This window comes from Verrucomicrobiota bacterium, from assembly GCA_027622555.1.
GTDB lineage: Bacteria > Verrucomicrobiota > Verrucomicrobiia > Opitutales > UBA2995 > UBA2995.
Map to the genome: position 1 here is coordinate 1 of JAQBYJ010000005.1, position 57,671 is coordinate 57,671.

Consider the following 57,671-nt stretch of genomic DNA (forward strand, 5'->3'; position numbering starts at 1 on the left):
TCCAGTGTTTAAGCGGACCTCCCTCACGAAAAAAACCGAAATTTTATCAAATCCATTCCGAATCGGCCAAGTCGGGCTAGCACTTGGTTTTGGAATGGTGCTTACCAAGGTGTCATAAGAATCATTGTTAATAAAACGATTCTGAGAGAAATCTTTTCCCCCTTACAGACCCGAAAAGGACCAAGCGAAAGGTGGGGTACTTTCTTTACTGAAAGAAGGATTTGGAACTCTTGGACGCATCCGGCGCCCATATCTTGATGTTGTCGACAAAGCCAATATCATCAAATGAACCGAAACCGATGAATCCTTCCTCAAATGGAACTTCATCAGCGATCATGATCGGAGTCAGCATGTCATCGAAATAGAGTGCGACCGTTCCTTTAGCGATATCGCGAACGATCCGAATCTTCTTCCACACCTCTACTCCCCAATCTACGCCAACGGTTCGGAAATCCGTTATCGGCGTACGATCCGCTTCGTTTACGACAAACACATTATGGGCATTGTTATCTCCGTTTTTGGCGATGTGAATGTACATGTAGTGACTGGGATCCTGAAATCCGAAAAAGAAACAATGGTCGCGATGCGCATACCCGGGAGCTTGGTCGGCGTTTTCGTATTGCTTCATGTACTCCTTGATCGGAGTTCCTTTCACTCCGCTTTGCTGAATATCGACTTCGAGTACAAAGCTACCGAATGTTTTTCCTTTTATCAGAGCGATGTTCAAAGGAGACCGGTGGGGAGGCTTATAATCGCTGGCACCTTTCAGGGACAACACCTGACTTCCCTGAACCTTGGTTAGTTCCCAAGCAGAAGAATCGGTCATCATGAATTCCGTGAAAGAGGATTTTTTGTCGAACGACTGCTCGTACTGGAGCTTAAAATTATCCGGAATATCCGGCGACTTGGCAGAAGCGCAGGCAACGCTTCCGAGTAACAAAAGACTGGGGAAAAGATGACGACAGAAGAAGTTTTTCATAGGGACACTTATTTTCATGCTTAAGTTGGGAGCAGACTAAGATGCCGCAGGAAATAAAGGCAAACGATTAACCCAAGACTTGCCAGCTTCTACAACAACAGCGACAAACGATTATGCGCACCGCCCTAAGCTTGAAGTTCATCCTAACCTCAATTCTGTTTTCAGCCTTAACAGCACTCGGAGCACCCTTGGCCAAAAAAGGGACCCCGATACTTTCCAATCCATTTGAGGGATCTCTTGAAAGACATGAATCGGTCGACCTCAAGAACGGTTGGACCAGGAAAATCAGTTTTGGCATCTGGACCCTGCAAAACGATGGGTCATTGAAAGCAATCAATGTTCCCGAGCATGGGCACGGCCCCGTGCTTACATTCATAGCGCTTATCCGTGACATCATCATCGAATGCGAATTCATGATCCCCGAAACTCCCATTAAAGACCGACACTTTCGGATCTTTATCGATGAAGATGGATTCGGCGGACACAACATTCAATCCACGGCGAATCTCAGCTCATCCTTCCGACCCGTAGGATTCACTCTTCAGCACCTCCGCAAAGACGAGAAGCAAGGGATAGTCCAGGACGTTGATTTTGGTCCGCTCGAATTGAATCTCATACCCGGCAAGTGGTACAAGATGCGATTGGAGGTAGTCGGTGACCAGGCTCGAACGACAGTCGACGGAATAACGCTGGAAAGCCAACATGCCAACCTGAACGTTGAAAAGAGTAAGATCGGGCTAAATCCGGGATTGGCCGGGGGAAGCATTCGTAATTTCAAAGCCTGGGAAGTTAAAAGCGGTTCGTAACCAATACCGGATTCAATAATCTTCTAAGCATAAAACATGGGCGAACACATTTCCAAGGATCCTCTTCACGGCGTTACGCTTGAATATATTATCAAAAACCTGGTGGAGTACTACGGCTGGGAAGAACTGGGTAAACTCATTCCCATTCGTTGCTTTGATACCGACCCCTCCATAACTTCCAGTCTAAGATTTCTGCGCAAGACTCCCTGGGCGAGAACCAAAGTCGAGGGACTTTACATTTACACGTTGAAAAAGGAAAGCAGAGATGAATCTACTGATTGCAAGGATAGAGGTCTTTGAGTTTTGAAAGATTATCCGCTGACTTCGCCTTCAACAAATGATTCAGAATAAATATTGCAATGTGTAGGAACTGCTTTAGCTGCGATTTCTAGCTCGCAAACGATCGCAGCTAATCGTACCAAGAGAAAAATTGCGTTCAATCACCGTTTTTCAGCATTTCTCACACTTCGATGTTAAAAGATATTCTGAAATTAATACACCGAAATGGGGCCGACGCCGACGGGAATCAACTCTACCTTCCCTAATCCCTTGGCAGATTTGAGGGAAAGTCTAAACACGAATTGAAAGTCGTTGAGCTCATCCGGGTCCACCAGCGTTTGTTCAATGGTCCAGTTTGAACGATCGTCGGACTCGCTGATTCGGGTGTTCCCCTTCTCTCGAGCACCGGGATCTAATCGAATCCATTCGTGATTCTCGTAATAAGCAGTCATCGCCTGTTCCAGCTCCATCGCTTGAGATCTCGCCTCGGGAAACATCTCTTCAAATTCAAAACTTTCGGTGATCTCCTGATATTCCTTATTGGCCAACATCCGAAGGAAGCGGAATACTTCGTTTCTTACCAAACGCGTAAACGATTCACGATCTCGGGTAATGTCGATGACTCCAGGGTTCTTATTCTCCGCCTCGGCCTCACCAGATCCAACAACATAATCCGGATTGCGCAGGAGTTCCCATTCATCCAAAAGGCTGGAGTCTGTCATACGCAGAAGATTTTCGATGTAAGTAATAGCATCATTCACTGCTTCTGTTTTAAAATGTGGCGGAATGGTATTATCGAGCACCCGGTAAACATTGGTTAGGTGGCGAAGCAAGAGACCTTCGGCACGCATCAGCCCATAGAGTTTAATGTAGTCGGCAAAACTGCTGAACCGCTCAAACATTTCCCGCGCGATCGACTTCGGCTTGATATTCTCGGTACCCACCCAGGGGTGCTCACTAGCAAATTGATTAAAGGTTTCGTAGATAAACTCGCGTTCAGGCTTGGGATATTCGAGCTCCTCAAGTTTTTCCATACGCTCGTCGTATTCGATGCCCGCAGCTTTCATTTCAGCCACTTTGTCACCCTTTAATTTATCCAGTTGCATACGCAATATAACATCGGGATTTTCAAGGATCGACTCAACCAGACTAAGCAACTTGAACGGATATTCGGGGGCGGTGGTATCGAGCAAACCAAGCGTATCGATACAATAGAGAGCAAGTGTTTGGTTCAGAGAAAAGTCATCCTGAAGCTCTATATTAACACGCAGTTTTTGAGTAGCGCCCTTCGGCATAATCTCGATGATATTCCGATCCACCAAAGCACGAAAAAGCTGAAAAGAGTTACGCCTCATTGCCTGCTTGGATCGATCGTTATTGTGACAATCGTTGATAAGAGTCCGCATCGCTCTGCAACCGTCCCCTACCCGACTCAGGACATTGAGCAACATCCCATGCGACACATTGAAACTCGAGGTTAACGGTTCCGCAGGAGCGGCCTGCAATTTGTTAAACGTTTCTTCGTCCCAATGAACAAACCCACGGTCAGGCGGCTTGCGTTTAACCATCTTCTTTTTCTTCTTCGGATCAGCTGCCGCTTTCGATTCCATCCGCTTATTCTCAATCACATGCTCCGGAGCCTGAGCTATCACATAACCATGGTCGTCAAAACCCTTTCGTCCAGCACGGCCGCTTATCTGGTGAAAATCACGCGCGGTTAGGATGCCGGTGCTTGTGCCACTGTATTTGCAGAGCTGGGTGAAGAGAACGGTTCTAATTGGTACATTGACTCCGACGCCAAGCGTATCGGTTCCGCAAATGATTTTAAGTAATCCTTTCTGCGCAAGCTTCTCCATCAGGACCCGGTACTTGGGTAACAGACCCGCATGGTGAAGCCCAATACCGCTACGAAGGAGTTTCTTTATGTCTTTTCCAAAGGGACTCGTAAAAGGAACGTTTTGAAGCTCTTCGGAAATCTCAGCCTTCTCTGCTTTTGTGCAGACATTGAAACTGAGTAAATTCTGCGCCGTCTCCGAAGCGGACCGTTGGGTAAAGTGAACGACATAAACAGGAAACTTGTTGGTCGCCTGCAGTTTTTCGAGCGTCTCAGTAAACGGATCCTCCACGTAGCTGAACTCCAACGGAACCGGCCGATCCGTACTCGAAACGCTTGCACATTCGTTGCCCGTAACACGCTCAAGTTCATTTTGAAAGAACCGGGTATCACCCAAGGTGGCAGACATCAGGAGAAAACGGGCATGCGGCAAAGTCAGCAACGGAGCTTGCCAGGCTACACCCCGTTCAGGATCGGAGTAGTAATGAAACTCATCCATGATCACGTCGTGCACTTTCGCCTTCTCTCCGTCTCTGAGCGCTATGTTGGACAAGATTTCGGCCGTACAACAAAGAATGGGTGCACTCCGGTTGACGCTGGCATCACCGGTCATCATACCGACGTTTTCAGGGCCAAAGTCCCGGCACAGCGACAAGAACTTCTCATTCACCAGCGCCTTAATCGGGCAGGTGTAAACGGATTGCTTGCCGGTGGAAGCGGAAAGAAAATGCAATCCTGCGGCCACCAATGATTTTCCAGACCCGGTAGGTGTATTCAGGATAAGGTTCTTTCCTGCAAACAACTCCAGTATAGCCTCCTCCTGAGCAGGGTACAGTTCGATCCCCTTCTCCAGCGCATACTCTAGAAAATGCTCCAGCAGTACGTCCGGATCTGTTTGGCCTACCAGAGGTAAAAGCGGAAAATCCATGGCGAGCGAGCATTCAAGTTGATTCCTTGAGTGCAATAGTAGGTTCAAGAAATCTCCTCCTGAGACCGTACGGTCTAGGTTGACGCCTCTTCAAGCATTCCCTCAATATCTAGGGTCCATGACACAACGTCCGACCTCAATATCCGCATTCTTCCTTTTTCTATTCCTACTAACCGCGACCCTATCAGCACAGGACCAACCAAATGTCATTCTAATCATCGCCGACGACATAGGGTTTTCCGATATAGGAAGCTATGGGTCGGAAATTGAAACACCCCATTTAGATAAACTAGCCTATGACGGCCTGCGTTTCAGAAACTTCTACAATATGTCAAAATGCGAGCCGACAAGAAGCTCACTTTTTACAGGGAGGTTTTTGCCCGGTAAGCATATTGAAAATGCGATTCCATTTTCGACGCTCATGCACGAAGCCGGCTACTACACGGCTATGGTGGGCAAAGAGCATTTAATGTCCTGGGTACCTGCCCGTTGTTTTGCCGTAAACAGTTTCGAAGACTCTTTTGTATTCTGGAAAATCAATTCTTTCTGGCTTCCTCCAAGTGGAGAGTTTGAATATCCTTTTCGATTCAATGGCGTTCAGGTCAAAGCGGAGGATATGCAGGTTACCAGAGAACCTCTTTTCAAAACAGACGTTATGACCGACTACGCCTTGAAATTCCTCGACAAGGCGAATGAGAGTAAAAAGCCCTTCTTTCTCTACCTGCCCTACCACGAAGCACATTACCCGCTTCAGGCGCGTGAAGAAGACATTGCGAAGTATCGCGGTAAATACAAAGTCGGTTGGGATAACATTCGGGCCGCACGTTTCGCCAGACAAAAGGAGTTGGGAGTCATTCCAGTCAACGCCGAGCTCAGTCCACCGGAAGACAATATCAATAATTACCGCGGCCCTTATCGGGACAATATTTATAAATACCGCCCATGGGATTCGTTGGATGAAGAAGAACAAGACGAGCTTGATCTTGAGCAAGCGGTTTTCGCTGCGATGGTTGACGGACTGGACCAGAACATTGGGCGGGTGCTCGAGAAACTGGATCAAATCAAGGAGCGCGAAAACACCCTGATCATTTTCTTTACGGACAACGGATCCTGTCCTTACGACTCGAATGTAGATTTCGACATCCCCCCAGGCGGAGCCGACTCCTACCGAACCCTTTCAGCAGCATGGGCCAACGTCGGTGATACTCCCTATCGATTCTATAAACAATATGGCCACGAAGGCGGTGCCCACACGCATATGATAGCAAACTGGCCCGGTGTTATTGAACCAGGCTTCAGTGACGGCCTCGCCCACCTTACAGACATTTATCCGACCATGCTTGAACTCGCAGGTGCCGAATATCCGGATTCATTGAATGAGAAACCTACACCAAGCCTGGATGGAGAATCATTGATGCCCTTATTAAAAGGTGAATCACGATCGGAACCGGATATTATCGTGTCGGGTCACGGTGAAAATTTTCGCATGGTTCGGGTCGGCGACTGGAAGTTGGTCAGAGTGAATGGAAATGCCTGGGAACTCTATAACCTCGCAGAGGACCCCACTGAATTGGACAACCTGGCTGAAAATAAACCCGAGAAGGTTAAAGAGCTAATCAAAGCCTACGAAGATTATTTGGAAACTTGAGGTCCCTTTACCTGCTGCGATTATTTGTAATCAACTTCACCGCCTCCAATTCAAGTGCTTTTGCTTTGGATGGATTCTGGTTATACCGATCCTCGGTTTCACTGAGATCTTCTTTCATGTTGAAGAGTGACCAAGGTCGTTCGAAACGGTTGCCTTTGGGAAGCTGACGTCCGCCAGAACCATTGCCTAGAACCAGTTTCCAATCGCCATCGCGGATGGCAAACATCGCACCACCGGAGTGGTGAATTACAGGCGCTCGTTTAAATGCTTTTTCGTTGCCAATCATTAAAGGCAGAAAGCTGAAGCTATCCTGAGCAGCCACCGTTGGAGGTGGAAGTTCAGAACCAACAACTTCCGCGGCTGTGGCAAAAAAATCGGTGTGAGTAATTGTCCGGTCTGACTTGCTTCCTGAGTTAACTTTTCCAGGCCAGCGCACAAAGAAAGGAACGCGATGACCGGCTTCCCAAATGTCGGCCTTGGTTCCACGCAGTTCTCCGTTGGCCGTATGATTGGCTTCGTAAAATCCCTGCACCGTTTCATCATTAACATGGTCAGGTTCATTTGAATCTGTTTGGCGATACATGTAGGAACCATTGTCACTCGTGTAGATAACCAGGGTGTTGTCGTAAATTCCTGCGTCATCGATTGCTTTTAATACCTGACCAACCGTCCAGTCGACCTGCATCACGAAATCACCATAAGGCCCCAAATCTGTTTTCCCCTTAAACCGGGAATGCGGCATGGCTGGTTTATGTGGCGCGGTAAGTGGAAAATACAAAAAGAATGGCTGCTCGGTTTTCGATTGATCATTAATGTAGTTAGCAGCCTTTTGGGTTAAGGTGTCCAAGCAATCGATTATGGAAAAATCCGATCCTAATTCGCCTTTACGAAGAAAATGGGGGAATCCACTTCCTGGATGGATACGATCAGGAAGGCCAGTGATGGTATGACCTTCAACATAAACATAAGGTGGAAAATCCAACGATGCCGGGATAACCAGTGAGTAATCAAACCCCACATCTACCGGGGAGTAGTCCACGTGTTTGGCCCAATCCCACTCACCGGCAGTCTTTTGAAATCCTAACCCCAGATGCCATTTTCCGACAATTCCGGTAGCATAACCTTGTTTCTTCAAAAAGGACGCAACCGTCTCACGATCCCGCTCAATAATGGGAGCTCCGTACCCATTGAGTACTCCATGAGTCAATGGGCTTCGCCAACAGTAGCGGCCAGTCATCAAACCGTATCGAGTAGGAGTGCAAACGGCGGATGGTGAATGCGCATCCGTAAAAGTCATACCTTCCCCCGCCAATCTATTTAGGTTTGGGGTTGGTATTTTGGAATTCGGATTTAAGGCCTGCACATCGCCGGACCCCATGTCGTCGGCCATAATGAAGACGATGTTCGGACGAGTGTCTGCGAGGCAAATGGAGGCACAGGTAAAAAAGCAAACTGAAAGGAAATAGATATACTTCATAGTAAGAGAATTGGTTGAATGTAAGAAATCAAGCAGGAGGATTTATCAAAGCTCCTCAATCGTAATGTCCTTATACCAGGCCTCGGTGGGTTTGCCGCTGTGGATCTGCACGGCGATAATCCCCTCGACCGGAATTTCTTCCACCGGTTCATTCCAATCCACCGTTTTATGGCCATTGAGCCAGAGTTGAATGTGTCGGCCTTCGCAACGAATCACGTAAGTATTCCAACCATCGTAGTTAATATGCTCAGACAGCTTTTCAAGGTCCGGACCTTGCAAAACAACACGTCTACGAGATTCGTCATAGAGGGCTCCCCAGTACCGGCCACCCATATCCGCTTGATACCCTATCACTTCATGGTGATTGGGAATACGCTCCGTGCGAAACTGAACTCCAGCATTGGGGCTTTCTCCAATTAGTCTGAACTTAAAGCGCAACTCAAAATCACCATAGCGTTTCTTAGTGCTGAGAAATTGGTTCTTGGGAATCGCTGTCTCCAAATTACCTCCAACAATAGCTCCATCTTCAATCCGGAAAGATTCGAGGGGCCCTTCCCAACCGTTGAAAGATTTTCCATCAAATATGCGAACTGGTTTTGCGTTTGCGAGGGACGTAAAGGTAATGACAAAAATTAGGGTAATAAACGTTTTCATTCCTTAGCTCTAAAGAACAGTTTGGATGTTGCCCAGCAAAGAGTGTGACTGTTTTATTATGCCAGAACTAAATCTCTTCCACCCATAACCATGCGAACAACCACGACTATTATCATAGCTGGACTACTGGCCTTAAAATCGGCCATAGCACAAACTGACTTCATCGAAACGAACGTTCAGGTCGCCCAAAATGTTGAAGGGAAATTGGTCGTACCAGGTGGAGAAGAGGCGAAACGAGCGATTTTGATTCTCCATGGTTTCAACGATCACATGGATAGTGTCGGTGATTTACATAAACTAGCTGCTCACGGTCTGGCAAAAGAAGGATTTGGCAGCCTCCGAATCAATTTTCGAGGAGAAGGAATTCGCAATAACAGTGTGATAACTTCGACACTGGAATCCCGAACCGAAGATGCAGAAAACGCCTACCGTTTTTTGAAGAAACAATTTCCAGAAGCTTCATTTGGAATAACGGGGTGGAGTATGGGTGGCAGCACAGCGATTATTCTGATGGGTACCCACCCAAACTGGTTTGAATCGGCCGTATTTTGGTCAAGCGGAGGACACAACTTGAAAGATAAGCTCGCGGTAGGCGAAACTCCTGAACACAGCGCGATGATAAAAAAAATCCTGTTAGAAGGAAAGGCTGAGAATCAAAGTTGGACGACCATCACCTACACTCGGGAAAACTACGCAAGCTGGATCGGCTTCGACTCTGCTGATTATTTGGGAAAGTACGAAGGAGCATTTCTAGGCATTCGTGGATCAGATGATTTTTTACCACTCCATGAACCCGAATGGTTGAAAATCCTTAAAGGCGAGCCCCTGGCTTATCATGTACTGGGAGGCGCTGATCACATATTCAATGTGCTTGACCCACAAAAAAGCCAAGGCGATACAGTGGTTAAACTCACATTGGATTGGTTTCAAAACACACTAAAATAAAATGCAGGATAAAACTTTAAACCGGTTTCGAAAAGTAGCCATCTGGGAAGGCATTTCCTTCTTGATCCTTCTAGGAATCGCCATGCCAATCAAATACGGCCTGGGAAACCCGATTCCGGTAAAAGTCGTGGGAATGATCCACGGAATTCTCTTTATCGCGTATGTAATTTTACTAATCCAGGCAGCCATGGAATATGACTGGCCCTTCAAGAAATCTGCCTTGGCTTTTGCCGCCTCCCTAATCCCATTCGGTCCTTTTCTCTTTGATCGTCGTTTAGCAAAAGAAGCATTAGCCACCGAAGCGTTGGGTCAGTAGTAAAAAAGCCTCACTCAAACGCTTGTCCAAGCTAAGATTTCATAGTTAAGGGTAAATCCCCTCATAGGCATAATCCGGTAGAACCACTTTGTAAGTGGATTCCAAAAAGGTGACCAAGTCTATGAGCTGTTTCGCAGTCATTTCTTCTGTCAGATCAGCCATTTCTGAATTTCCATCCCGGTCTGTATAATCTCCACGATACTTCGGTAGGATTATATGATCAGGATAAATAACAGACGTCACCAATTGGCCATAGGTTTTTACGCGTGTTGTTTCCCCTCCTAAAACAACTTCAATTCCTCTCGGAGAAACATAGGTAAAGGCATCTTCCATGCCGGCAATGGTATGGCATCGAACACAGTCCAATTCCACGAAAGCAAGTTTACCTTGCTCAACATTTCCCTCAGGCAGTCGGAATCCTGCTGCCGATTCCTTTGAACGCGTACAGCCTACCGGGAAGAGTAAAACCAAGAGGCAAATGAATAACACCAACCACATAATTTTTTGGACGATAATCATAGTTTTCATAATTTCCTTTCAGGTATATGAAAACTATATCACTCGATCAAAAAAACACAAATCTCGGAGTAAAAAAACAAAGAAATCCCCACCTGCGTTTTATAGATTCCACCCGAGATCTGAGCCTTGGCCGGCTCAGAGGTATTGGTTTCACCCTACCAAGCAATCAGGGGAAATACCTTAATCCACTAGGATTAACCACTAACTTCCTTAGTAGGTAGTTATATCATTGAATACCAATGCTCTAACAATTGAGCAATTTCATAAAAAATTATCTCTATTTATGAATAAAATGCACGTGTTGCCGTCTCAGCCCTATCAGCACTTCAAAGATTTGAACTATGAAAGAGACATTAGGCATATTAGGTGGAATGGGGCCTTTGGCTTCGGCAGAGTTTGTTAAAACTCTATATGAATTTAACTTGGTTGATAAGGAGCAATCGGCACCCGCTTGCATTCTCTATTCGGACCCTTCGATTCCAGACAGAACAGAGGCCATCCTGCGTGGTGACACAAAGAAGGTAATTCAACGTATCCAGACTGGGCTTGAAAACTTAAACAAGCTAGGTGCCACACACTTTGTAATAGCATGTATCTCTTCACATTACTTTATTCCGAATTTTCCAAAAGAATTCAAAGATTCAATCATTTCGTTGGTAGATATTGCATTAAGGGAGGTTGATGGTTTTCCGGGCAAATGCCTACTGCTGGCAACCAACGGAACGATCCGGGCCAAAACATTCCAGAAGCACCCGTTGTGGGAAAATTTGAAAGGGAAACTCTTGATACCCGAAGAAAAGGATCAGGTGAGTATCCACGAATTCATTTACAAACAAATTAAGCCCAATCGAACGATGGTCAGTGAATCATTTCTCTTATCTTTAATGGAAAAATACGATGTAGATGCTTTTGTTGCCGGCTGCACCGAATTCCACCTGACGAACAAAAAACTACTTGCTTCCGGCAATCCCTCACTTCGCTTCATTGACCCACTTTATAGCATTGGCAGGGAGTTCCCGAGTCTCGTGAGGCAACAGGGTGTTAAACAGCGCTAATAACGTTTGAACATCCGCATGAAAAAGAGTGTCTTGTCTCCAACCAGAGCCTCCACAAATTTAGTTGAGCAACTAAACAACACGTTTGCATCCTATTCGAAAAACATCGCGATCGAGACTGATAAAGTCCGAGTTTCGTACGGGCAATTGGAAATCTGGGTACAGCAGCTTATCCATAAAATCCAACCTGCTCTAACGGATGCGGAGCCTCGAATAGCTGTCCTTTCGGATCATCCGTTGGAATATATTGCGGCAATGCTTGCAGCATTTCGGTTAGGAGCACTTTACGTCCCAATGGATCCAAGTTTCCCAAAGCTAAGATTTGAACAAATACTCAGCGAAGTAAGACCCACCCTTATTCTTCTGGGAGATATGGAAAAAACTCCCGACCTTGGCGAAAATTACGAGACGATGGAGATGCCAACTTTTACGGGCGAAACGGAAACCACCTTCGATCCACTTCCTGAACGAACTATTTCAGAAGAAGCACCCGCATACCTTTTCTTCACCTCGGGTTCGACCGGAAAACCAAAAGGCATTGTTGGAAAACTTTCCAGTCTTCGACACTTTTCACAATGGGAAGCCGATGAATTCAATTTAAATAGCGACTCAACCATCAGCCAATTCACAACTCCAACTTTCGATGCATTTTTACGCGACGTGATTACGCCATTGAGTATTGGCGGAACCATATGCATCCCTCCGCAACGTCCTGCCATGATGGGCGCTGAAGCACTCTGGGACTGGATAGAGTCCAAGCAGATTTCATTGATACATTGCGTCCCCTCTCTTTTTTCCGCACTGCTTGAAGGGACTTGGAAAAGCAGGGTCCTTTGCTCCTTAAAGCATATCCTCTTAGCTGGAGAGGCATTACCACTTAGACAGGCAGAGAATTGGATTAATCATTTCCACCAAAGGATTGAATTGGTCAACCTGTATGGATCGACTGAAACCACAATGGTGAAGTTGTTCCACCGCATCAGAAAGCGCGATGTGGAGGGCGGCTTTATACCAGTTGGACAGCCCATGTCGGAAACTGAAGTCGTTATTCTCAATGACCAAAAGCAAATCTGCCAAGTCAATGAAATCGGTGAAATATTTATAGCTACTGCCCATCGAACTCTTGGTTACTTCAATCAACCCGAAGCAACCGCACAAGTATTTATAGATAATCCTTACACAACAGACTTAGCCTACGCGACAGGTGATTTGGGAACCGTTCTTCCCGACGGGAACATCCGTTTATTTGGCCGTAAAGACCGGCAAGTGAAGGTGGGAGGAGTAAGGATTGAACCGGAAGAGGTTGAAAGTGCGTTACTCAAAATAGTGGCTATCAAAGCTTGCGCAGTCACAGTGAATACGCTGGTTGAACATAGAGGAAACCTCATTACCAAAGAAGCGGTTCAAAACACAATCCAATCAGGTAATCCTCAAGCGGGTTTGACCGGGTATTTAGTACTGAAAGAACAAATCACCATTTCCGAGATCCGTAAGCAACTTGCGGATCATTTACCTTCCGCTGCTATCCCTCGCACCTTCTTTTCCGTCGAAGATCTTCCAAGAAACACGAATGGGAAAATCGATTATTTCAAGCTTGGCGAAATGAATACGGCCAAAGTCATACGCGATCAAATATTCGAGCCACCCATATCAGAGGTAGAACGGACCGTCGCAAGGTTGTGGGAATCGGTATTGAATGTACCGACAATCGGTAGACACGACGACTTCTTTACCCTTGGCGGTGATTCTCTTACTGCAATGCAGGTCATGAATCGGATGAGAGAATTTTATAACGGCTCAACAAGAATTACAGATTTACTCACCCAACCGTCATTAAAAGATTTCTGTCAAATCGTTGAGAAACAACAACTCGATCGACCAATAGCACAAAAAGGGAGTTGGGTAAATTTAGACGCAAATTCCGAAACGACCTACCCTTTAACTCCAGCGCAAAAAGGGTTATGGTTCCTCTGGAAAATGGATCCGGAAAGCCCTTACTACACATGCCAAGGCATCATACATATTAAAGGTAGATTTGACGAGAACGCCCTCCAGGAATCCTGGAGCCTATTGCAGCAACGCCACGATATATTGAGAGTTCGCTTTGGTAATGTATCCGGTTCACCGACACAGCACTTCGTTAACAACTCAGAACCCTGGGTATTGGGACCCAAAGTAGATCATCTGGAAGGAAAGGAGGCGGTTCAAAAGATCAGAGATTTAGCTAAAAAAGAGGCCCAAACAGCATTCAACCTGGAAGACGATAGTTTACTCCGGGTCAAACTATACAAAATCGGAGCTGATCACCATGCCTTGCAGTTGACCATGCATGAAATCACCATCGACCTTTGGGGTATTAGAATCCTGCTCAATGACCTCGCGGCCTTATATGAGCAAGCGCTCAACAAGCATCAATTGCTGCTTGAATCCAAGGGTCCCAGTTTCAGGCAATTTCTTCTCTGGCAGGATTCACACAAGCGTTCAGGCAGCTTGGACGAAACCTATTGGAAATCCGAGCTGAGTGGACAACTCCCGGTTTTGAATTTGCCACTTGATCGTCCTCGATCTCCAAAGCCAAATTATCAGGGGAAAACAATACATTGCCTATTGGATGAAGAGCTAACGGAGAAATTGAAGTCCCTGAGCCAGGAACAAGGAAATACCTTATATGTCACACTTTTAGCCGGTTTCTTTTGGACTCTTCACCGATACTCGGGACAAGAGGACATTATTGTAGGTAGTCCAATTGCCCAAAGAAATCAGGCCGAAAGCGAAGACTTAATAGGATTCTTTTTAAACATGCTTCCCATTAGGCTAACGGTGAAACCTCATCAATCGGTCAGACATTTTATCAGTTCGATAAGAAAAAAAGTAAACGGTGCCATAGAAGCATCCGAATACTCATTCACCAACATGCTGGAATGGGCTCAATCCGTCAGAGACACAAGTATATCTCCGGTATTTCAGGTCATGTTTAACATGCTAAGCTACACAGATCGAAAACTGGAGTTCAGCGATTTCTCTCTCGGTTATGAAAGTCTGGAAACAGGACATACCAAGTATGATTTTTCAATGTATGCCCAAGAGTACGGAGGAAAATTATTTCTTCAAATCGCCTACCAAACAGAGCTCTTCGATGAAAGCACCATGCAAAGATTCCTCAAAAATCTGGAAACTTTCTATCGCTCCATAGTTGAAGGAATTGATCCCCCCTTGAATGAAATCGAATCTTTGCACCCTACCGAGAAGAAGCAGTTAATGACAATCGCCAAGGGGCCGACCATGGAAATCGCTGACGACCGTTCCTTAATCACAATTTTTCAGGACCAGGTTGGATTAATTCCTAACGCTACTGCTTTGATTCACCAGGGTAAGGTGCTCAGCTACAGTGAGCTCAACACATTGACTGACCAACTTGCCCGAGTGCTCGCCCATTCGGGCAACACTTTTGAAACGCCAGTTGCAATCTCACAAACTCGATCCTTCCATATGGTTGCTGCCATTTTGGCAGTAATGAAAATGGGAGCCACCTACGTGTATCTTGATCCTCAATACCCAGAAGCAAGGAACCGCGCCATGCTTGAAGATATAGACCCCAGCCTCCTCATTGCCGACGAACCTGAAGCATTTGAAAAATACGAAAAGAAAATTATCCCATGGGGCGAGAGGCTGGAGATTCATTACGCAGAAGGCGACAAATCAGTCGATGTAGTTCCTAAAAGAAATGACTTGTTCAGCATTGTTTACACCTCAGCATCGACCGGAAGACCGAAAGGAGTTCAGGTAAGAGAGCGTGCAGTTCTAAATCGACTTCAATGGATGTGGGAAGCACACCCATTCTCTGACATCGATGTAATGCTCCTTCAAAAATCACTAAGTCTTGTTGCTTCTTCATGGGAGTGTTTGGGCGGACTGTTAGCTGGAGTTCCAACCGTGATTGCAGATCATGATACCGTCATAGATCCCGCAGCCTTGGCCTCCCTATGTAATCAACAAAATGTAACCCGAATCTACGGATCACCAGCCCTGTTCGCGGGAGTCATGGCTCAAAGAAAAAAGTCTCCAGGTAACTTCATTTCACTCAAACTTGCTTTTAGCAGTGCAGAACCCATCTCACCCTCACAAGTGCAAGAGTGGAGTGTACTTTTCCCATCCATTCCATTATTTAATTTGTACGGTTCGTCAGAATGTTCATCCAACGCTTTGTCCTATGATTGCAGCCATTTCGACCCTGGTTCCACAAGAGTGCCGATTGGGAAACCGCTGCCAAACATCAATACCTTTGTTCTGGATAAAGATCTTCGACTCGTCCCCAAGGGTGCCGCCGGCGAGTTATGCATTAGCGGAACTTGCTTGGCAGCTGGTTATCAAAACTTGCCTAAGGAAACTGAAGAAAAATTTATCCAGGTGAACCCTGATCGATTTGGTGGACCTGTTCTATATAAAACCGGCGACCTGGTACGCCTGGGACAAAATAACCAATTGGAATACCTTGGGAGAAATGATTTTCAAATTAAGATTCGAGGTTTCCGGATTGAACTGGAAGAAGTAGAAAATTGTTTAGCTTCAATCCCAGAAATTGAAGCATGCGTTGTTTGCGTAGATTCCTCTATCCCGGAGGAACCCAAAATGATCGCCTTCGTTCAATGCGACAATGCTACCATTGAGAAGGACCTAAGACAAACGCTTAGGAAGCAATTGCCCGATTATATGATACCCAGTCAGTTTGTGTTCCTCCCCAATCTTCCCCGTACAGCAAGCGGGAAAATTGATAGAAGCTCACTCAAAACACCTTCAGCCCAGGACCTAAACACGAATTCTCCTGAAACAGCAGATATCGGATCCCTAGAATCCAGCATGGCACTTTTATGGCGACAACATTTGGCAAATCCAAATCTCGGTGTTGATGATAACTTCTTCGATCTGGGTGGACATTCCCTTCTGGCCGCAAAATTATTTTCTGAAATAGAAAAATTGACCGGTAAAGCATTCCCGTTGAGCGCATTATACCGCGCACCAACAATCCGTGAGTTATGTCGATTGTTGGAAGAGGATGGTCTGACGAATCTTTGGAGTTCATTAGTTCCCATGAACCAAGGAACATCCAAGCCTCCATTATTCTGTTTGCCGCCATGGGGCGGCAGCGCCTATTTTTTTAGATACCTGACGAAATACCTGAATAAAGACCAACCTTTTTATACCTTGGAATCATGTCATAATCAGGAACGTGAAACAACGTCCGAGACATTGAATGAATTGATTCAGAAAAATTTCGACGAAATCATGTCTTTTTATCCTGAAGGCCCGCTGTTTCTATGCGGATTTTCAGGAGGTGGAGTTATTGCCTGGGAACTTGCAAACCGACTCACAGCTCACGGACGTACGGTAGACAATGTGATCCTGTTCGACACCTCATATCCGAGACACACACCCAATTTCATTCGAAAAATGAATTCCGCAGAAAGGTATAAATCCAAGGCCCGAGGGTTGGTTTATTCAATCCGCCGGCTGAACGGATGGCACAAACTTTGGTTTCTAATTGAGACAGTTTTTATGAAAGTAAAGTGGCACTTAATTCCTCAAACGAGTGAGCAGAAAGAGGCGATTGAACAGGAAGTAAATTCAATGGAAACGAAGCGGTCTTTCTTCACGAATTATTCAGCCTCAAATTACGCAGGAAAAGTAACCATATTTAAAGCCAAAGAACGCCGCCTGGAGACCCTGTCGGATCCAACATTGGGATGGTCGGAACACACTGAACGTGAAATCGAATTATGCGAAGTACCCGGTAGTCACAACACCATGTTGATCGATCCTAATGGAGAAACACTTTGTATGAGATTACAGACACTCCTGACTAAACACGGTTAAACCGATTTCCACCGATTCATGAATAAGAAACAAGTCAGACTACTCTTCGCGTTGTTACTCGGAATTTTATCCGTTGTGTTCTTGCTTTCCATGAACAAAATTGAACCCTACCCTGCCCCGGTCTATCCGTCATTTGGGAAAGCACCTATAAAAGAAGAAGTCATCCAAATCAATAAACCAGAGTTCGTGGTTTATTTTGAGAATTCAGATTCTCAGGAAGTGGACTATTTTAAATTGTTCAACAACATCCCGATTTCGCATGTAAATCACTTGGTAGTTAATAATTTAAATCCAGAGCGCAAAGTGGATCTGGAGCGTTGGCAGGCTAAGCCATTCAAGAGTTTTCAATTAGGACGATACACCATCGAGTGGAGACGAACGCCGAATTTGCCAACAAAAGAGGAAATTGCTCGAAGAAAACAATTCTTTCGAAATCGGATAACCGAGACAACCGGGAGACAAGACCCAGTGAACCTCCACATTACTTGGTACCGCTATGACTTCGTATTTGGGAAAGGAATCGTTTGGGAAAGTAAACGGCAAGTATACGAGACGGAAATCAACCTTGTAGACGAAAGTATATAAAATGATCTCGTCCATTTTTTCACGGTTTGATCGGTGGTTATTTGAGAGTTACTCAATGACGCCAAAACATTGGGGGCTCTTCAGGATATCATTTGCGGTATACATGTTGGCCTTTGTCGGGCTTCCGGAACTCACCTACCTTTCCGAATTACCTGACGATTTTTTTCACCCTCACCAATTTAGTCTCGGTCAATTTGCACCCGGGTTTCCAGGATACCTTTTTCTCAAAGTTCTAGGTCTCATCATCGTGTTCCTTTTCCTGTGTATCTTGTTTGGCTACAGAACTCGAACGGCATCTATTGTTTCCGTAGTGTTGGTCATTTTCGCCAAGACCTTTGTATATTCCTTGGGACAAATAAACCACGACTTCATAGTCTGGTTGGTTCCAGTCGCAGGCGCTTTTGCAAATTGGGGTGCGGCATATTCGATAGATAGTTCAAATAAGCAATCCTTTGGAAAGGAAGAGAGTCAGTCTTGGCCCATCGTTTTTCTCGTAGTAACTTTCTGTTTCGCCATGGCACTTTCTGGATATCAAAAATTCCTGGGAGGCTGGGCTGATTTGTATGCAAACCCGGTACAACAAAATCTGGCGCGAATGTTTATTGTTGTTCAAAGACAAGACTTCCTGGCTCCCGCTTTAAACACCTTCGACAACTTCTTTTTATGGAAAGCCCTCGATTATCTAACTCTCATTTTTGAGATTGGAATCCTTATCGGCATATTTTTCCCAAAGATATTCCGTCTATTTTTGATGGTAGCCGTTGTCTTCCATCTTTCGAACCTACTGATTCTGAACATAGACTTTTCCTTCAATTTTGCCTTCTACGCCCTCTTCTTGCCGTGGCCAAGAATTTGTAACTGGATCGACCGTTCAAAGGACATCCATTTTCTAATGGCGCGATTTCTAACTTTAAAATGTTTTGTTTTAGTCAGCTTCCTTTATTTGATATTTTTCGCGGCGACAGAGTCATCATTGGTCATTTTCAGCTTCAATCTTTTGGGCATCGAATATTTAGGAAATGCGATGGTGCGATCCTTACTTGGATTTGGTATCGTAATTTGGATCGCTGTGGATCATTTGAAACAGCGAAAAGGGGCTTTTCTCCCAACCACATTTTAGGTTTATAGCTGAACGATCGCCTTTCCTGAACTCAAAATCCACGAAGGTGTATTTAAAGTCGGTGACCAGGTCTTTGGGCTCTTTCCAAGCGGTGGTTATAGTCAGGAGAAGATTTGTTAATACTCTCCATCAAGGCAGATAAAAATCGCCTCCCATTTGAAATGAGTTTGTTAATTCATAGACTTATACTCCATGAGAAACAAACAGGCCCCCATCAAATCAACCTTCCTCGATGGAATTCGAACACACCCTTGGATATCAGCTATTTTCATGTTTTGTGTAGTCCTTTGGATCAGCATAGCACTCATATTTCTTCCAGAGGGTTGGAGCGAATTGAGGAAAATAGCCGCAGGTGTTATCTGGGGATTATTTTGCGCGACCATTGTTACGGCGACTAGAACGGTGGGAAACTCAGACTAGAATTAAGCACTCGGCCACGGTTTGGTATATGTTTTGAAGAGAAAGGAGATTTTGGCTCGCATCGTCAAAATAGGGAGGCACACTAAAATTTTTACCAAAATTCCCCATGATAAAACCTAGAGAAAAACAGAACTCCGTTGAGCTGTATTTCATGGAAGCCCGCTCAAAGTTGATCGACATAGCGGCCTTTATGGACCGGATAGAGCGTGACGGACTCACCGACGATTTTAGATATCAAGCATTTTTGGACGCCTTAAAGCAGCTGGATTCAACCACGCGTGCCGAGGCAGTCTTACTTGCTCTAAGCGACCCAACCGAAGAACCTATCCAGGTCGCCACAACCAAAGCCGCAACCGGAGCTTGGCCCGAAAAACCTAGATGAGATATATAGAACCACACGCCCATATGGTGAGCCGGACCACCGACGATTACATGTCCATGGTGGTGGCTGGATGCAAAGCCGTTTGCGAACCTGCTTTCTGGGCAGGATTCGATCGGAGCTCGGTCAACGGGTTTTACGACTACTTTTGCCAGCTTACCGATTACGAACCAAAACGAGCTGCCAAATTCAAACTGCCTCATTTCTCCTGGCTCTGCATCAATCCCAAGGAAGCCGAAGACCTGGTGTTAGCCCGGGAAGTGATAGCGATGATACCTGATTTCTTAGGCCGTGAAAATGTGTTGGGCATAGGTGAAATTGGCTTGAATAAAAACAGCCGCAACGAACTTACCATTTTGGAGGAGCACGTGAATCTCGCAGCAGAGCATAAGCAGCTCATTCTCGTTCACACCCCTCACCTGGAAGATAAACTCAAGGGGACCAAACTGATTGTTGATTTGATCAAAAACGACTCCCGTATTGATCCTGGAAAAGTGCTGATCGACCATGTGGAGGAACATACCGTCAAATACGTCATGGACGCGGGCATGTGGGGTGGACTCACTCTGTACCCAGAATCCAAGTGCACCTCTCCCCGAGCCATCGATATTCTTGAAAACTTTGGAGGAGACCGACTCTGGATGAACTCAGCATGCGATTGGGGAATAAGTGTGCCGTTGGCGGTACCTTATGCAGCCCAGGAAATGCGCCGTCGCGGTTACGATGATGAAATACTTGACCAGGTATTTTTCAAGAACCCGGTATCCTTTTTAAGTCAGTGTCCGAACTTTACGGTTCGAGGATGATTCGAAAACATCCAAGTGGTTGATTGAAAACGTAGCTGTCTGATCTATTCCCAAAATATGCATTTAGCCAATAATAGTCACCTAGCGTATTGCACCAATATTCACCGGGGAAGCTCTTGGGCCGAGACCATCGACTCGCTTGATAAGTTTGCTCTTTCAGTAAGAGATCAAGTGTCGCCAGATCGCGAATACGCTATTGGCTTAAGACTCGGGGCATCTGCGGCAAAGGAATTGTCAGACCCAGTGACCCTGCTAGGGTTTCAACGGTGGCTGGAGAAAAACAATTGTTACGTTTTTACGATTAATGGGTTTCCTTACGGCAACTTTCACGGCACCAGAGTTAAGGACCAAGTCTACAGACCCGATTGGACATCTCCAGACCGTCTGGAATACACAAACCTGCTCTTTGATCTTCTTTGCGAAATCCTACCAGCTGGCATGGAAGGCAGTGTAAGTACCCTGCCCGGTTCGTTCAAACGCTTCATTACCACTCAGGAACAAAAGACAGCCATCTTCGACAACCTGATCTCCAACGCTGAACATATTGGCAAACTCAGCGAATCAAAAGGCCACGACTTACACCTCGGATTGGAACCGGAACCACTGGGTTATTTTGAAACCAGCCAGGAGTCGGTAGATTTTTTTGATCAATTACTGAACCATGCTCCCGACAAGAAAGATCTGCTCCTTGGCCACCTGGGAATTAATTATGATACCTGCCACCTGGCAGTTGAGTATGAAACGGCTGATGAATCGTTACGACGCCTTGTGGAACAGGATATAAGAATCAGCAAGATCCACTTGAGTTCCGCCTTAAAAGTTGCCGATTTCTCAAAAAATACCTTAACAGCCCTAAGCGGGTTTTGTGAAGAAACGTATCTACACCAGGTGATTGCACGAACGGGAAATGAACCGCTCGTACGATACGAAGATCTCGACCTGGCGCTCGACGCCCGCGCAGCTGGCCAAGATAGGGCAGATGAATGGCGCATCCATTTTCATATCCCTATTCACGCAGAGCCGCAAAAACCACTGTACTCAACCAGCGACCACATTTTGGGTACTCTGGACTTTCTTAAGGAAAAGCCGGAAGTCTGCCGTCATTTTGAAATGGAAACCTACACTTGGGAGGTTTTGCCCGGTAATTTAGGTAAAACCAATGTGGTCGACCAGTTAGTCAGAGAGTATGAGTGGACGTTTGCGGAGTTTAATGCGCGTGGACTAGGCTGCTAACTTGCCGAATAATACAATTATAGAAGCACTTTCAGGCTAAGTAGGAAAAATGTTCTCGCTCGTTTCGCGAAAGTTAATTTCCCCTTACTACAATGACTGATTTCCGATCATGGCTGGTTTTGGGCCGCGTATCCAACTTATCGACTGTTTGGTCCAATGCGCTTTGCGCCTGGATTTTGGGAGGAGGAGGAAACCATCAGACAATTGCCTGGCTTTTGGTTGGGCTAAGCCTCCTCTACGTTGGAGGCATGTATCTGAACGATTTCTTTGACGTATCGTTCGACAATAAATTCCGACCTGAGCGTCCAATCCCGGCCGGAAAGGTCAAACGCTCGACCGTTCTCATTGCCGCTATTTCCATGTTCGGCATAGGTATGGGCTGCCTCTCGATGGGTGGACAACATGCGCTACTTTTTGGACTCCTTCTGCTCGGGCTAATCGTAGTTTACAATATTGTTCATAAACATACGGTCTTGGGGGTTCCGCTCATGGCAGCCTGCCGGATGGGAATTTACCTCACGGTTGGGGCCGCCTCCGTTACGGGAGTCACACCTTCGATCTGGGGTGCTGGATTTCTCATGTTTCTTTACGTGCTTGGCATTACCGCTTTAGCCAGAAACGAATCGAATTCAGTCTCGGGTTCTGCCGTAGGATCTGCATTTCTGATCTGCCCATTAATCGGAGTTATCTATCTGGCAGGGCCTCCTTACATTCCAGTCTTTCCGGTTTTCTTGTTAATACTCACTCTTTGGATGGCACGCACTTTTTCAAATGCCCGAGCGACCGGGGAATTTATCGTAGGAAAAACGATCGGACCTCTTTTGGCCGGAATTTGTCTAATGGACTTGGCAATCCTCTCGAGTATGCATCTAGTGACTCTTCCCATTCTGGGACTCCTGCTTGCATTTTTCGTCATAGCGTTAATTGCTCAGCGTCGCATCCCAGCTACCTAATCGATTCCTCATGCCCGAATATTTACCGATAGAATATCCGATTCAGATCCCTTACCAACTGAGGGTATATTTTACAAAGGGTGTCTTTGATACTGCAAATCCGCTGTTTCGAGATTTGTCCTGCTCCAGAGAGAGTGGAATTCGCAGGAAGGTCCTAATCTATATAGACGAAGCGGTCAGCCAGTCCAACCCCGACCTCCAGAGTCAAATCGAAGCGTATTTCAACCACCATGAAAACGATTTGCGTCTGATGGGGGCCCATGTCCTGAAGGGCGGGGAATCGTTAAAGAATGATCCCAACGTGATTGACCGGATCTATGCAGATATTGAGGACAATCGTATTTGCCGACATAGCTTCGTTGCAGCGATTGGAGGCGGTGCCTTGTTGGATACGGTCGGATTTGCAGCTTCGACTGCCCATCGGGGAATCCGCCACCTGCGTTTGCCAACGACCACTTTGGGTCAAGCCGATGCGGGCGTAGGAGTAAAAAATGGTGTGAACTTCAATCAGAAGAAAAATTTTGTGGGGGCATTCGCTCCGCCATTTGCTGTCATAAATGACTTTAGGTTCCTTTCCTCATTGCCTGCCGTTCACATGAGAAACGGCTACATTGAAGCGATCAAGGTGGCTTTGATTCGAGATGCGGAATTCTTTCGTTGGATTGAAAGCAATGTGGAAGCGTTGAAGCATTTTGAAAACGCTGCGATGGAAGAGCTCATTTACCGGTGCGCGAAACATCACGTGGCGTTCATTGCCACTTCAGGTGATCCTTTCGAAATGGGTTCGGTCCGGCCATTGGATTTTGGCCATTGGGCCGCTCACAAGCTGGAGCAGCTTTCGGACTTTGCGTTAAGTCACGGAGAAGCTGTCGCCATTGGAATCGCCATAGATACCCTTTACTCTGAGCAAAAAGGCTACCTTAGCTCAGAAAACGCTGCCCGTATTTTAAACCTGCTTAAGCAGTTGGATTTCGAGACCTACTCGGACTACCTGGAGAAGACAAATGGCAATCGCTTCCCTTATGTGTTGGAAGGGCTGGAAGAATTCCGCGAACACCTGGGAGGTCAGTTAACCATAACTCTGCTCAAGCATGTTGGCTCACGATTTGAAGTTCACGAAATCGACAGCGAAGTCGTTCTCAAGGTCATCCAACGCTTAAAGAACTTATGAAGCGGACCGCGGTCATCAATGTCGTTGGCTTAACCGCCGGATTATTGGGTGACCACACGCCTTGTATCAACGCATTGGCGAAGCGCGGAAACCTAACATCTTTCAAGCCATCGTTTCCCGCCGTCACCTGCACGGCTCAATCCGATTTCCTTACCGGTAAGAACGCCTCCGAACATGGGGTGGTAGCCAATGGTTGGTATAATCGCGACTATAGCGAAGTTCATTTTTGGAAACAGTCCAATCACTTGGTTAAAGGACCAAAACTTTGGGATGAGCTCCGAGACGAAGCCCCGGGTTTCACATGTGCAAAAATGTTCTGGTGGTATAATATGTATTCGACGGTCGACTTCAGTGTAACGCCGCGGCCTATGTATCCGGCAGACGGCCGGAAATTTTTCGATGTTTATACTCACCCTATGGGGATGAAGGAGGAGATGAAAAGAGATTTGGGCGAATTTCCTTTCCATACCTTTTGGGGACCCAAGGCAGGCATTGAATCGTCCCAATGGATAGCCGCTTCGGCCAAATGGATCGAAGAAAAGGAGCAACCCACTCTCAATTTGGTTTATCTTCCGCACCTTGATTACAATCTGCAACGTTTGGGATCGAAAGATCCTGCTATCTCCAAAGATTTGTCCGCCATCGATACGCTGGTGGGAGAATTGTTCACATTCTTCGAAAGCAAATCGATTCAAGTGGTTTTACTTTCGGAATATGGAATCACCTCCGTTGATAACCCCATACACATTAATCGCGCCCTTCGCAAAAAAGGTTGGCTGACTATCAAACCAGAATTGGGGCTTGAACAGCTCGACTACGGTGCCAGTGAAGCTTTCGCCGTCGCAGATCATCAGGTAGCTCATGTCTATGTAAAAAACAAAGAGCTCCTCAATGATGTTAAACAAACGCTTGAATCTCTTGAGGGCATTGATCGGGTACTTGATGAAGAAGGAAAGGCGGAGTTCGGAATTCATCACGAACGCTCGGGCGACCTGATCGCAATCGCTGACAGCAAGTCCTGGTTTACCTATTACTACTGGCTCGATGATGATGTAGCCCCGGATTTTGCGCGCTGCGTGGATATACACCGGAAACCTGGCTATGATCCTGTCGAACTCTTCCTAGACCCAACCATTCGTCTCCCTTTCTTGAAAATCGCATGGTTCCTGCTTAAGAAAAAACTGGGCTTCCGCGCACTGTTGGACGTCATCCCACTGGATGCAAATTTGGTGAAAGGATCGCATGGCAGAATTCCCGAGGATGAAAACGATTGGCCGCTAATCATAAGCGAAGCATCCAATGCGGAAGTGCACTGTTCAACAGACGTTTATAATCAGCTTCGAACCATTATTCTAGGAAACTAGAAATGCTCAAAGCTCTCGGATAAAGATATCTTTGAAATGCATTTTCAGTTCATCTTTCGCATGTAGCTGAAGTGCAATAAATCCTCTCATGCCCACACGATGTTTTTTGTGGGCTTCATCATTCAACAGTCCTTCCCCATCAAGATCTGCTACCATCATACCGTTGAGTGTGGTAGTAATCTGGGGACCTTCGCATCGGATGATTAAATCGTTCCACGCATTGGGACTGTCCGCATAATTAAAAACCCATTCCTCGGGTCCATCAGCGGCGTCAATCTTCGAGCTGGGCATACTTGGACTTATCCAGCGTTTCGTTTCGGGTGTTTCGTCGTAGATAAGACCGGTCCGCCAAGGAAGAGGTGGATGGATATCAACCTGAGGTCCGTGCATCCATGCACCTTTAGGAAGATCTGATCTGGCAACCCAGCGACTACGAACTTGCACTCCACTATTTCCAGGAGAGTCCCGGAAAGCTCTGAACTTCAACTTCAACTCGAAATCTTCAATCTCAAGCGCATGTTTTAACCAAATAGAATCGTGATCCTTATCACCCATGGAATCGCAAACAATCATTCCATCCTCTGACTTCCAATACGCCTTCTGGGAATCGGCATCAAATGATTCGACTGACCACCCGGAGAGATCATTCCCGTTGTAGAGCGAGGCCCATTTAAGGTCCTTTTTCATACCTATATAAATTCCCAGTATCGCTCCTACAGAAAGAAGGATGGTTCCGACAACGATTCGATTGATTAGGGATTTTGCGGATAGATTCATGTCTGGATTAGTATTGAGCCCCAAAAATAATCGAAGCGCAAGGAAGCTCGAAATAGAAACCACGGAAAATCGGAGCGACTTTCAAGATAGAACTTTGACTCCTTCAGGAGGTATTGTTCTGCTTAAATGTATATGAACGATGCAACGCACATTTCAGGGAAAGTCATTATAATTACGGGTGCTTCAAGTGGCATCGGAAGAGCCACAGCCAACCATCTGGCAAGCCTGGGAGCCAAGGTCGTCCTCGGCGCACGCCGTGAAGACAGATTAAAAGAACTTTCCGACGAAATAACAGCTGCCGGAGGAGAGGTGGCCTGGAAAGTTACCGACGTAACCAACTACAAGAGCGTAAAAGAATTGGCCGCTCACGCCACAGCTACCTTCGGATCGATCGACGTTTTGATCAATAATGCAGGAAAAAACACCCTGGGTGCCGTAGATAAGCTGCAGGTCGATGCGTGGAACAGCATGATCGATGTAAATATAAAAGGTCCCCTCAATGGAATTGCGGCGGTTCTTCCAGGAATGAAGGAACAGGGCTACGGACAAATTATTACCACATCCTCCATGGTTGCTCACCAAGGCATGGCCTTCATGGCGGTGTATAATGGAACCAAGGCAGCGATCAAGATGATCCATGAAGGACTTCGCCAGGAAGTAGGACCTGACATCCGGGTCAGCATGGTTTCGCCAGGTGCAGTCTACACAGAGATTGGCACTGACGATGATCCGGAAGCGATGGATTACCTTATGAAAGAATTTGATGGTCTGAAATTGCTCGATCCCATTGACGTTGCACGTGCGTTCGCGTTCGCAATAAGCCAACCGGCTCATGTGGACATCAACGAAGTGATCATTCGACCAACAGCTCAGAGAGCGTAGAGAATTTTCCACACTAAAAGAGACTTGAGCGCTTCGCTTTTCAGTCGTTGAATGGATTGAAACACCTCGTGGAAACATCTCAAAAAGCAATACCTCCTTCTCCTTGGAAAAAGAGTTTCTGGAGCTTGTTTGTCACTCAGTGCCAAGGTGCTTTTTCCGACAACATGTTCAAGTTTGTCGTGATCTTCACGGCGATGAGCCAGTTCCCGAATGAAGCGGATCAAGACAGACTTGTCGCATTGATCGGGGTGTTTTTTGCAGTACCCTTTATTTTGCTCACGATGACGGGCGGTTTCTTTGCAGACCGGTGTAGCAAAGCTCACATGGCCGTTCGTATTAAGACCGCGGAGATTGTCATAATGTCGATCGCCGCTTGTGGGCTTTATTATAGTAATCTCAACGTTTTGATCGGAGTCATTTTCCTGATGAGCGCACAAAGCGCGTTTTTTGGACCCGTAAAATACGGCCTTCTCCCCGAGCTTCTCGAAGAAAAGCGCTTATCCTGGGGTAATGGCTACATCGGCCTCGGCACATTTATTGCCGTTATTCTGGGAACTATTGCCGGCGGTTTCTTATTCGATTGGTTCGACAATCAAGCAGCCACAGGGGTCATTTTAACACTACTGGCAGTCGCTGGATATCTGGCAAGCCGCGGGATAAAGCGAATGCCTCCGGCAGATCCCAATAAAGTCTACCGGATCAATTTTTTAGGAGAATTCTGGCAACAACTTAAATATGCCCGAAAAGACCGGGTGTTGTTTCTCTCGGTGATCGGAAGTACCTATTTCTGGTTTCTGGGCGCGCTGGTGCAACAGTCGGTTATGATCTATGGTCGCAATGAATTGGACCTCAGTTTCCGTAGTACGAGTATTCTATTCGCGATGATGGCGGTAGGAATCGGAATCGGAAGTTTCCTGGCTGGCTACCTCTCGGCTCGAAAGATCGAATACGGACTAATCCCGCTCGGTGCTCTGGGAGTTGCGGTCTTTAGTTTCTGCATGGGGCAGTCAGGACTAAGTACCACCTACTTTGGACTCTTCCTGGGTTTATTAGGTTTTTTTGGAGGATTTTATATCATCCCAATCAACGCCATTGTTCAACACAGACCGGAAAAAGAACGAAAAGGCTCTGTCATTGCGATGCAGGCATTTCTTTCCTGGGGAGGAATCCTGGCCTCGGCTGGCGTCTATTTGTTACTAAAGAATATTGGGCTGGAGACCGGGGAGATCTTTATTTTCATAGGTGCAATTACACTCGTTGGAACCGTTTATGTGATCTGGTTGCTTCCCGATTCACTCCTGAGACTGCTCCTGGTAATCCTGACCAACACCATTTACAGGATTCGTGTCCTTGGCCGGGATAATATTCCTGACAAAGGAGGCGTTCTTTTTGTCTGCAACCACCTTTCCTATGTGGATGCCTTACTCCTGGTTGCATCCATAGATCGTCCCATCCGGTTTATCATGGCGCAGGACATCTATACCAATAAATTCATAAAACCGTTTGCTAGAATAATGGGTGCAATTCCGATTCCGACAACGGCCCGACCCAGGGAAACGATCGCCGCATTAAAACATGCCCGAGACCTAATTCAAAAAGGGGAAGTCGTTTGTATTTTTGCAGAAGGTCAAATCTCGAGAACCGGAAACTTACTACCGTTTCGAAAGGGATTTGAACGGATCATGAAGGGTCTTCATGAACCGATTCTGCCCATCAACCTGGATGGAGTCTGGGGAAGTATCTTCAGTTTTGAACGCGGTCGTTTTTTATATAAATGGCCGAGAAAAATTCCGTTTCCTGTTACAGTTAGCTTCGGAGAAGCCATGCCACCTCAAAGCCCACCCTTTGAAGTGAGAACAGCAGTGCAGGACTTGGCTACACAAGCATGGCCCAACAGGAAAATTTATTTTGATACGCTGCACCGCAAATTTGTACATACGGCCAAGCACCACCCCTTCCGATTTGCGATGTCTGATCCAAGATCAGGCCGGCTCAGCTACGGTGCGCTTCTTCCAAAAGTTATTTTCATGGCTCGAACCTTGAGGCCACATTGGCAGGATCAAGAAAAAGTGGGAATACTCCTCCCACCGTCGGTTCCGGGAGCCCTTGTGAACTACGCGGCATTTTTGATGGGGAAAGTGCCCGTTAATCTAAACTACACGCTTTCTGAAAATGCCATTGCTTCGTGTATTGAACAATGCGGCATCAAAACGATAGTTACCTCCAAGCTGTTCCTTGCCCGGACCAAACTTCAACTGCCGGAAACGAGCCTCTTCCTGGAAGATCTTCTCCATAAACCAAAGCTGTCTCAAAAAATTATCAGCTTCTTAATGGCCTGGACGTTACCGGTAAGGGTTTTGGAAAAATCACTCGGGCAGGCACGGAAAATTGAGCTGGACGATACGGCGACTATCATCTTTTCGAGCGGAAGTACCGGAGAACCGAAGGGGGTCATGTTGAGCCATTACAACATAGCTTCGAATGTTGAGCAGATTGGACAAACACTTGCCTTGGGGAAACGGGATGTGCTTTTGGGGATACTACCGTTTTTCCATTCGTTTGGCTTTACAGGAGCTTTGGCACTGCCGCCGACCCTTGGAATTGGAGTCACCTACCATGCGAATCCGCTTGATTCAAAAATGGTGGGTTCACTGGTTGAGGAAAACAAAGTGACCTACCTGATTGCAACGCCGACCTTCCTGCAAATTTATTTGCGCGGCTGCCAGGCCGAGCAATTTAAGTCGCTCGAATTCGTCATGGTTGGAGCCGAAAAATTACCTGAGCGCTTGGCGATGGCGTTTGAGGAAAAATTTGGGCTGTACCCTGTCGAGGGGTACGGTTGCACCGAATGTTCTCCGGTCGTTTCTGCCAATACCCGGGATTTCAGGAAAGGAAACCTTCACCAAGTAGGCATCAAACCTGGTAAGATTGGTCATCCTCTCCCGGGAATCAGCATTCGAATCGTCGATCCCGACTCACACACAGCGGTTCCCACCGGGAGTGCCGGTCTCATGCTCGTCAAGGGCCCAAACGTCATGCAGGGCTATCTCGGGAAACCGGAAAAAACCGCGGAGGTGCTCCAGGACGGTTGGTATACTACCGGTGATATTGCAGCTATCGATGAAGACGGCTTTTTAACGATCACCGATCGCCTGAGCCGCTTTAGTAAAATAGGAGGCGAGATGGTTCCTCACATCAAAGTTGAGGACGTTCTTCATGAATTAATTGAAGAAACGGAGAAATCCTTGGCAGTCTCCAGCCTACCCGATGAACGGAAGGGCGAACGCCTGGTGGTGCTTCATTGTTTGACTGCTTCACGCCTGGAAGAATGTCATTCAAAATTGGCCGAAGCGGACATCCCGAATCTCTGGAAACCAAGGCGCGATCTGTTTTTCCATGTCGACTCTCTTCCCTACCTGGGCTCGGGCAAACTGGACTTGAGTCTACTGAAGGAACTGGCGCGCAAATTTGCTGATTCCTCCAAATGAATATATTCCGTCCTCAAATTCCCTACGTTTTTCGACCACCGAAGTATTCAACCTGGTTCAAGCCTATCCTGTTTTTGGTTAGCAGTCGTTTTCTCAAAAAGAAATTTAAAATTGCGGAAATCAAAATAAGCGGTGCCGAGGAATTGACTGAACTTGTTCGCCGCAGGGAGTCGATTCTCGTCGCCCCCAATCATGCGGACCATGCTGACCCAAGCCTTATGGTAACGGCCGCCCGTCGCAGTGGCTTTATTTTTCATTTTATGGCGGCGAGAGAAGGGTTTGAAAAGGATGCCTTTACCCGCTTCTTTCTTCAAAAGGCGGGAGCTTTTTCGGTAAACCGGGAGGGAGGTGATATTGGCGCAATCAAGACGGCGATTCAATTGTTGCAGGAAGGTAATTTCCCCTTGGTCATCTTCCCTGAAGGTGAAATCTATCACCACCACGAGGTGCTGGATGAGCTGAATGATGGGGTCGCAAGTATAGTGCTGAGAGCCAGTTCAAAACTACCCGAAGGTAAAACGAGCTATGTCGTCCCGGCAGGCATTCGTATTAGACACAGTTCAGATATCTCAAACACATTTTCAGAAAGACTGGATCGATTGGAGAAACATATTACCTGGAAACCAAGACTCGGTTTGGATCCGGTAGATCGAATCTACCGACTTGGATCAGCGCTCCTTACAATTAAAGAGGAAGAATTTCTCGGTTATGCCCAGACAGGAGAAATAATTGCGCGCACCCGTAGTTTGCAGGACAAATTGATGGAACCCATTGAGTTGGCTCATGGTGAATCGAATTCGGATATGAAGATGACGATGCGCATAAAAGCGCTGCGTGGAAAAATCCGAAAGGAGCTTACCGACGAATCCTCTCCCGTTTCGCCAGAACGAGAAAAAGAGCTTTACGATGAACTGGACAGAATTTTCCTCGCCAACCAGCTGTATAGCTACCCTGGCCGATACTTGAAAGAAAACCCAACCGATGATCGTATTGCAGAGACGCTATTCAAGCTCGAGGAAGATGTCCTCGAAATAGAAGAATACTACGGTCCACGCACAGCTGAATTAGTTTTTGGAAAACCTATAGCCATTAACACGTTTCTTGAAGAAGGCGGATTCAATTTTAAAAGTGGAGTTACTCCTTTAACTGAAACAATCCGAGAGAAAGTTCAGGGGCTCCTGCAATCCATGAACACCTGATCGAACTCTTCGATATTTTCCGAATAGAGCGTTGAACCGGTTGACAACAAATTGTGGGGTAATTCATCCTGCTTAAACATTTTTCTATAACGCCAATCATCAGATCAATTTATGTCCTATGAAATACTGACTCCAGAAACGTTGGTGGATTACCTGAAATCCATCGAGGCAATGCAGAGCTTATTTAGCAGCTTCGATAATCTTGAAGTGATCGAAGTCGGTGACGGAAATTTGAATTATGTTTACCTGATTACCAACCGGGACAACCTGGCAGAGACGGTCGCCTTGAAACAGGCGGTTCCTTACCTAAGGGTGGTAGGCGAATCGTGGGCGCTTACACGAGAACGCATGCGTTTTGAGATCCAGGCCTTGGAAATACAAAAAGAGCTTTGTCCTGATTTTGTTCCTGAAATCTTCTATTCCAGTATAGAGATGTCAGTGGTCATCATGCAGAATCTTTCCAATCAAAAGATACTGCGCGGGCAGATCATCGAAGGTAAAGTGTTCCCGTATTTGGCCGATCACATGTCCACCTTTCTGGCGCATACCCTTTATTATACGTCCGACTGGTATCTCTCTTCCGCTGATAAAAAGAAGGCAGTTGCCAATTTCATAAACGCAGAGCTGTGCAACCTTACAGAAGAATTCGTTTTCACCAATCCTTTCGAGAAACATGAGACCAATAGCTACAACGAAGCATTGAGTGAGGAGGATATCGATTTCATACAAAAGGATGGTACTTTGAAAATTGCGGTCGCAGAAATGAAATACAAATTCATGAATCACACAGAAGCGTTGCTTCATGGTGACCTACACATCGGAAGCGTCATGGCTAACGAAAATGAGACCACGGTAATCGACCCGGAGTTTGCTTTTTATGGTCCCATGGGGTTCGACATAGGCGCGTTTATCGGGAATCTGTTCATGTCCTATTTCTCACATGAATACCGCCAAAAGCTCCTTGGACGTGAGCCACTTGAGTATCGTAGCTGGATACTGGATACGATCGCTTCAACCTGGAATCAGTTTGAAAGTAAATTTGACCAATTGTGGGAGAAGCACCAACACGACAAAGACCCACTTTATTTTGACTACGCCGAAGGCAAAGCGGATGCCAGGAGGCAACGACAGTCTTTTCTCAAACATGTTTTTAGTGACACACTTGGCTTTGCCGCATGCAAGATGATGCGCAGAATTGTAGGTCTCGCCAAAGTCGGAGACATTGCCGACATCGAAGACCTGAAGGAACGCGCCCACATTGAACGGATGACACTTGAACTAGGGAAGGCGCTGGTTATACAACGCGACCAATTCAAAAGTATAGAAGAAGTTATCGACCGGGCTAAAACAATATCACCGCTCCGATAGCTTAGTACCATCATGGCCGAAATTACCATTCCCAAGAATAGTCTCAATCTTCCAGAAACCATTTGGTGGGAGAACGGAGAACTCTTTCTCCTCGATCAAACACAACTTCCTTTGGCGGTGGTCGGCGAAAGGCAGGACACGATCGAACAAGTCAGCGACTCAATCAAAGCATTGAAAGTTCGAGGAGCGCCAGCCATAGGTGTCGCCGGGGCTTACGGTTTGCTCGTAGGAATTAAGGTTCACCAGGACCTGCCTGTTGACGATTTCATGGCGCAAATCGAATCCAAGGCAGCATGGCTCGGAGAAGCACGGCCCACCGCGGTTAATTTGAAATGGGGTCTCAAACGTATGGTCGACTTTGCCAAGCAACAAAGGGTGACGACCAGTCGTGAGCTCTACGATAAACTGGAAGGTGAGGCCATAGATATTCACAATGAAGACCGTGAACTATGCAGAATGATCGGAGTGCACGGAGCCTCTTTGATTCAACCTGGATATGGAATCCTTACTCACTGCAATGCAGGCTCATTGGCTACTTCTGAGTATGGCACCGCGACCTCGCCCATGTTTGTGGCACATAAGAACCAGATTCCATTTAGAGTGTATGCGGACGAAACCCGACCACTCCTTCAAGGCGCCCGCTTAACGAGCTGGGAACTTCAACAAGCGGGAATCGACGTTACCCTCATCACCGACAATATGGCAGCACATATGATGTCCCAGGGCTTGATCGACCTGGTTATTGTTGGAACTGATCGCACGGCGGCAAACGGCGATGTGGCCAATAAAATCGGGACACTGGGCGTGGCCATTCTCGCAAAACATTTTAATATCCCTTTCTATGTTGCGCTGCCTTACTCGACGATTGATTTCAATATGCCGGATGGCTCCGGCATTCCGATTGAAGAACGGGACCCTATTGAAGTTACCCACTTCGGGTCACGAAGAACAGCACCTGAGAACATCCAGGTACGTAGTCCGGCATTTGACGTGACTCCCCATGAACTCGTTGCAGGTCTCATTACCGAGCGTGGAATCATCCGGCCGCCCTTTAAAGAAAATCTTCTGAGCGAGTACGGCGAAAAATAAAGCCTGAATCCACGGGGGAAGCAGACATTCCTATATCTCGGGCTTAGCCACCCCGCCAGTTCGAATTCGTGTCGAACAAAGAGGTTTTCTTTCAATTATAGATAGGCCGCAATATTGACACTACCCCGCGGGCTCGTTTGGCTCGGATGTTTCTAAAATATTACGACCTCTGAGTATGAATAGTTTATGGAACGCCGAGGAAGCAAATGCTTTCAAAGATGATATCAAGGGCCTTCGTGCCTACACTTCCCGATTATTGGGAAGCAATCCGGATCTGGTTCTTCATGGGGGTGGAAACACCTCAGTTAAACTCAAGGAAAAAGATTTCTTTGGAACGGAAGAGGACGTGTTGTTCTGTAAAGGCAGTGGCTGGGATTTGGCGACCATCGAAGTAGCGGGCTTTGCTCCTCTACGTATGAGTGCCTTGTTAAAGCTGGCCGAGCTGGAAACACTCTCCGATACCGATATGGTAACCCAGCAGCGAGTAGCCATGTTGGACCCACATGCGCCGAACGCTTCTGTCGAGGCCATATTGCATGCCATTATTCCGCATCGATTTGTAGACCACACCCATGCGGACGCTATCATTGCTCTAACCAACACAGAAAACGGCGAGGCCAAAATCAGAGAAGCACTGGGCGATAAAATCCTGATCGTTCCTTACGTCATGCCGGGATTCGTACTGGCTCGAAAAGTGTATGAAATGACCCGCGACCTTGATTGGGCGGATTATGACGGTATGGTTCTTCTAAACCACGGACTATTCACATTCGATAAGGAAGCAAAAACCTCTTACGAGAATACCATCGACCTGGTCTCCAGAGCAGAAGCTTACCTCGAACAAAAGGGAGCAAAGATATTGAAAGAATCTTCAGGTTCTTCCAAAGCAAACTTACTCACCCTGGCCGAACTAAGAAAGGCTGTATCGGACGCACGCGGTGTTCCGCTACTTGCGAAGTGGGATTCCAGCCCGTCGGTGGTTGCGTATTCGGAAATAGATGGAATCGCAGAGATTGGTACTCGAGGACCCGTGACCCCCGATCATTCCATCCTCACTAAACGGATTCCCATGGTCCTAACCGGACCGGTAAGTGAAGCCGTCGAACAATTTGGCAACAATTACCAAACTTATTTTGATGAAAATAAAGCGGAAGGGATGACACGCCTTGATCCAGCTCCCCGTTGGGTTATCTGGCCAGGTCAAGGCACTGTTTCCTTGGGCACCAGTTACACCGAAGCAGTAAAAATTTCCGATATCGCGGAACACACAACGAAGGTAGTTCAACAAAGTGAAGCTCTGGGAGGCTGGAAAGCGCTCAGCGCGAAAGACGTATTTGATGTGGAGTATTGGGAGTTGGAGCAGGCCAAGCTGAAAACAAAAAAAACCGCGCTACCGCTGCAAGGGAAAGTGGCCCTCGTTACGGGTGCTGCAAGTGGAATTGGCAAAGCTTGTGCTGAACAATTACATGCAGCTGGAGCGGCTGTGGTAGCTACGGATCTGAATCCAGACATCACCCAATTATTCAATGAGCCCACGTTCATTGGAAAAGTATGTGACGTTACGGACAGAGCTGCATTGCTCGATGCCGTTGAAACGACTGTATCAACCTTCGGAGGCCTGGACATTGTAGTCAGCAATGCCGGTATCTTCCCGATGGGAAAATACATCGAGCAGATGGACGACAAGTCCTGGGACATGAGTCTCGCGCTCAACGTGACTCAGCATAAGGATTTGATGCGTTACTGTATTCCTTTCCTAAAAAAAGGGATTGATCCAACCTTCATATTTATCGGCACAAGAAACATTCCGGCACCCGGACCCGGCGTAGCAGCTTACTCGGTGGCGAAGGCTGGACTCAATCAGTTGATGCGGGTAGCAGCCCTTGAATTGGGCGCTCACAATGTGCGTGTAAACATCGTCCATCCCGACAGCGTTTTCGATACCGCTATTTGGGCCGGCGGCATACTGGAAGCACGTGCGGAAAAATACGGCATGACTGTCGAGGAATACATGTCTCGCAATGTCATGAAGACGCCGGTCAAGTCCGTCGAAGTTGCCAACATGGTGGTTTCCATGGCTGGTACTACATTTATAAAAACCACAGGCGCTCAAATCACCGTGGATGGTGGGAATGACCGTGTTATTTAAATAGATTGAATCTAATTCGTAATCGCACCTGGCACACGGAAATTATTTAAAAAATGAGGCAACCACCCCACGTGGTTGCCTCATACAGTTCGGACAATAAAAATCAGCACCGATCACTCTTCTGACTAAATGCTGTCACGATTGGGACGTCCGGGAGGAAGAGCTCGACGCTCTTGACCTCCTTGAGAACGCTCAATCATGGCATCGACTTCAGTCTGATCGATTACACCGTCGCTATTTTCGTCCATTCTTCCAAATCGTTGCTGCATTGGTTCCGGCAATTCATCTTTGGTGATCTTGCCATCCTTGTTTGCATCGAAATCCATTAATTGAGCCGCGGGGTTCCCGCGCTGGCCGGGAGCGCCAGGACCTCTCGCTTGACCAGGTCGTCCTTGTCCCGGACCTCCTCCTCCAGGGCCTGCTCTTTGACCTGAAGTTTCAACAAAGGCATTCACTTCATCCACCGTAAGGAAACCATCGCTATCCAAATCGGCTTGAGCAAATATCGGTTGCATTTGTTGTGGAGCTTCATTTTCCGAGATTTTCCCATCACCGTTCCTATCGGCTCCCAGGATGCGCTCTTTCATCTGATCAGGAGATGGTCGTCCTCCTGGGGCACCACCTGGGCCACCACCTGGAGGGCCTCGTCGGCCAGCAGGACCGCCTCTTTGTTGTCCACCCCGGGCACCGGCTTGAGCAAAATTTTGTCCAGCTCCAGCACGATTAAAGGACCGTCCCATCGTACCGCCACCATCGAGATCAGCAGCGAGTCTTACCTCGTATTTCTGAGTAACTGGAACGCACCAGCCTTCTTCATCACTACAGGCGAAATAACGAACGGTGACACCAAAAACATCTCCCGGTTCGGATCCGGTGATTTCAATTACAAATTCGCGGGGATCCGCATCCGCATCTTCATCCACTTCTTCCGCCATGCCTTTTTCAGGAGTCATGTAGACGCCATCAGGAAGACTCAATTCATACTGCAAAGGGGCGGCTAAATTGTTCCAATGAACATGGTGGATGGGATCCAGGTGAAATCCCAAATACATCTCTCCTCGTCCACGTTGCAACACACCTGGAGTAACTTCCACACGCGGTTTTACATACAGAGGCTGTTTCCCAACTTCCACCGCATTGATCACCACAGGCACTAAAGTTTCGTTGAAAACGGGGCTTGTAGCTTTGCCGCGCTGAACCGATTTTTGCGCCATTGCCGCGGGACGTTTTTCAAGCGTCAGGTCTCTAACGGCGGTGTGGGTGTCAGAATCGCCAACCAGCTTTACCAGCTCTTTGCGAAGGACTTCTCCATCGCTCCATCCGAGGGCATGAACAATTTTCCCCTGCGGATCGATAACCATCTGGGTGTTCGGCCCGAAGCCCAGGGTATGGCGTACGGCGTTGTCCATGTCATCACACAACCAAGGTAAATTCGTGCCCAAGACTCGTTTTGCTTCAACCACATGGGCCAAGCGCTCTTGAAGGGTTACGGGTTGAATGTAACCATTGTATTCAGGATGCGCCAAACTTTTGTAGACGTAAAAAAACTGAAGTCCGTCTGTGTCTTTGTAATCTTGATAAACAGCCTCAACCCCTGGGTAAGTCCGATGAAAGATGGGGCAGGTTAAACAACCGGATACCAGGACCGTATAGTTACCGTCGATTACGTCTAAAAGGGTCTGTTGTTTCCCAGACTCCGTGAAGATGACAAGATCGGCCGGAATGAGCTCCCCTTGTTTTACTTTCGCCTGATTGAGTAGTGGACCCGACAAAATTCGTGTATCCACTGCCTGGGGTTGGGCGAAGCTCGTTAACGCCAAAAAGCATATGAAAAGGATGAGCCAAGATTTCATGAGATTTGTGTGAGTTCGCGGCCAACAGATTCCAGCGATGACTATAGCGACAACGCATCGTTCCCACAAGCGGTTACATTTTCTTAATTTCAGCGGAAGAAGATTTTGTTGGCTCAGGCTTTTTCTGAAACCCGAAGATCAAAACAGAGAATCTCCTTGGCCTGATTGCTGGTCTGTTGTAGGTTAAAAAAACAAGCAATGATCAGGCAAGATTACATCCTCCAACTAATTCAACAACTAGGTGAATTCATTCGACGGGCTGCAGATAGCAGGTCGATTACTGCCGATGGGGAATTGAATGTGCATTTGGAACAACTTACCGCTGAGGTCATCGGACTACCAAGCGAATTGATCATGTCGCTACCTGCGGATGAACTAGTGGACCTATTCCAAGTCTCGGATCGTATGGTTGTCGAAAAATGTTTTGTCACCGCCGAGATTCATCGCCTGAAAGCAGAAAATGAAACCAACGGAGAAAGACAAACGGAGTATCGCGAGCGGGCGTTGTTCTTTTACCTCACTATCGAGCCTAACCTGACCGGTAAATTAGCAGATGATGTTCGTCAACGTCTCGAAGAGCTCCAGGCAAAATCAATCGACTGAAATTCATTCGTATTCAGAATAAGGCGAATGATTTTTATGGTGGTGGCCTAGCAAAAAACGGTGCGATTTTGAAAGATGTTAAAACCTGAGCTACCTGACCCTCCGAATTCCCATTGGGGAGTGTATTGTTTTATGGTCTTTCCGCTCTGAATCTTTTTGGCTGATTCACTACAGAAAAAGTCACCTTTCTCTTTTTGTAGGAGCAAATTTATTCGCGACCCGAAGGTTTTTGATTTACGAGTCGCGAATAAATTTGCTCCTACACTTTGGCCATCCTTTCGTTTCTGACATCAATTGCACCGAGGTCTTGACCGACAACGAAGCGAAAAACAATGACACCCGCACAAAACCTAAGCGTTAAAAATAAGCTGCATTCCAATCAGATATGTACTATCATGCTTTTTTATATCTCTTAGTTCGATTTATCAAAAACCACTCACACCCCAAATTATGAAACAAAACAATATCATCTTTCTATTATGTGCTCTAGTTTCTCTAAATTCGGTGCTTTCAGCGGGAGTAGTTTACACCCTGTCTTCCAAGGACCTTCAAAAGGCTGAGAACCCGGGAGATATGACAGTGTCCGTGGACGGCAAAAACCTCAAAATGGAATTTGCCGACGGTACCAATGGGAACGGCTCAATGGTATTTTTGGGAAATGAAAATAGCGTGATGATGATCGACCATGAGCGTAAACAATTTTTCCTGATGGACGAAGCTACCCTCAACCAACTTGGCAATCAACTGAGTCAGGCGATGGCGCAGATGAATGAAGCGCTTAAAAATGTTCCACCAGAACAAAAAGCAATGGTGGAAAATATGATGAAACAAAGGATGGGATCCATGATACCTCAGGCAAAAGAGAAAGTCCCGACATCCATAGAAAAAGGAGATAAAAGTAAAACCGTCGCCGGATACAAAACGACTCACTACCTCCAAAAGAAGGGTGGCCAAATAGAAAATGAATTCTGGGTCTCAGCTTGGAAAGACATCGAAGGTGGAGATGAAGCGGTAGAAGCATTTGAGTCGATGTCCAGTTTCATGGAAAAAATGATGAGTTCATTAAGTCAGGGGGGCAGCAACCCCATGATGGCTTCCATTGACCAGAACATGTTTAAACAATTGAAAGAGCTGGGGGGATTTCCTGTTTCATCAATCAACTACAAAAACGGCAAACCTTCTGAGGAGTTCACCCTGAAGTCCGTTGAAAAACGTGATCTCGACAAATCCACATTCGCACCACCCAAGGGGTATAAAAAGCAACGGATGGATGGCAGGTAATTTAGCAGACGGTTTGTATAGAGTTACGCCTCAAATCTATAGGGTTAATTCCCCAATGGAGCGCAGCCGTTCAAAATATTTGAGATTGAAGGGAAGCAGTACCTAGGCTTCACCTACACGCATCCAGCCGAGCTTGGGAAATACTCCATTCACCTTGAAACTTGTACAGATCTTGAAACCTGGGAACGGATCGATTCAGCGGTGATCTCAGAAACGTTCAATCCGTCCAATAATACCTACACAGTTAGTATTCGCGATATCCAAGCTTTGGGTACCGATGGTGGTAGATTTGTTAGACTCCTGGTTACGGACGAATAAAGAATTCGGAGGTCTCCTCCAAAATTATTGTTTCGCCTGCCATGTTCGATTTGGTATTTACCAAAGCTTAGACTTATGACCGTTTCCGAATTTCAGCAATCCACCTCAGAAAACACAAGACCTGATTCAGCTTTGTCGAAGCCTTTGCAAGCCCTTTGGTGGGATGCAAAAGGCGATTGGGATAAATCGCATGATGTGTGTCAAAGTGCCGGATCGTTGGAGGGTGATTGGGTTCATGCTTACCTGCATCGAAAGGAAGGCGACATCGGAAATGCCTCCTATTGGTATAGCCGGGCAAGGAAACCTGTATTCCAAGGATCACTTGAAGATGAATGGAGTTCGATGGTTGAAAGTTTACTAGCCTCCAAATCCTGATTATGTGGCGTCTACTTTTCAGAGTCTACCTGTACGTGAGCATACTCACGCTGCTGATTTACGGGATCGACAAGTTGTTAGCCAAAATGGAATGGAAACGAGTTCCAGAACGTTGGTTCCACACCCTTTCTCTTATTGGAGGTTTTCCGGGTGCTTTTTTGGGAATGCACATTTTCAATCATAAAACCAACAAACCAAAATTTCGTTGGATGATTTTCGCATCCCTACTGCTTCACCTCTCCGTCGTTGCAGCTTTTATTGCTAGAGCCCGTTGGTTTTAAGGAATTCGGATCGATTAAGCCAAACCAGGCTCAATGGTGATGAGGATCATGGCCATGGTCACAACCGTCTCCATGGTGAACGTGTTTGTGACTAAGCTCTTCTTCGGAGGCAGGACGGACAGACAGGACCTTGACCTCAAAATAAAGGGTCTTCCCGGAGAACTCGTGGTTCGCATCAATAGTCAAAGTATCGCCCTCAATTTTTTGGATGGTGAACATACGGATTCCTCCGGCCACTTCGCCTTGAAACCGCAAGCCTACCTCCAACTTCTCATCGGGCGGAAATTGACTACGAGGAACTTCGCCAATCAGTCCTGGTAAAAGCTCACCATAGGCATCGGCTGGCTTGAGAGTCACAGAAAATGCATCACCCACCTGTTTCCCGAGTAAAGCGCGCTCCAAACCTGGAACCGCCCCTTCAACCCCCATCAGGAAAACAAACGGATCACTGTCAGGGCTTTTATCCAACACTTCACCCACTTCTCCTTTAAGAACATAAGAAATACCAACCACTGACTTTTCACCAATTATCTCCATCAAGCGAATCGACCTTAAAAGAATGGCAAACACCATCTTTTTCTGTTGATATCAGAAGAAATCAGCAATATTAACAACGTTAACTTTATTAATATGTTAACGCTGTTCACACAAGTAGCCCAATTCGTATGATTTTGACAAAAGGTAGTAAGTACCATCACGGCGATCTGAAGAATTCTCTTATCCGTTGCGGGCTCGAGATCCTCTCTGAGGATGGGAAACAGGGACTCTCCCTGCGAAAGGTTGCGAAAAAGGCTGGAGTAAGTGAAGCGGCACCCTATCGACACTTCAAGGACAAGGAAGCGCTGGTCGCTGCTATAGCAGAGCAGGGTTTCATCCGATTGGCAGCTTTATTGGATTCAGTAGCGGCAAAACACTCGGAAGATGCCAAATCTCTATTTTTCCAATCGGGATTGGCCTATGTTCAATTTGCACGGCAAAACCCGGATTCGATGCGAGTGATGTTTCGCCTCCGTAACGTAGATGGAGGGGTCGAATATCCGGCTCTTCAAGAAGCGGCCGATGAAGCCTTCAGCTTTTTAATCGATATGGTGGAGTATTGCCAACAAGCGGGACTTGCTCGCTTGGGACATCCCATGCCGTTGGCCCTCAGCGCCTGGTCAGCTGTACATGGTTTGTCGATGCTACTCATTGATAATTACATTTCTAAAGAGGCGCTTCAGGGAACGGAGGATCAATCCCTTATTTTGGCCACGCTCGAAATCATCCTTCAAGGATGGCAAACAAGCACGGAAACAGCATAACCACCCTGGCCCACTGTTCTCATGAATGATTCGAAACTCAGGTTTTCCAATCGCGTTTAAAATTATGTGCGCTATCGACCTGACTGCCCTCAAGACATATTCTATTTACGAGTATGACAACTCACAGTCATTCGATCTCGAAGGACTAAAAGGCCGCCTGGAATCTTCCAGTTATTGCCCATTACCCGGTTCCAAGAATTACGAGCCGTTAATGAAAGCCTTGGAAACTTTATTTGAGAATGAGAAGACGAAAGGTCAAATAACCTTCGATTACCGGACCCGCGTTTACGCCGGACCACTTAACCCATCAACGAGTTAGCCATGTTTCCTTGTAAAACACCCGAACCGCCCTACTACGCAGTCATCTTTCCATCGACCAGGACAGAAGGCGACAACGGTTATAAAGCCATGGCGGAAAAAATGGAAACCTTGGCCGCCCGGCAACCAGGTTTTCTCGGAATTGAATCGGTAAAAAACGAGAAGGGATGCGGAATCACCATTTCATATTGGACGTCAGAAGAGGCGATTGTGAATTGGCATCACCATCCAGAGCACCAGAAAGCTCAAGCCGCTGGAAAATCCGTGTGGTACCAGGACTACATGCTGCGAATCGCAAAAGTTGAAAGAGCCTACGGGAAGGACTCCTGATCCAGGAGCCTTATTTCGCCTAATCTTTCTTCGGTTTCCTTTTTACCTGCATATAAAACCCTGCCAGTGATAGCCCAATCACACTGGTCCAAAAATACCACGGACGATTTAAGATATCGTGCAAAGATGCCCCCCCATATTTGTCGAGAACCTGCTCCCAAGGAAAAAGAAAGGGCGATAGCTTAAAAAGGAAAAAGGTACTTTGCACCGCGTGCCATGCACCGGTGCAGGCGGTAGCAACTTTCATTGTCCATTTCTCCAACATTAAGGCAGCGAACCCACCCACTAATATTATCAAAACAAGTACTCCAACGACGGCGATATCTTCGAGGGATTGAAGGAAGGGTAGAAGAAAAACAGCCGCGACATAAGCACCTAAAATAAAGACACCCGCTTTATAGAAGAAATTCATCAGAATTCCCAATGCCAACCCAAGTACGGTCGCAATAATCCAAACTACTTTCGGATCCTCCGGAAACAAAAGCGGCGCATACAACAAGCCGGCGTAGGAACCGCTAACCAATCCAAGGAGAAATAAAACCAATTTAAGGATTTTGTAACCGTGCAAACAGGTCAAAAGGCCAAAAACCAATACCACAGCACCCGGAACCCACCACGGTAGCGTATCTAAAGGAAGATTTGAGAAATCAGTAGTCACAAAGCTTAATCTGTTTAGCGGATTTATTGAAACTGACAAGTTTTAGAGTCGCTTGAAAATATCCTCGCCCTTTTCATGGCGATCCTTTGCATTTTGGGTCCCAGAAAAATAAGACCTCACCAAGGGGTCCGAAAGCACACCAAGCCGAAGTTGAAATGAACAAAGAAGTATTATCAGAAGCAGCCAACATCTCTCGCGGATTGGCCATCGACGCAGTAGCAGCCTGCGGATCCGGCCACCTAGGCCTTCCTTTGGGAGCCGCAGAAGTAGGCGCCGTCCTTTTTGGGGAATCGCTCTCAATGAGCCCACGAAATCCAAACTGGCTAAATCGTGACCGTTTCGTCCTCTCGGCTGGCCATGGCAGCATGTTTCTCTATTCCTGGCTGCACCTCTCCGGCTACGAATTGAGCCTTGATGACATAAAGAATTTCCGGGTGCTACATAGCAAAACACCAGGACATCCGGAATTTGGAGAGACTCCTGGCGTCGAGTGCACAACTGGACCCCTCGGCCAAGGAATTGGCAACTCAGTCGGAATGGCTGTTGCAGCCAAAATGACGGCCAAAAAATTTAACACCGACGACCACACCATCATTGATCATCATATTATCTGTCTGGCGGGTGATGGATGTTTACAAGAGGGAGTATCTGCTGAGGCCTGCGCGTTTGCCGGCCACTTCGGTCTGGATAACCTAATCCTGATCTTTGATTCAAACGACGTCACTCTGGATGCTTCCGCTGATGCGACACAGAGCGAAGATACCGCTAAACGTTACGAAGCTTATGGCTGGGATGTTGTCACCATAGACGGTTACGATTTGGACGGAATACAAAGCGCGTTGGCAAAGGCCAAGAATAACGATAACGGCAAACCGAAGTTAGTCATTGCTCGCACGCTTATCGGAAAAGGCATTTCACAAGTGTCCGGAACTGCCGCCGCTCACGGTGAAGGCGGAGTTAAATTTGCCGCCGAATCAAAGACAGCTCTAGGCCTTCCCGCAGAAGATTTTTACGTTTCGAATTCTGTTAAATCTTTCTTTTCAGAACGCAAACAAGAGTTGGCCCAAAAATACAACGACTGGCTGGACACCTACAACGCATGGAAGGCAAACAACCCGGAATTGGCCACGTTGCTTGAAGATGCCTATAGTGGAAAAACAGTCAATGCCGACCAACTGTTATCAGCCATCCCGGAAGCCAATCCAGAAAAGAACGTGGCTACCCGAGTTGCTGGAGGAAATATTATCAATGCCCTGGCAAAAGAGCTTCCTCTACTCCTTACCGGAAGTGCGGATCTTTTCGGATCTACGAAAAACTACATTAACGATGTAGGAGATTTCACCCGCGACAACCATACCGGTCGCAACATCCGCTTCGGAATTCGTGAGCACGCTATGGGCGCCATCGTCAACGGAATCGCCTATCACGGCATCTTTACGGCATCAGGTGCTACCTTTACAACCTTTGCCGACTACATGCGGCCCGCCTTACGTCTGGCCGCCCTTTCGAAGTTGAAAAACTTCCATATTTTTACTCATGATTCTGTCGCGGTCGGATGGGATGGACCTACCCACCAGCCAACGGAGGTTGTCAGTGCGGTTCGCCTGATTCCCGGGATGGATGTTATTCGTCCTGCGGATCCTGAAGAAACAGCCGGCGCTTTCGTAGCAGCGTTGGAACGTAACGATGGTCCCACCTCCTTGATTCTTTCCCGCCAGGGAGTTCCAACACTCAACAGCATTCCGGTAAGTAAACGTCGCCAAGGTGTCTTAAAAGGCGCCTACATTGCCCGCAAAGAAATCGGCGAGCTTTCGATTATTATTCTGAGCAACGGTAGTGAGCTTCAACATGCGCTAAACGCAGCGGAAGAATTAGGAATCGGTGTACGGGTGGTGTCTATGCCATGCTTTGAGCGTTTCGAACGCCAGAGCGCCGAATACCGCGAATCAGTACTGCCAGCTTCGTGCAGGAAACGTGTGGCTATTGAGGCTGGTGTCAGCGATCTCTGGTACAAGTATGTTGGATTGGATGGCAAGGTTATCGGAATCGATCGCTTCGGACTTTCAGCCGAAGGAGGACTCGTGTTACGAGAATTGGGAATTACTGCTGAAAGCGTCATAGCTGCAGCCCAATCCTTGTAAGCTCAAATATTTTTATGGACCCCGGCCGCCCCAGCCGGGGTCACTTATCCCGGCTCAATTATCCAAGTGAAATCTATTACCTTTTTTTGGTTCCTACTCGCAGCACTTGGGAATCTCAACGGAGCAAAATACATCCCCATCAGCCAGATTCAGGGAAGCGATCATCGATCGGAGTTTGAAGGATCTGAAGCGACGACTGACGGGATTGTAACGCGCATTTATGAGGACGGATTTATCATCCAGTCCAAACAACCCGATGCATCTTCTGAAACTTCCGATGCCCTATACGTTTACCAAAAAGATACCGAAGTAAAAATCGGAAATGAACTGCGGGTAACAGGTATGGTGGAAGAGTATGTACCGGGAGGCGAAGGCAGTTACAATTTGAGCCTGACTCAAATTCGGGCTAAGACAATTAAACAGATTCGCAGCAAAGCAACGCTTCCGAAACCCATTGTTTTAAATTACCTGCTCCCCGGTTTTCCCGAAACGATCAAACAACCCGGTTCTGATTTTGATCCGAAGAAAAATGCACTCGATTTCTGGGAATCCATGGAACACATGCGTGTCACCGTATTGAATGCCACGGTCATCGGACCCAGCTCAAGTTACGGAGAGATCGTCGTAAGCGTTCCACAAGCTAAGCCCGAGCCGACAACCAATCGCGGCGGCGTTAAACTAACAGGATATACATCTAATCCACCCAAGGTCCTGATATCCCTGGATCCAAACAACTCCAACCACTACAGCGTTGGAGATCGTATAAAGGATGCCATCCACGGAACGGTGAACTACTCGTTTGGAAACTATAAAATTGGAAGCAGTAATTCCATAGGTCCACCAGCGTCCAATAATATCCCCCAATCTTCAAGAGGCCCCTCCATTCCTGATTCGGCATTAAAGTTTGCGACCTTTAATGTGGAAAATCTGTACCCCGGATTGCCCGATGAAAAATTCCAATCGCTTGCCGACATTATAATCCATTCTCTGAAAACCCCAGACATTCTGGCACTTCAGGAGATTCACGATAACTCAGGCCCTGAAAACAACCAGGTTGTAGACGCAAACGAAACGTTGGCAAAGTTAGTCGAATTCATTAAATCCGCAGGTGGACCCGTCTACCATTTCATCCAGTTAAATCCGCAAAACAATTCAGACGGTGGCTGGCCGGGAGGAAATATAAGGAATGCATACCTTTACCGTGATTCGATTCAATTGGGTCAAAATTATCTACTGGAAGATCCCTCTTTTAATACGGAACAAACGCGCGGATTCTCAGGCTCACGGAAGCCTTTGGTCGCGTTTTTCACAAGTGGTAAACAAAAGATGATTTTCATAAATTGTCACCTCAGGAGCAAAGGGGGAGACTCTTCACCTTATGGTTCTCTATCGCCAGCCGTTCGTTTTTCCGAATCTCAAAGGATTCCCCAAACAACTGCAATTCGCAGACACGTTGATCAGCTTCGTCAAAAACATCCTGAAGCAGGTGTCATCGTTCTTGGCGACATGAACGACTACGAATTCTCGCCAGCAATCGAGGTCCTTACACGCGATAATGGACTTGTAAATCTTGTCGAGTCTGTGCCTGCACCCGAAAGGTACACCTACGTTTTCAATGGGTTCTCCCAAATCCTGGATCATCTGCTGGTTAGCCCGGATTTAGCTCGTAAAATGAGTGCCTATATTGCCCATGTAAACGCAGACCTGAGTGCTGGTTTAAGATCGAGTGATCACGATCCGATTCTTGCCTGGATCACCGCACCTTAATTCCTGTCCTTTAAGCAGAGATTTTTCTTGTAGGACAGGATTCTGTTCCTTGAGATTAGCCCCAAGTCCCTACCTACCACATCCTATTTATCCTTTCATATCCAATCTGCTTTTAGCTAATGGCTGAACCTGTTTACGACGAAAAGTCCATAAAGTCGCTGGACTGGCGAGAGCATATTCGCCTCCGCCCGGGGATGTACATCGGCAATGTTTCCGGCAAAGGAAATTCGGCTGATGAAGGTCTCTATGTTCTCATCAAGGAAGTAGCAGATAACTGCCTCGATGAATATATGATGGGCTACGGAAAGCGCATCGAAATCACTGTTAAAAACGACCTGGTAACCGTGAGAGACTACGGTCGCGGAATCCCTCTGGGAAAGGTGGTCGAATGCGTGAGCAAAATTAATACGGGAGGTAAATACGACTCGGAAGCATTCCAGAAATCAATTGGTCTTAACGGAGTGGGGACCAAAGCTGTAAACGCTCTTTCAGCGACTTTTAAGGTCGAGTCCTTCCGCGACGGGAAAACAGTGGCCGCCGAATTTGTTCAAGGTAATTTAGTGAGCGAGGATAAAAAGCCGAGATCCAGTGATGAGAAATCAGGGACCTTGGTGACCTTCTTTCCCGATAAAGAGATTTTCGGTGAATTCACTTTCCGGAAAGAGTTTATTGAGAAACTCCTATGGAACTACGCTTACCTCAATACGGGACTTACACTGGTATTCAACGGGGAGCGTTATAATTCCAAAAACGGCCTCTTTGACCTGCTAACCGAAAACCTGGAGGCAGAGGCAAATTACCCGATCATTCATTTCAAGGAGGAAGACATTGAAATAGCTTTCACCCATACAAGCCAATACGGTGAAGACTACTTCTCTTTCGTTAACGGACAATATACCACACTCGGAGGGACTCATGAAGCCGCATTCAAGCAAGCTTTAGTTGATACGATTCGCGGCTTCTTTAAGAAAGATTACCATGTGTCGGACGTTCGTAGCGGCCTTGTCGGTGCTATTGCCATTCGCGTTCAGGAGCCCACTTTCGAAAGCCAAACCAAAGTAAAGCTTGGTAGCGACAATTTCGGACCAGATGGTCCCAGTATTCGGCTTGGAATTACTAATTTCCTAAAGAAGGAACTCGACAACTATCTGCACAAAAATCCGTCCGCAGCGGAAGCGATCAAAAAACGTATCCTCCAAAGTGAGCGGGAACGCACTGAGCTGAAAGGCATCCAGAAAATCGCAAAAGACCGGGCAAAAAAAGCAAAAGTCGTTAACAAAAAATTACGCGACTGCAAAGTGCACTTCAACTCCAACCATAAGGACGCCGGAAACAGCTCCGTATTTATTACTGAAGGAGACTCTGCATCAGGATCTATCACAAAATCGAGAGACCCGATGACCCAGGCGGTGTTCTCGCTTCGGGGCAAACCGCTCAACACCTACGGCATGAAGCGGAGGGTCATTTACGAAAACGAAGAGTTTTACTTGCTACAAAATGCCTTGGACATTGAGGACGGATTGGAGAACTTGCGTTACAATAAGATCATCCTCGCAACCGATGCAGATGTTGACGGATTCCATATTCGACTACTCCTGATGTGCTACTTTCTCCAGTTCTTTCCGGAGATGGTACGCCGCGGCCATCTTTACATTCTACAAACACCTCTTTTCCGTGTCCGCAACAAGAAGGCAACCGTGTACTGCTACTCTGAAGATGAGAAACGGCAAGCCATGGCAACGCTAAGCGGGAAAGTAGAGATAACCAGGTTTAAAGGATTAGGTGAAATCTCGCCGTCAGAATTTAAGCAATTTATAAGCGAAAATATCCGACTCGAACCGGTCTTGATTGGTAAGAATTCCCACCTTAAAGAGATGCTCGAGTTCTATATGGGAAAAAACACACCCGAGCGAAAAGACTTTATTGTAGATAACCTGGTAATCGAAGCACCGATCAACGAAAGCGTTGAAGAAGAGGCTATCTCCGCCTGATCCATCATGTCCGAAAATGCCTCAGTAAACGATGGCCTGGAAAAGGTATCGGATCTCTACAAAAAATATTATTTGGAATATGCTTCCTACGTCATCCTTGACCGGGCAGTGCCCGCAATCCTGGATGGATTAAAGCCCGTTCAAAGGCGAATTCTTACCACCATGTTCAAAATGAACGACGGTCGTTTTCATAAGGTCGCCAGCATTGTGGGAGAAACCATGAAGCTCCATCCTCATGGAGATTCCGCCATTACCGATGCGCTTGTGCAAATCGCTCAACGGGATTTGCTGATTGAGATGCAGGGGAACTTCGGGGATCCCGTCACAGGAGATCGCGCGGCAGCCAGTCGATACATCGAAGCTCGTTTATCCAAATTTGCACTCGAAGTGTTGTTCAATCCGAAGACCACGCTGTTTCAAGACTCCTACGATGCCCGGGCCAAGGAACCCATTGTTCTTCCAGCAAAGTTTCCGATAGCCCTGGTTCAAGGAATTGAAGGTATTGCCGTTGGATTGGCTTGTAAAATTTTCCCGCACAATTTCATAGAATTGATCGATGCTTCCATCGCTGCCCTCAGAAAGGAAGATTTTGAATTGTACCCCGACTTTCCGACTGGAGGAATCGCCGATGTCGCGGAATACAACGAAGGCCTGAGAGGCGGACGGGTTCGAGTCAGGGCTAAAATCGACACTCTCAAAAAACGTGAGCTCGCCATCCGCGAAATTCCCTTTGGCACCACGACCGCATCCTTGATTGATTCAATTGTTAACGCGCGCGACAAAGGGAAAATCAAGTTTGAGCGGATCGAAGACCATACGGCTGAGAACGTAGAAATTCTGATCCAGCTTTCCCCGGGAATGGATGCTGGAACGATGATAAACGCTCTCTATGCTTTTACAGATTGTGAAACTTCACTCGCTCCCAATTCCAGTATCATCGAGAATAACCGTCCGGAGTTCCTCCCGGTCAAAGAACTGCTCAAGCGTTCGGCCAAACATACCCGAGAGCTTCTGAAGCTGGAACTTGAAATCGAACTGGGCGAGCTGCAAGAAAAGTGGCACTTAAGCAGCCTGGAAAAAATATTTATAGAAAATCGCATCTACAGGGACATCGAAGAATGTACCACCTGGGAAGGCGTCATGGAAGCCATCCGGAAAGGCTTGAAGCCCTTTCTGCATTTGCTTCGCCGAGCGGTGACAGACGACGATATTGTTCGGCTAACCGAGATAAAGATAAAGCGGATCTCCCGTTACGATGCATTCAGGGCAGATGAGTTCATATGCGGGTTGGAAGATCGGATGAAGGAGATTCAACGCGACCTCAAGCAACTGACCAAGTTTACCATCCATTTTTTCGAGTCTCTCAAACAGAGGTACGGTGCCGGGAGAGAGCGTAAAACCGAACTCGCTTCCTTTGATCGTGTGGATGCCACCAAAGTCGCCGTGGCAAACGAGACGTTGTATGTAAATTACAAGGACGGCTTCGTCGGTACAGGAATGAAAAAGGACGAAGCGGTATTAAAATGCTCGATTCTGGATGATATTATCGTTTTCACACGCGACGGAAATATGCGGGTCGTTAAGGTTGCGGACAAAGTATTTGTCGGAAAAGACATCATTCATGTTTCCGTCTTCGATAAGGATGATAAGTCTGTTTACTCGATAATGTACCGGGACGGTAAACGAGGATCGCTGTATGCAAAACGCTTCCTGATAGGTGGAATAACACGGGAAAAAGAATACTCACTAACCAAAGGCAACGACGATTCCCGCGTGTTCTTTTTCTCCGTGGATAAGACCGAACAAGAAAGTCCATTTGTAAAAGTCTACCATAAGCCGGTCCCACGGCTTCGTAAGCTGGAAATTCCTTTCAATTTTGCCGAGTTCGCAGTGAAGAACCGAGGAAGCCAAGGAAATATTATTACAAAGAACATCGTTCTCCGGGTAGCCAGAGCAGCAACGGAAGAAAATAGTAACGTAGAAGAAACCGGGGATGATTCCGAACAAGGAACCTTGGATCTTGACAGTTAATTTGAGGCTTAAGAGCTTTTCTTCTCAAGTCGGGCCGTAGCTCAGCCTGGTAGAGCGCTGCGTTCGGGACGCAGAGGCCGCAGGTTCAAATCCTGTCGGCCCGACCAGCCGAATCGTCTGAATTGAATCAGACTCATTCAATACTGCCCAAGCTCTTAACTTGTTTTCCTGATAATAAGTTCAGGGAATATCCAATCGATGGATGTCGCATTTTTGAGCGGCTCGTTGATAGAAGATACCAATCGGGCGACGACTTCCCGGAATAATTTGGGGATTACCTGATCAACCGTTGTCAGTGGGGGATCATACCAGGAAGAGATGTCGAGGTTGTCAAAACCGACAAGCGCCAGCTTCTCAGGAACCTCAATTTTTCGCTCACGTAAATGAGATAACGCTCCTATCGCAAGGCGATCATTCATGGCGATCCAGGCGGTTGCAGGGTCTTTGATGTCCAAAACCGTTTTCGCCAACGAGTAACCATAACCGTAATCCTGAAGGCCGAAACCGGGAGCAGTATAGCTGCTTACCTGAGAGGCGAAATCTCCCTTGAACTTTTCAAGGCCCTTACGGATGCCATCAATTCGTACCTTTCCCAGAACCCGGTCACTCTCAATGCCCAACAGTGCAAATTGCCTGTGTCCCCTATTCCATAGGTGCTCAACGATCCGTTCCATTATTCCTGCGCGATCAAGATGGATAGTGGGAAAGGGAAGCTGATGAATAGGATCTACCAAAACGATGGAAACACCCGTTTGGACGAGACGGTTAATCGTTCGGCTGCTGGCCTTTAACGTGGAGCCAACCAGGATAATTCCGTCGGTTTTTAAAGATAGAAAATGGCGAATGACACTTTCCTCCAATTCAGGATCTCCATCGGTCAGCTCAATCATGCCTTGAAACCCCAAGGATCTCAGTTGCCGCTGTAGAAACGACATCTTCTTGGCAAGAGCAGGCGACTCGAGTTCTTGAAAGCAGACACCGATCAAGCCGGTAGATCCGCCGCGTAAACCTCTTGCCATCGCATTGGGCGAGAATCCAAAACTATTTGCCGCTTCCAGTACTCTTTGACGTGTCTCCTCTTTTACCTCCGGATGACCATTAAGCACACGCGATATTGTCCACCGGGATAATCCCAGATACTCGGCAAGATCTTTGGTGGATGTAATCATGAGTATGAACAACTGGTCAGAACCGTTGAAGAGTTTTTGTAAGCCAATACGTGTGGGATTTTCGGGCAAGTGTTATTTATCAACCGGAAGCAGTACGAATGGCATCCGAATTTTAACTTTTAAATTGGAATACGAATACACATTGAGCAGATTGATTTCCATGAGCGATAATCAAGCAGAGATACTCGAGATCTTCAAAGATTCAGGTGCGTTATTGCACGGTCATTTCATCCTGCGTTCGGGCCTTCGTAGTCGGCACTTTTTCCAATGCGCACGGGTGTGTGAGAATATGGACCATGTGGAAAGGTTGGCGGAACTAATGCTTGAAAAGCTGAAGGGTGTGAAGTTCAGCACCGTCCTCGCACCAGCAATGGGTGGACTTGTCATCGGTCAGGAAGTAGCACGCCAAGCCAAGGTCCGCTTTATTTTCGCGGAAAAGCAGGATGACCGGTTGGTGCTCAGACGTGGATTCAAACTGGCCGCCGGAGAAAAAGTATTGGTGGTTGAGGATGTGATCACCCGTGGTGGCCGAGCACAGGAGGCGATCGATATCGTCCGGAATGAGGGAGGCACAGTTACGGGACTCGCCTTGCTCGCTGATAGAAGTGCGGGAAACGCAACTTTTGACGTGCCGGTAGTTTCTTTGGCGGAGTTTAACTTCCCCACCTTTGATCCTTCTGCCCTTCCTGAAGATCTTGCAGCGATTCCGCCTATCAAACCAGGCAGTTAAGCCCGACTAGTCTTTACGTATAACCAGAAAGTTATTCCGTCCTTCAAAGTAGACGTAGAGAAGATTCTTACCCGGGGTTAAAAATTCGGTTGCTTCATCAATGGTCTCAACCTTCTTACGATTGATGCCCATAATCACCATACCAGGTTTCAAGTCTTCCAGATAATCGGAATTTTTAGACACCTCGCTGATAACAAGGCCTTGAACGGTTTGGCCGATGCGAAATTGCTCACGTAGTGCGTCGCTCATTTCCATAAGAGAAACACCGGGAAGTAATTCAATAGGCTCAGAGTTGTTGTCCACCGCAACCTCGGCATCGCTTAGATTGGCCAACACCACCGGCAGTTGAAGTTTATCTCCATCCCGAATGAGCTCTATCATGATTTCCGCGCCAGGTGTTATTTGCGAAATCTGAAGCCGTAAATCCAAGCGGGAAGTTATTTCATGTCCATTTACCGCGGTGATCACATCGTATAGAAGCAGACCTGCGTCAGCCGCAGGTGTATTAGGATACACTTGTGTAATTACAGCTCCATTTGTGCCGTTCATTCCAAATTGTTCGGCAAGTTCGCTATCAAGATCTCCAATGCTGACCCCAAGATAACCACGACTCACTTCACCCGTCTGGATCAAACTTATCATCACATTCTTCGCCATGTTACTGGGGATGGCAAAACCGATACCAATACTCCCGCCTGATTGTGAAAGGATCGCAGTATTGATGCCAAGGATGCGGCCTTGAGCATCGACCAGCGGTCCACCTGAATTACCAGGATTTATGGAGGCATCGGTCTGAAGAAAATTTTCGTACCCTTCACCTTCGATAAGGCTCAAAGAAGTACGGTTCGTTGCGGAAACGATTCCCTGCGTAACAGTCTGTCCAACCCGAAGGGGATTGCCAACGGCAAACACGATATCGCCAACGCGAGCTTGCTCACTATCGGCCAACGACAGAGTTGGAAGCCCTTCCCCGTCGATTTTAAGAACGGCAACATCCGTCTTACTGTCGGCACCCACAATTACAGCTTCAAACACCCGGCCGTCCTTAAGTCTCACACTGACCGCATCAACATTTTCGATTACATGATTGTTGGTAATGATGTAGCCATCTTTACTGACAATGACACCTGAACCTAGCCCCTCAGACTTCGGTTTTTCATCGGGGGAATCAGATTCACCGAAAAACCGACGAAGGAAGGGATCGTCCTGAAATTGTGGAGGGAGATCATAACGTGCGCCTTGTAAAACTTTGGAGGTAGAAACACTGACAACCGCTGGCGTAACTTTATCGAGTATATCCGCGTAACTTGTCATCAGGTTTTTATTTGATCGATCAAGTGGCGAGTCGTCATAGACGATTTCGGGAAGTACCTTGGCGGTGTCTTTTATGACCGCTTGGGCAAAACCCAAAACGACAACCACCAGGAGAGGGGCAACAAGGAGATGGCGAGTTTTCATGAGTTTAAAACGACAACTGGATACAGCAGAAGTTTCGTGATGTTACAAATTTCCAATACCAGATGGGGTTAAGAAACTTCAATGGGCTGGCCGTTGTTCTTGATTATTCGCTCTCACCTTCAGGCTTGATTCGGAAGAGACTGGAAACACTTTCAAACCTATGCGTTCTCATGATGGCCTTTCCGAACAGGTCGGCAATACTTATAACGGTTACGGGAACTCCGCTATCTCCACCATCCACCGGAGTCGAATTTGTAGTAATCAATTCATCAATGGGCCCACCCTTTAGGCGCTCATGGGCATATTTATTTAATACTCCATGGCTCACGCAGGCACGGACCTTGGTTGCTCCATGTTCACGAACAATTTTAGCGGCGGCGGTGAGCGTTCCCGCTGTCTCTGTCATGTCATCGACAATCAGGACTTCCTTACCTCGAACATCCCCTACCAGACTTTCGGCTTCAACATGAGCTGCATCGATGCGCTTCTTGGCGACAACGCCAAAAGGACAATTCAAAATATTCGCATAGGCTGCGGCCATCTTCATACCACCCACATCGGGTGAAATCACGACTGTGTTCTTGGTATCTGTATGCTTCATCAAATAATCATAGAAAATAGGAGACGCGTACAAGTGGTCGACCGGGATGTCGAAGAATCCCACGATCTGTTGAGCGTGAAGATCCATCGTAAGAATCCGGTCGGCCCCAGCTGAAACAAGGAGGTTCGCAACCAACTTCGAAGTAATAGGCACACGCGGCTGATCTTTTCTATCCTGCCTCGCGTACCCGTAGAAAGGTATTACAGCGGTTATGCGATTTGCCGAGGCTCGGCGAGCTGCGTCGATAAAAATCAGCAGCTCCATCAAATGTTGGTTGGGTGGATAACAAATCGACTGAATTACGAACACATCCCGTCCACGGACATTTTCGTTGATCTTTACAAAACTCTCACCGTTAGGAAACTTGGTTACATCAGCATCCCCCAGAGGAACTCCCAATGATTCACAAATTTCTTTAGCAAGCGGTATGTTTGAATTGCACGTGAATATTTTTAGATTTGTTAGGGAGCTAGAAGCTTCTTGTTCGGTCATGAATTTGATGGAGGTTGGTTTTCGAGTGTGGAGACACGGTGGAAAAGTTCAGGTAATTTAGTACGGAGAACGTTAAATTTTTGGGCCTGATAATAAGGCATCGAAGGACATCCAGACACAAAGGTCTTGGGCGGCAAGTTTTTATACACAGCCGTGCTTCCCCCAATTTGGCAAAAGTCTCCAATTGTGAGATGACCCGATGCACCGGAAGCTCCACCAAAGAGAACAAAATCTCCAATCTTGGTACTGCCGGCTATCCCTACCTGTGCAGCAAAAAAGCACCCTTTGCCTATGGTCACATTGTGAGCAATTTGAACGAGATTATCGATTTTGGTGCCCTCGCCAATCCGGGTTTCATGGAAACGTGCTCTATCGATAGTAGAGTTGGAGCCGATATCCACTCGATCTTCTAACACCACAATTCCAATTTGAGGTGACCTTAAATGCTTCCCATCGACGGTCTCATAACCAAAGCCGTCGGACCCAATAACAGCACCCGAATGAATCATGCAATCCTTCCCGATCTCACAATAATCCGCCAGGACGGCCCGGCTCTTCAGAACGGACGAATCCCCGATCTTAGCAAATCGCCCGACTACGACATGGGATTCAATGACACAAGATTCGCCGATAATTGCGCCTTCTTCCAAGACAGCGAAAGCACCAACGTGAGCACTCTCTGGAACTACAACCGAATTATGGACGCAGGCAGTTGGGTGAATTCCCGAAGTCGGCCTGGGCGATAATTGCCGTTGGATTTGCTCAGCTATTAAATCAATCGCCCTTGAAGGATTGCCATGTAGTAGAAACACCTGCTCTGAACTGGGCTCACCTTCATAGTCTTCAGGAACAATGACGACTGTGGCCTTCGACTTGCTTACCAGTTTGTTGTACTTGCGATTAGCCAAAAAGGAGATGTCTCCGGGGAGCGCATCTTCTAAGGATGCAATCCGATTGATGGCACCGGTGATAGTACCTTTAACCTCCAGAGGTGAGGTCAATTTGATTATTAATTCAAAATTCAGATCAAAGCCAGGCATCGAATAAAAAACCCTGTTTCTAAAAGAAACAGGGTTCAAACTGAAAAGAATAAATTTTAATTTCCTGCAGGTGGAGGTGGTGCGTCAGCGTTCAACACCCCCAATACATCATCGGTTGAATCCCACGCTGGATTAGCAAAAATAACTGAAGGCAAGCCAACATTGATTCCGGTCGAAATATCGAATACTAAATCCGCCTTTCTTTGCTGAGCAATTTCAAGAATAACCGTCTTTATTTCCTCAAGCATAAATTGGCGCTGGGTCGCTTGTTGTTGAGCAAGTTGGTTCTGAGTACTTTTTTGAAATGTCTGAACGTCTTGCTGGAGGCTACGGATTTTCTCCATTTGTAAATTTGCATCATCTTCGGCATCTTTACGGGCACTGTCCGACAAAGCAGGATTCTGCGCCTGCTCCAACATAGTTTGGTAAGCTTTGACCTCAACGTCTCCAGCGGCCATCATCTCATCTAGTTGAGCCTTCGCTGTATCAAACCGGCCTTGTAGCTTATTGGTGGCTTCCTTGGTCTTATAATAGCCTTCATACAGGCGAGATACATCCACAGTAATGATGGAGAGCTCAGCAGAGGCTTGGCCTAAAACCATGGCTTGGGAGACTACCAAAATGAAACTTAAAACGAAC

The 57,671-nt window shown here is 46.9% G+C and carries 48 protein-coding genes and 1 tRNA gene (1 of these 49 running past the window's edge); 35 read left to right on the plus strand and 14 right to left on the minus strand.

The features are described from left to right. Window positions 1-205: 205 nt before the first annotated feature. On the minus strand, window positions 206-979 hold the full coding sequence (locus tag O3C43_02290) for a hypothetical protein (protein ID MDA1065313.1): 774 nt from the start codon (window positions 977-979) through the stop codon (window positions 206-208). A 131-nt stretch (window positions 980-1,110) separates the two neighbouring features. Between O3C43_02290 and O3C43_02295 the strand changes: the two genes are divergently transcribed. After that, window positions 1,111-1,785: a hypothetical protein gene (locus tag O3C43_02295; GenBank protein MDA1065314.1), complete on the plus strand. Its 675-nt coding sequence runs from the start codon at window positions 1,111-1,113 to the stop codon at window positions 1,783-1,785. Window positions 1,786-1,821: 36 nt separating this feature from the next. Next, on the plus strand, window positions 1,822-2,085 hold the full coding sequence (locus tag O3C43_02300; protein MDA1065315.1) for a VF530 family protein: 264 nt from the start codon (window positions 1,822-1,824) through the stop codon (window positions 2,083-2,085). A gap of 191 nt (window positions 2,086-2,276) precedes the next feature. On the opposite strand, the gene O3C43_02305 is transcribed toward O3C43_02300, so the two are convergent. Then, window positions 2,277-4,826: a DUF3516 domain-containing protein gene (locus O3C43_02305; GenBank protein MDA1065316.1), complete on the minus strand. Its 2,550-nt coding sequence runs from the start codon at window positions 4,824-4,826 to the stop codon at window positions 2,277-2,279. 118 nt (window positions 4,827-4,944) lie between these two features. Here O3C43_02305 and O3C43_02310 point away from each other — a divergent pair, with 118 nt between their 5' ends. After that, window positions 4,945-6,474, plus strand: coding sequence for an arylsulfatase (locus tag O3C43_02310; GenBank protein ID MDA1065317.1), 1,530 nt, complete (start codon window positions 4,945-4,947; stop codon window positions 6,472-6,474). 7 nt (window positions 6,475-6,481) lie between these two features. Here the strand turns inward: O3C43_02310 and O3C43_02315 are convergent, their stop codons facing one another. Continuing rightward, window positions 6,482-7,951 carry an arylsulfatase gene (locus tag O3C43_02315; protein ID MDA1065318.1) on the minus strand — a complete coding sequence of 490 codons (1,470 nt, stop codon included), beginning with the start codon at window positions 7,949-7,951 and terminating at the stop codon, window positions 6,482-6,484. A 45-nt stretch (window positions 7,952-7,996) separates the two neighbouring features. After that, entirely contained in the window at window positions 7,997-8,605 is a 609-nt protein-coding gene (locus O3C43_02320; GenBank protein MDA1065319.1) for a DUF1080 domain-containing protein, read from the minus strand. A gap of 90 nt (window positions 8,606-8,695) precedes the next feature. On the opposite strand from O3C43_02320, the gene O3C43_02325 reads away from it, so the two are divergent. Both O3C43_02325 and O3C43_02330 read left to right on the plus strand, forming a co-directional pair. After that, entirely contained in the window at window positions 8,696-9,550 is an 855-nt protein-coding gene (locus tag O3C43_02325) for an alpha/beta hydrolase (protein MDA1065320.1), read from the plus strand. Window position 9,551: 1 nt separating this feature from the next. Next, on the plus strand, window positions 9,552-9,866 hold the full coding sequence (locus tag O3C43_02330; protein MDA1065321.1) for a DUF3817 domain-containing protein: 315 nt from the start codon (window positions 9,552-9,554) through the stop codon (window positions 9,864-9,866). A gap of 45 nt (window positions 9,867-9,911) precedes the next feature. On the opposite strand, the gene O3C43_02335 is transcribed toward O3C43_02330, so the two are convergent. Then, window positions 9,912-10,385, minus strand: a complete 474-nt coding sequence (locus O3C43_02335; protein MDA1065322.1) for a c-type cytochrome — start codon at window positions 10,383-10,385, stop codon at window positions 9,912-9,914. A 341-nt stretch (window positions 10,386-10,726) separates the two neighbouring features. On the opposite strand from O3C43_02335, the gene O3C43_02340 reads away from it, so the two are divergent. The 11 genes from O3C43_02340 to O3C43_02390 all read left to right on the plus strand — a co-directional run bounded on the left by O3C43_02340 (window position 10,727) and on the right by O3C43_02390 (window position 25,342). Next, complete coding sequence (locus tag O3C43_02340) at window positions 10,727-11,440, plus strand: amino acid racemase (protein ID MDA1065323.1); 714 nt, start codon at window positions 10,727-10,729, stop codon at window positions 11,438-11,440. Window positions 11,441-11,458: 18 nt separating this feature from the next. After that, the gene (locus tag O3C43_02345) at window positions 11,459-17,311 is read left to right on the plus strand and encodes an amino acid adenylation domain-containing protein (GenBank protein MDA1065324.1); all 5,853 of its coding nucleotides are present in this window, start codon (window positions 11,459-11,461) and stop codon (window positions 17,309-17,311) included. Window positions 17,312-17,329: 18 nt separating this feature from the next. After that, window positions 17,330-17,896, plus strand: coding sequence for a hypothetical protein (locus O3C43_02350; protein ID MDA1065325.1), 567 nt, complete (start codon window positions 17,330-17,332; stop codon window positions 17,894-17,896). A gap of 55 nt (window positions 17,897-17,951) precedes the next feature. Further along, window positions 17,952-19,016 carry a hypothetical protein gene (locus tag O3C43_02355; protein MDA1065326.1) on the plus strand — a complete coding sequence of 355 codons (1,065 nt, stop codon included), beginning with the start codon at window positions 17,952-17,954 and terminating at the stop codon, window positions 19,014-19,016. Window positions 19,017-19,208: 192 nt separating this feature from the next. Next, window positions 19,209-19,436, plus strand: a complete 228-nt coding sequence (locus O3C43_02360; GenBank protein MDA1065327.1) for a hypothetical protein — start codon at window positions 19,209-19,211, stop codon at window positions 19,434-19,436. Between the two features lie 106 nt (window positions 19,437-19,542). Next, on the plus strand, window positions 19,543-19,818 hold the full coding sequence (locus tag O3C43_02365) for a hypothetical protein (GenBank protein ID MDA1065328.1): 276 nt from the start codon (window positions 19,543-19,545) through the stop codon (window positions 19,816-19,818). Beyond that, window positions 19,815-20,621, plus strand: coding sequence for a TatD family hydrolase (locus O3C43_02370; protein ID MDA1065329.1), 807 nt, complete (start codon window positions 19,815-19,817; stop codon window positions 20,619-20,621). The genes O3C43_02365 and O3C43_02370 overlap by 4 nt, the downstream gene beginning before the upstream one ends. A 57-nt stretch (window positions 20,622-20,678) precedes the next feature. After that, window positions 20,679-21,854 carry a metabolite traffic protein EboE gene (eboE, locus tag O3C43_02375; GenBank protein MDA1065330.1) on the plus strand — a complete coding sequence of 392 codons (1,176 nt, stop codon included), beginning with the start codon at window positions 20,679-20,681 and terminating at the stop codon, window positions 21,852-21,854. Between the two features lie 92 nt (window positions 21,855-21,946). Continuing rightward, window positions 21,947-22,807 carry a UbiA family prenyltransferase gene (locus O3C43_02380; GenBank protein ID MDA1065331.1) on the plus strand — a complete coding sequence of 287 codons (861 nt, stop codon included), beginning with the start codon at window positions 21,947-21,949 and terminating at the stop codon, window positions 22,805-22,807. 10 nt (window positions 22,808-22,817) lie between these two features. Further along, complete coding sequence (locus tag O3C43_02385; GenBank protein MDA1065332.1) at window positions 22,818-23,978, plus strand: 3-dehydroquinate synthase; 1,161 nt, start codon at window positions 22,818-22,820, stop codon at window positions 23,976-23,978. Then, complete coding sequence (locus O3C43_02390) at window positions 23,975-25,342, plus strand: alkaline phosphatase family protein (protein MDA1065333.1); 1,368 nt, start codon at window positions 23,975-23,977, stop codon at window positions 25,340-25,342. The genes O3C43_02385 and O3C43_02390 overlap by 4 nt, the downstream gene beginning before the upstream one ends. Before the next feature lie 6 nt (window positions 25,343-25,348). On the opposite strand, the gene O3C43_02395 is transcribed toward O3C43_02390, so the two are convergent. Continuing rightward, window positions 25,349-26,119 (minus strand): DUF1080 domain-containing protein, encoded by a 771-nt coding sequence (locus tag O3C43_02395; protein ID MDA1065334.1) that lies wholly within the window; start codon window positions 26,117-26,119, stop codon window positions 25,349-25,351. Window positions 26,120-26,251: 132 nt separating this feature from the next. Here O3C43_02395 and O3C43_02400 point away from each other — a divergent pair, with 132 nt between their 5' ends. From O3C43_02400 to O3C43_02425, 6 genes are all read left to right on the plus strand, one after another. Then, window positions 26,252-27,001: an SDR family oxidoreductase gene (locus O3C43_02400; GenBank protein MDA1065335.1), complete on the plus strand. Its 750-nt coding sequence runs from the start codon at window positions 26,252-26,254 to the stop codon at window positions 26,999-27,001. 68 nt (window positions 27,002-27,069) lie between these two features. Further along, window positions 27,070-30,489, plus strand: coding sequence for an acyl-[ACP]--phospholipid O-acyltransferase (locus O3C43_02405; GenBank protein MDA1065336.1), 3,420 nt, complete (start codon window positions 27,070-27,072; stop codon window positions 30,487-30,489). Continuing rightward, window positions 30,486-31,688 (plus strand): lysophospholipid acyltransferase family protein, encoded by a 1,203-nt coding sequence (locus O3C43_02410; GenBank protein ID MDA1065337.1) that lies wholly within the window; start codon window positions 30,486-30,488, stop codon window positions 31,686-31,688. Before O3C43_02405 ends, O3C43_02410 begins: the two co-directional genes overlap by 4 nt. A gap of 111 nt (window positions 31,689-31,799) precedes the next feature. Continuing rightward, entirely contained in the window at window positions 31,800-33,056 is a 1,257-nt protein-coding gene (gene mtnK, locus O3C43_02415) for an S-methyl-5-thioribose kinase (GenBank protein ID MDA1065338.1), read from the plus strand. 12 nt (window positions 33,057-33,068) lie between these two features. Next, a complete protein-coding gene (gene mtnA / locus O3C43_02420; protein MDA1065339.1) occupies window positions 33,069-34,145 on the plus strand; it encodes an S-methyl-5-thioribose-1-phosphate isomerase in 1,077 nt (358 codons plus the stop codon). 175 nt (window positions 34,146-34,320) lie between these two features. Further along, window positions 34,321-36,294 carry a bifunctional aldolase/short-chain dehydrogenase gene (locus O3C43_02425; protein MDA1065340.1) on the plus strand — a complete coding sequence of 658 codons (1,974 nt, stop codon included), beginning with the start codon at window positions 34,321-34,323 and terminating at the stop codon, window positions 36,292-36,294. Between the two features lie 125 nt (window positions 36,295-36,419). On the opposite strand, the gene O3C43_02430 is transcribed toward O3C43_02425, so the two are convergent. Then, entirely contained in the window at window positions 36,420-38,147 is a 1,728-nt protein-coding gene (locus O3C43_02430) for a hypothetical protein (protein MDA1065341.1), read from the minus strand. 198 nt (window positions 38,148-38,345) lie between these two features. On the opposite strand from O3C43_02430, the gene O3C43_02435 reads away from it, so the two are divergent. The 4 genes from O3C43_02435 (at window position 38,346) to O3C43_02450 (ending at window position 41,005) form a co-directional block, all read left to right on the plus strand. Beyond that, window positions 38,346-38,750 (plus strand): hypothetical protein, encoded by a 405-nt coding sequence (locus O3C43_02435; GenBank protein ID MDA1065342.1) that lies wholly within the window; start codon window positions 38,346-38,348, stop codon window positions 38,748-38,750. A gap of 606 nt (window positions 38,751-39,356) precedes the next feature. Then, window positions 39,357-40,031, plus strand: a complete 675-nt coding sequence (locus tag O3C43_02440; protein ID MDA1065343.1) for a DUF4412 domain-containing protein — start codon at window positions 39,357-39,359, stop codon at window positions 40,029-40,031. A 393-nt stretch (window positions 40,032-40,424) separates the two neighbouring features. Continuing rightward, window positions 40,425-40,724, plus strand: coding sequence for a hypothetical protein (locus tag O3C43_02445; protein MDA1065344.1), 300 nt, complete (start codon window positions 40,425-40,427; stop codon window positions 40,722-40,724). Window positions 40,725-40,726: 2 nt separating this feature from the next. Further along, window positions 40,727-41,005, plus strand: coding sequence for a DUF1294 domain-containing protein (locus tag O3C43_02450; protein MDA1065345.1), 279 nt, complete (start codon window positions 40,727-40,729; stop codon window positions 41,003-41,005). A gap of 30 nt (window positions 41,006-41,035) precedes the next feature. On the opposite strand, the gene O3C43_02455 is transcribed toward O3C43_02450, so the two are convergent. Continuing rightward, a complete protein-coding gene (locus O3C43_02455) occupies window positions 41,036-41,578 on the minus strand; it encodes a peptidylprolyl isomerase (GenBank protein MDA1065346.1) in 543 nt (180 codons plus the stop codon). A 92-nt stretch (window positions 41,579-41,670) separates the two neighbouring features. Here O3C43_02455 and O3C43_02460 point away from each other — a divergent pair, with 92 nt between their 5' ends. Genes O3C43_02460 through O3C43_02470 form a run of 3 tightly spaced genes read left to right on the plus strand, consistent with a single transcriptional unit; the run spans window position 41,671 to window position 42,954 of the window. After that, on the plus strand, window positions 41,671-42,306 hold the full coding sequence (locus O3C43_02460) for a TetR/AcrR family transcriptional regulator (protein MDA1065347.1): 636 nt from the start codon (window positions 41,671-41,673) through the stop codon (window positions 42,304-42,306). Between the two features lie 25 nt (window positions 42,307-42,331). Further along, on the plus strand, window positions 42,332-42,625 hold the full coding sequence (locus tag O3C43_02465) for a hypothetical protein (protein ID MDA1065348.1): 294 nt from the start codon (window positions 42,332-42,334) through the stop codon (window positions 42,623-42,625). Window positions 42,626-42,627: 2 nt separating this feature from the next. Then, window positions 42,628-42,954 carry an antibiotic biosynthesis monooxygenase gene (locus O3C43_02470; GenBank protein MDA1065349.1) on the plus strand — a complete coding sequence of 109 codons (327 nt, stop codon included), beginning with the start codon at window positions 42,628-42,630 and terminating at the stop codon, window positions 42,952-42,954. 19 nt (window positions 42,955-42,973) lie between these two features. On the opposite strand, the gene O3C43_02475 is transcribed toward O3C43_02470, so the two are convergent. Next, window positions 42,974-43,612 carry a DUF4203 domain-containing protein gene (locus O3C43_02475; protein MDA1065350.1) on the minus strand — a complete coding sequence of 213 codons (639 nt, stop codon included), beginning with the start codon at window positions 43,610-43,612 and terminating at the stop codon, window positions 42,974-42,976. 155 nt (window positions 43,613-43,767) lie between these two features. Here O3C43_02475 and tkt point away from each other — a divergent pair, with 155 nt between their 5' ends. From tkt to O3C43_02500, 5 genes are all read left to right on the plus strand, one after another. Beyond that, the gene (gene tkt / locus O3C43_02480) at window positions 43,768-45,753 is read left to right on the plus strand and encodes a transketolase (GenBank protein MDA1065351.1); all 1,986 of its coding nucleotides are present in this window, start codon (window positions 43,768-43,770) and stop codon (window positions 45,751-45,753) included. Window positions 45,754-45,819: 66 nt separating this feature from the next. Continuing rightward, window positions 45,820-47,520, plus strand: coding sequence for an endonuclease/exonuclease/phosphatase family protein (locus tag O3C43_02485; GenBank protein MDA1065352.1), 1,701 nt, complete (start codon window positions 45,820-45,822; stop codon window positions 47,518-47,520). Between the two features lie 119 nt (window positions 47,521-47,639). Next, window positions 47,640-49,511, plus strand: coding sequence for a DNA topoisomerase IV subunit B (locus tag O3C43_02490; protein ID MDA1065353.1), 1,872 nt, complete (start codon window positions 47,640-47,642; stop codon window positions 49,509-49,511). Window positions 49,512-49,517: 6 nt separating this feature from the next. After that, entirely contained in the window at window positions 49,518-51,542 is a 2,025-nt protein-coding gene (locus O3C43_02495; GenBank protein MDA1065354.1) for a DNA gyrase/topoisomerase IV subunit A, read from the plus strand. 30 nt (window positions 51,543-51,572) lie between these two features. Next, window positions 51,573-51,649: transfer RNA gene (locus O3C43_02500), tRNA-Pro, on the plus strand. A gap of 48 nt (window positions 51,650-51,697) precedes the next feature. On the opposite strand, the gene O3C43_02505 is transcribed toward O3C43_02500, so the two are convergent. Beyond that, on the minus strand, window positions 51,698-52,711 hold the full coding sequence (locus O3C43_02505) for a LacI family DNA-binding transcriptional regulator (protein ID MDA1065355.1): 1,014 nt from the start codon (window positions 52,709-52,711) through the stop codon (window positions 51,698-51,700). Window positions 52,712-52,871: 160 nt separating this feature from the next. Between O3C43_02505 and pyrE the strand changes: the two genes are divergently transcribed. Continuing rightward, window positions 52,872-53,441, plus strand: coding sequence for an orotate phosphoribosyltransferase (gene pyrE, locus O3C43_02510; protein MDA1065356.1), 570 nt, complete (start codon window positions 52,872-52,874; stop codon window positions 53,439-53,441). A gap of 6 nt (window positions 53,442-53,447) precedes the next feature. Here pyrE and O3C43_02515 read toward each other — a convergent pair whose 3' ends face one another. The 4 genes from O3C43_02515 to O3C43_02530 all read right to left on the minus strand — a co-directional run. Then, entirely contained in the window at window positions 53,448-54,899 is a 1,452-nt protein-coding gene (locus tag O3C43_02515) for a Do family serine endopeptidase (protein ID MDA1065357.1), read from the minus strand. Between the two features lie 103 nt (window positions 54,900-55,002). Beyond that, window positions 55,003-55,992: a ribose-phosphate pyrophosphokinase gene (locus tag O3C43_02520; protein ID MDA1065358.1), complete on the minus strand. Its 990-nt coding sequence runs from the start codon at window positions 55,990-55,992 to the stop codon at window positions 55,003-55,005. Then, window positions 55,989-56,993 carry a UDP-3-O-(3-hydroxymyristoyl)glucosamine N-acyltransferase gene (gene lpxD / locus O3C43_02525; GenBank protein MDA1065359.1) on the minus strand — a complete coding sequence of 335 codons (1,005 nt, stop codon included), beginning with the start codon at window positions 56,991-56,993 and terminating at the stop codon, window positions 55,989-55,991. Before lpxD ends, O3C43_02520 begins: the two co-directional genes overlap by 4 nt. A gap of 95 nt (window positions 56,994-57,088) precedes the next feature. Next, on the minus strand, window positions 57,089-57,671 hold the 3' portion of the coding sequence (locus O3C43_02530) for an OmpH family outer membrane protein (GenBank protein ID MDA1065360.1). Its footprint extends 8 nt past the window's final position; the window shows 583 of its 591 coding nt (coding positions 9-591); the start codon falls outside the window, past its right edge; its stop codon occupies window positions 57,089-57,091.

Bases quoted from the DNA above. Each gene is read 5' to 3' on its own strand.
- O3C43_02290 (MDA1065313.1), bottom strand. From the start codon at position 979: ATGAAAAACTTCTTCTGTCGTCATCTTTTCCCCAGTCTTTTGTTACTC.
- O3C43_02300 (MDA1065315.1), top strand. From the start codon at position 1,822: ATGGGCGAACACATTTCCAAGGATCCTCTTCACGGCGTTACGCTTGAA.
- O3C43_02305 (MDA1065316.1), bottom strand. From the start codon at position 4,826: ATGGATTTTCCGCTTTTACCTCTGGTAGGCCAAACAGATCCGGACGTA.
- O3C43_02310 (MDA1065317.1), top strand. From the start codon at position 4,945: ATGACACAACGTCCGACCTCAATATCCGCATTCTTCCTTTTTCTATTC.
- O3C43_02315 (MDA1065318.1), bottom strand. From the start codon at position 7,951: ATGAAGTATATCTATTTCCTTTCAGTTTGCTTTTTTACCTGTGCCTCC.
- O3C43_02320 (MDA1065319.1), bottom strand. From the start codon at position 8,605: ATGAAAACGTTTATTACCCTAATTTTTGTCATTACCTTTACGTCCCTC.
- O3C43_02325 (MDA1065320.1), top strand. From the start codon at position 8,696: ATGCGAACAACCACGACTATTATCATAGCTGGACTACTGGCCTTAAAA.
- O3C43_02330 (MDA1065321.1), top strand. From the start codon at position 9,552: ATGCAGGATAAAACTTTAAACCGGTTTCGAAAAGTAGCCATCTGGGAA.
- O3C43_02335 (MDA1065322.1), bottom strand. From the start codon at position 10,385: ATGATTATCGTCCAAAAAATTATGTGGTTGGTGTTATTCATTTGCCTC.
- O3C43_02340 (MDA1065323.1), top strand. From the start codon at position 10,727: ATGAAAGAGACATTAGGCATATTAGGTGGAATGGGGCCTTTGGCTTCG.
- O3C43_02345 (MDA1065324.1), top strand. From the start codon at position 11,459: ATGAAAAAGAGTGTCTTGTCTCCAACCAGAGCCTCCACAAATTTAGTT.
- O3C43_02350 (MDA1065325.1), top strand. From the start codon at position 17,330: ATGAATAAGAAACAAGTCAGACTACTCTTCGCGTTGTTACTCGGAATT.
- O3C43_02355 (MDA1065326.1), top strand. From the start codon at position 17,952: ATGACGCCAAAACATTGGGGGCTCTTCAGGATATCATTTGCGGTATAC.
- O3C43_02360 (MDA1065327.1), top strand. From the start codon at position 19,209: ATGAGAAACAAACAGGCCCCCATCAAATCAACCTTCCTCGATGGAATT.
- O3C43_02365 (MDA1065328.1), top strand. From the start codon at position 19,543: ATGATAAAACCTAGAGAAAAACAGAACTCCGTTGAGCTGTATTTCATG.
- O3C43_02370 (MDA1065329.1), top strand. From the start codon at position 19,815: ATGAGATATATAGAACCACACGCCCATATGGTGAGCCGGACCACCGAC.
- eboE (MDA1065330.1), top strand. From the start codon at position 20,679: ATGCATTTAGCCAATAATAGTCACCTAGCGTATTGCACCAATATTCAC.
- O3C43_02380 (MDA1065331.1), top strand. From the start codon at position 21,947: ATGACTGATTTCCGATCATGGCTGGTTTTGGGCCGCGTATCCAACTTA.
- O3C43_02385 (MDA1065332.1), top strand. From the start codon at position 22,818: ATGCCCGAATATTTACCGATAGAATATCCGATTCAGATCCCTTACCAA.
- O3C43_02390 (MDA1065333.1), top strand. From the start codon at position 23,975: ATGAAGCGGACCGCGGTCATCAATGTCGTTGGCTTAACCGCCGGATTA.
- O3C43_02395 (MDA1065334.1), bottom strand. From the start codon at position 26,119: ATGAATCTATCCGCAAAATCCCTAATCAATCGAATCGTTGTCGGAACC.
- O3C43_02400 (MDA1065335.1), top strand. From the start codon at position 26,252: ATGAACGATGCAACGCACATTTCAGGGAAAGTCATTATAATTACGGGT.
- O3C43_02410 (MDA1065337.1), top strand. From the start codon at position 30,486: ATGAATATATTCCGTCCTCAAATTCCCTACGTTTTTCGACCACCGAAG.
- mtnK (MDA1065338.1), top strand. From the start codon at position 31,800: ATGTCCTATGAAATACTGACTCCAGAAACGTTGGTGGATTACCTGAAA.
- mtnA (MDA1065339.1), top strand. From the start codon at position 33,069: ATGGCCGAAATTACCATTCCCAAGAATAGTCTCAATCTTCCAGAAACC.
- O3C43_02425 (MDA1065340.1), top strand. From the start codon at position 34,321: ATGAATAGTTTATGGAACGCCGAGGAAGCAAATGCTTTCAAAGATGAT.
- O3C43_02430 (MDA1065341.1), bottom strand. From the start codon at position 38,147: ATGAAATCTTGGCTCATCCTTTTCATATGCTTTTTGGCGTTAACGAGC.
- O3C43_02435 (MDA1065342.1), top strand. From the start codon at position 38,346: ATGATCAGGCAAGATTACATCCTCCAACTAATTCAACAACTAGGTGAA.
- O3C43_02440 (MDA1065343.1), top strand. From the start codon at position 39,357: ATGGAATTTGCCGACGGTACCAATGGGAACGGCTCAATGGTATTTTTG.
- O3C43_02445 (MDA1065344.1), top strand. From the start codon at position 40,425: ATGACCGTTTCCGAATTTCAGCAATCCACCTCAGAAAACACAAGACCT.
- O3C43_02450 (MDA1065345.1), top strand. From the start codon at position 40,727: ATGTGGCGTCTACTTTTCAGAGTCTACCTGTACGTGAGCATACTCACG.
- O3C43_02455 (MDA1065346.1), bottom strand. From the start codon at position 41,578: ATGGTGTTTGCCATTCTTTTAAGGTCGATTCGCTTGATGGAGATAATT.
- O3C43_02460 (MDA1065347.1), top strand. From the start codon at position 41,671: ATGATTTTGACAAAAGGTAGTAAGTACCATCACGGCGATCTGAAGAAT.
- O3C43_02465 (MDA1065348.1), top strand. From the start codon at position 42,332: ATGATTCGAAACTCAGGTTTTCCAATCGCGTTTAAAATTATGTGCGCT.
- O3C43_02470 (MDA1065349.1), top strand. From the start codon at position 42,628: ATGTTTCCTTGTAAAACACCCGAACCGCCCTACTACGCAGTCATCTTT.
- tkt (MDA1065351.1), top strand. From the start codon at position 43,768: ATGAACAAAGAAGTATTATCAGAAGCAGCCAACATCTCTCGCGGATTG.
- O3C43_02490 (MDA1065353.1), top strand. From the start codon at position 47,640: ATGGCTGAACCTGTTTACGACGAAAAGTCCATAAAGTCGCTGGACTGG.
- O3C43_02495 (MDA1065354.1), top strand. From the start codon at position 49,518: ATGTCCGAAAATGCCTCAGTAAACGATGGCCTGGAAAAGGTATCGGAT.
- O3C43_02505 (MDA1065355.1), bottom strand. From the start codon at position 52,711: ATGATTACATCCACCAAAGATCTTGCCGAGTATCTGGGATTATCCCGG.
- pyrE (MDA1065356.1), top strand. From the start codon at position 52,872: ATGAGCGATAATCAAGCAGAGATACTCGAGATCTTCAAAGATTCAGGT.
- O3C43_02515 (MDA1065357.1), bottom strand. From the start codon at position 54,899: ATGAAAACTCGCCATCTCCTTGTTGCCCCTCTCCTGGTGGTTGTCGTT.
- O3C43_02520 (MDA1065358.1), bottom strand. From the start codon at position 55,992: ATGACCGAACAAGAAGCTTCTAGCTCCCTAACAAATCTAAAAATATTC.